Annotated in this window: 56 protein-coding genes and 2 pseudogenes (1 of these 58 running past the window's edge); 22 read left to right on the top strand and 36 right to left on the bottom strand. The window is 70.0% G+C overall.

Translation table 11 applies throughout. The annotated features are described in order from the left end of the window. The 12 genes from hpf to A5704_RS13660 form a co-directional block, all read right to left on the bottom strand. Nucleotides 1-216 carry the 5' portion of a ribosome hibernation-promoting factor, HPF/YfiA family gene (hpf, locus tag A5704_RS13715; RefSeq protein ID WP_067889435.1) on the bottom strand. The gene continues 453 nt to the left of window position 1, outside the view, so only the first 216 of its 669 coding nucleotides appear in the window; its start codon is at nt 214-216; the stop codon falls past the left edge of the window. A 325-nt stretch (nt 217-541) separates the two neighbouring features. Then, nucleotides 542-1174: a ComF family protein gene (locus A5704_RS13710; protein ID WP_067759037.1), complete on the bottom strand. Its 633-nt coding sequence runs from the start codon at nt 1172-1174 to the stop codon at nt 542-544. Between the two features lie 84 nt (nt 1175-1258). Then, nucleotides 1259-3019 (bottom strand): MtrAB system accessory lipoprotein LpqB, encoded by a 1761-nt coding sequence (gene lpqB, locus A5704_RS13705; protein WP_067889432.1) that lies wholly within the window; start codon nt 3017-3019, stop codon nt 1259-1261. Beyond that, nucleotides 3016-4689: an MtrAB system histidine kinase MtrB gene (mtrB, locus tag A5704_RS13700; protein WP_082950280.1), complete on the bottom strand. Its 1674-nt coding sequence runs from the start codon at nt 4687-4689 to the stop codon at nt 3016-3018. Before mtrB ends, lpqB begins: the two co-directional genes overlap by 4 nt. Before the next feature lie 13 nt (nt 4690-4702). After that, nucleotides 4703-5389 (bottom strand): two-component system response regulator MtrA, encoded by a 687-nt coding sequence (gene mtrA, locus A5704_RS13695; protein WP_007168097.1) that lies wholly within the window; start codon nt 5387-5389, stop codon nt 4703-4705. 80 nt (nt 5390-5469) lie between these two features. Continuing rightward, complete coding sequence (locus A5704_RS13690) at nt 5470-6102, bottom strand: dTMP kinase (protein ID WP_067889429.1); 633 nt, start codon at nt 6100-6102, stop codon at nt 5470-5472. 64 nt (nt 6103-6166) lie between these two features. Continuing rightward, nucleotides 6167-7639 (bottom strand): adenosylhomocysteinase, encoded by a 1473-nt coding sequence (gene ahcY / locus A5704_RS13685; protein ID WP_067759025.1) that lies wholly within the window; start codon nt 7637-7639, stop codon nt 6167-6169. 101 nt (nt 7640-7740) lie between these two features. After that, nucleotides 7741-8373, bottom strand: coding sequence for a TetR family transcriptional regulator (locus A5704_RS13680; RefSeq protein WP_067759081.1), 633 nt, complete (start codon nt 8371-8373; stop codon nt 7741-7743). A gap of 14 nt (nt 8374-8387) precedes the next feature. Further along, on the bottom strand, nt 8388-8570 hold the full coding sequence (locus A5704_RS13675) for a rubredoxin (protein WP_067759022.1): 183 nt from the start codon (nt 8568-8570) through the stop codon (nt 8388-8390). Next, the gene (locus tag A5704_RS13670) at nt 8567-8740 is read right to left on the bottom strand and encodes a rubredoxin (protein ID WP_067781571.1); all 174 of its coding nucleotides are present in this window, start codon (nt 8738-8740) and stop codon (nt 8567-8569) included. Before A5704_RS13670 ends, A5704_RS13675 begins: the two co-directional genes overlap by 4 nt. Beyond that, entirely contained in the window at nt 8737-9978 is a 1242-nt protein-coding gene (locus A5704_RS13665; RefSeq protein ID WP_067889426.1) for an alkane 1-monooxygenase, read from the bottom strand. Before A5704_RS13665 ends, A5704_RS13670 begins: the two co-directional genes overlap by 4 nt. Nucleotides 9979-10078: 100 nt before the next feature. After that, entirely contained in the window at nt 10079-11587 is a 1509-nt protein-coding gene (locus A5704_RS13660) for an APC family permease (RefSeq protein ID WP_067759012.1), read from the bottom strand. A 101-nt stretch (nt 11588-11688) separates the two neighbouring features. On the opposite strand from A5704_RS13660, the gene A5704_RS13655 reads away from it, so the two are divergent. Next, the gene (locus tag A5704_RS13655) at nt 11689-13071 is read left to right on the top strand and encodes an NAD(P)/FAD-dependent oxidoreductase (RefSeq protein WP_197505037.1); all 1383 of its coding nucleotides are present in this window, start codon (nt 11689-11691) and stop codon (nt 13069-13071) included. Here the strand turns inward: A5704_RS13655 and manA are convergent. The 4 genes from manA to A5704_RS13635 all read right to left on the bottom strand — a co-directional run bounded on the left by manA (nt 13049) and on the right by A5704_RS13635 (nt 17350). After that, nucleotides 13049-14275, bottom strand: coding sequence for a mannose-6-phosphate isomerase, class I (manA, locus tag A5704_RS13650; RefSeq protein WP_067759007.1), 1227 nt, complete (start codon nt 14273-14275; stop codon nt 13049-13051). The two genes, A5704_RS13655 and manA, sit on opposite strands and share 23 nt — an antisense overlap. Before the next feature lie 8 nt (nt 14276-14283). Continuing rightward, nucleotides 14284-15384: a TobH protein gene (locus tag A5704_RS13645; protein WP_067759004.1), complete on the bottom strand. Its 1101-nt coding sequence runs from the start codon at nt 15382-15384 to the stop codon at nt 14284-14286. Then, nucleotides 15381-16778 (bottom strand): phosphomannomutase/phosphoglucomutase, encoded by a 1398-nt coding sequence (locus tag A5704_RS13640; RefSeq protein ID WP_067889423.1) that lies wholly within the window; start codon nt 16776-16778, stop codon nt 15381-15383. The genes A5704_RS13645 and A5704_RS13640 overlap by 4 nt, the downstream gene beginning before the upstream one ends. A gap of 122 nt (nt 16779-16900) precedes the next feature. Beyond that, the gene (locus A5704_RS13635) at nt 16901-17350 is read right to left on the bottom strand and encodes a DUF3499 domain-containing protein (protein ID WP_197498888.1); all 450 of its coding nucleotides are present in this window, start codon (nt 17348-17350) and stop codon (nt 16901-16903) included. Nucleotides 17351-17523: 173 nt separating this feature from the next. Here A5704_RS13635 and A5704_RS13630 point away from each other — a divergent pair, with 173 nt between their 5' ends. Next, on the top strand, nt 17524-17946 hold the full coding sequence (locus A5704_RS13630) for a metallopeptidase family protein (RefSeq protein WP_067758997.1): 423 nt from the start codon (nt 17524-17526) through the stop codon (nt 17944-17946). A 15-nt stretch (nt 17947-17961) separates the two neighbouring features. Here A5704_RS13630 and A5704_RS13625 read toward each other — a convergent pair whose 3' ends face one another. Continuing rightward, on the bottom strand, nt 17962-18300 hold the full coding sequence (locus tag A5704_RS13625) for a WhiB family transcriptional regulator (RefSeq protein WP_007168083.1): 339 nt from the start codon (nt 18298-18300) through the stop codon (nt 17962-17964). 353 nt (nt 18301-18653) lie between these two features. Between A5704_RS13625 and cofD the strand changes: the two genes are divergently transcribed. The 4 genes from cofD to A5704_RS13605 are packed head-to-tail and all read left to right on the top strand — an operon-like array spanning nt 18654 to nt 23131. Continuing rightward, a complete protein-coding gene (gene cofD, locus A5704_RS13620) occupies nt 18654-19655 on the top strand; it encodes a 2-phospho-L-lactate transferase (RefSeq protein WP_067889421.1) in 1002 nt (333 codons plus the stop codon). Further along, nucleotides 19652-20992, top strand: coding sequence for a coenzyme F420-0:L-glutamate ligase (locus A5704_RS13615; protein WP_067889417.1), 1341 nt, complete (start codon nt 19652-19654; stop codon nt 20990-20992). The genes cofD and A5704_RS13615 overlap by 4 nt, the downstream gene beginning before the upstream one ends. Before the next feature lie 10 nt (nt 20993-21002). Then, a complete protein-coding gene (locus A5704_RS13610) occupies nt 21003-22577 on the top strand; it encodes a class I SAM-dependent methyltransferase (RefSeq protein WP_067758991.1) in 1575 nt (524 codons plus the stop codon). Continuing rightward, nucleotides 22574-23131, top strand: coding sequence for an NUDIX hydrolase (locus A5704_RS13605; protein WP_197498887.1), 558 nt, complete (start codon nt 22574-22576; stop codon nt 23129-23131). The genes A5704_RS13610 and A5704_RS13605 overlap by 4 nt, the downstream gene beginning before the upstream one ends. Before the next feature lie 60 nt (nt 23132-23191). Here A5704_RS13605 and A5704_RS13600 read toward each other — a convergent pair whose 3' ends face one another. Genes A5704_RS13600 through rfbD form a run of 3 tightly spaced genes read right to left on the bottom strand, consistent with a single transcriptional unit; the run spans nt 23192 to nt 26040 of the window. Beyond that, the gene (locus tag A5704_RS13600; protein ID WP_067758988.1) at nt 23192-24271 is read right to left on the bottom strand and encodes a sugar phosphate nucleotidyltransferase; all 1080 of its coding nucleotides are present in this window, start codon (nt 24269-24271) and stop codon (nt 23192-23194) included. Then, nucleotides 24264-25160, bottom strand: coding sequence for a glycosyltransferase family 2 protein (locus A5704_RS13595; RefSeq protein ID WP_067758985.1), 897 nt, complete (start codon nt 25158-25160; stop codon nt 24264-24266). The genes A5704_RS13600 and A5704_RS13595 overlap by 8 nt, the downstream gene beginning before the upstream one ends. Continuing rightward, on the bottom strand, nt 25153-26040 hold the full coding sequence (rfbD, locus tag A5704_RS13590; protein ID WP_067758982.1) for a dTDP-4-dehydrorhamnose reductase: 888 nt from the start codon (nt 26038-26040) through the stop codon (nt 25153-25155). The genes A5704_RS13595 and rfbD overlap by 8 nt, the downstream gene beginning before the upstream one ends. Before the next feature lie 98 nt (nt 26041-26138). Here rfbD and A5704_RS13585 point away from each other — a divergent pair, with 98 nt between their 5' ends. The 4 genes from A5704_RS13585 to ctpC all read left to right on the top strand — a co-directional run bounded on the left by A5704_RS13585 (nt 26139) and on the right by ctpC (nt 30870). After that, the gene (locus A5704_RS13585; protein ID WP_067758979.1) at nt 26139-27611 is read left to right on the top strand and encodes an LCP family protein; all 1473 of its coding nucleotides are present in this window, start codon (nt 26139-26141) and stop codon (nt 27609-27611) included. Further along, nucleotides 27599-28312: a TIGR03089 family protein gene (locus tag A5704_RS13580; RefSeq protein WP_197498886.1), complete on the top strand. Its 714-nt coding sequence runs from the start codon at nt 27599-27601 to the stop codon at nt 28310-28312. Before A5704_RS13585 ends, A5704_RS13580 begins: the two co-directional genes overlap by 13 nt. A gap of 90 nt (nt 28313-28402) precedes the next feature. Then, nucleotides 28403-28684 carry a DUF1490 family protein gene (locus tag A5704_RS13575; RefSeq protein WP_066949897.1) on the top strand — a complete coding sequence of 94 codons (282 nt, stop codon included), beginning with the start codon at nt 28403-28405 and terminating at the stop codon, nt 28682-28684. 11 nt (nt 28685-28695) lie between these two features. Then, nucleotides 28696-30870 (top strand): manganese-exporting P-type ATPase CtpC, encoded by a 2175-nt coding sequence (gene ctpC, locus A5704_RS13570; RefSeq protein ID WP_067758976.1) that lies wholly within the window; start codon nt 28696-28698, stop codon nt 30868-30870. 1 nt (nt 30871) lies between these two features. Here ctpC and A5704_RS13565 read toward each other — a convergent pair whose 3' ends face one another. Further along, entirely contained in the window at nt 30872-31531 is a 660-nt protein-coding gene (locus A5704_RS13565; RefSeq protein ID WP_067758972.1) for a cation transporter, read from the bottom strand. Nucleotides 31532-31596: 65 nt separating this feature from the next. Continuing rightward, nucleotides 31597-33201 (bottom strand): AMP-binding protein, encoded by a 1605-nt coding sequence (locus tag A5704_RS13560; RefSeq protein ID WP_067758969.1) that lies wholly within the window; start codon nt 33199-33201, stop codon nt 31597-31599. Between the two features lie 116 nt (nt 33202-33317). Between A5704_RS13560 and A5704_RS13555 the strand changes: the two genes are divergently transcribed. Together A5704_RS13555 and A5704_RS13550 are read left to right on the top strand one after the other, a co-directional pair. Then, the gene (locus A5704_RS13555; RefSeq protein ID WP_067758966.1) at nt 33318-34232 is read left to right on the top strand and encodes a class I SAM-dependent methyltransferase; all 915 of its coding nucleotides are present in this window, start codon (nt 33318-33320) and stop codon (nt 34230-34232) included. A 13-nt stretch (nt 34233-34245) separates the two neighbouring features. After that, entirely contained in the window at nt 34246-35439 is a 1194-nt protein-coding gene (locus tag A5704_RS13550; RefSeq protein ID WP_067758963.1) for a CoA transferase, read from the top strand. Nucleotides 35440-35443: 4 nt separating this feature from the next. Here A5704_RS13550 and A5704_RS13545 read toward each other — a convergent pair whose 3' ends face one another. From A5704_RS13545 to A5704_RS13520, 6 genes are all read right to left on the bottom strand, one after another. Next, nucleotides 35444-35884, bottom strand: a complete 441-nt coding sequence (locus A5704_RS13545) for a response regulator (RefSeq protein WP_067758960.1) — start codon at nt 35882-35884, stop codon at nt 35444-35446. Continuing rightward, nucleotides 35881-37419 carry a CHASE3 domain-containing protein gene (locus A5704_RS13540; RefSeq protein WP_082954865.1) on the bottom strand — a complete coding sequence of 513 codons (1539 nt, stop codon included), beginning with the start codon at nt 37417-37419 and terminating at the stop codon, nt 35881-35883. The genes A5704_RS13545 and A5704_RS13540 overlap by 4 nt, the downstream gene beginning before the upstream one ends. A 71-nt stretch (nt 37420-37490) precedes the next feature. Next, nucleotides 37491-38684 (bottom strand): PP2C family protein-serine/threonine phosphatase, encoded by a 1194-nt coding sequence (locus A5704_RS13535; protein WP_067758956.1) that lies wholly within the window; start codon nt 38682-38684, stop codon nt 37491-37493. A 137-nt stretch (nt 38685-38821) separates the two neighbouring features. Then, the gene (locus tag A5704_RS13530) at nt 38822-39991 is read right to left on the bottom strand and encodes an acyl-CoA dehydrogenase (protein ID WP_067889414.1); all 1170 of its coding nucleotides are present in this window, start codon (nt 39989-39991) and stop codon (nt 38822-38824) included. Nucleotides 39992-40009: 18 nt separating this feature from the next. Next, a complete protein-coding gene (gene purE, locus A5704_RS13525) occupies nt 40010-40522 on the bottom strand; it encodes a 5-(carboxyamino)imidazole ribonucleotide mutase (protein ID WP_067758950.1) in 513 nt (170 codons plus the stop codon). Beyond that, nucleotides 40515-41744, bottom strand: a complete 1230-nt coding sequence (locus A5704_RS13520) for a 5-(carboxyamino)imidazole ribonucleotide synthase (RefSeq protein WP_082954862.1) — start codon at nt 41742-41744, stop codon at nt 40515-40517. The genes purE and A5704_RS13520 overlap by 8 nt, the downstream gene beginning before the upstream one ends. Nucleotides 41745-41841: 97 nt before the next feature. On the opposite strand from A5704_RS13520, the gene A5704_RS13515 reads away from it, so the two are divergent. Next, on the top strand, nt 41842-42501 hold the full coding sequence (locus A5704_RS13515; RefSeq protein ID WP_067758944.1) for a GtrA family protein: 660 nt from the start codon (nt 41842-41844) through the stop codon (nt 42499-42501). Here A5704_RS13515 and A5704_RS13510 read toward each other — a convergent pair. The 3 genes from A5704_RS13510 to A5704_RS13500 are packed head-to-tail and all read right to left on the bottom strand — an operon-like array spanning nt 42456 to nt 45365. Then, on the bottom strand, nt 42456-42974 hold the full coding sequence (locus tag A5704_RS13510) for a PH domain-containing protein (protein WP_067889448.1): 519 nt from the start codon (nt 42972-42974) through the stop codon (nt 42456-42458). The genes A5704_RS13515 and A5704_RS13510 overlap by 46 nt on opposite strands. A gap of 10 nt (nt 42975-42984) precedes the next feature. Further along, nucleotides 42985-43791 (bottom strand): biotin--[acetyl-CoA-carboxylase] ligase, encoded by an 807-nt coding sequence (locus tag A5704_RS13505; protein ID WP_067889408.1) that lies wholly within the window; start codon nt 43789-43791, stop codon nt 42985-42987. Nucleotides 43792-43808: 17 nt separating this feature from the next. Further along, nucleotides 43809-45365: an FAD-binding protein gene (locus tag A5704_RS13500; protein ID WP_067749386.1), complete on the bottom strand. Its 1557-nt coding sequence runs from the start codon at nt 45363-45365 to the stop codon at nt 43809-43811. 35 nt (nt 45366-45400) lie between these two features. Between A5704_RS13500 and A5704_RS13495 the strand changes: the two genes are divergently transcribed. The 7 genes from A5704_RS13495 (at nt 45401) to A5704_RS13465 (ending at nt 51884) form a co-directional block, all read left to right on the top strand. After that, nucleotides 45401-47041 (top strand): acyl-CoA carboxylase subunit beta, encoded by a 1641-nt coding sequence (locus A5704_RS13495; RefSeq protein WP_067749378.1) that lies wholly within the window; start codon nt 45401-45403, stop codon nt 47039-47041. Continuing rightward, nucleotides 47038-47307, top strand: a complete 270-nt coding sequence (locus A5704_RS13490; protein WP_197499119.1) for an acyl-CoA carboxylase subunit epsilon — start codon at nt 47038-47040, stop codon at nt 47305-47307. The genes A5704_RS13495 and A5704_RS13490 overlap by 4 nt, the downstream gene beginning before the upstream one ends. Further along, nucleotides 47304-47954: a nucleoside triphosphate pyrophosphatase gene (locus tag A5704_RS13485; protein WP_067889405.1), complete on the top strand. Its 651-nt coding sequence runs from the start codon at nt 47304-47306 to the stop codon at nt 47952-47954. The genes A5704_RS13490 and A5704_RS13485 overlap by 4 nt, the downstream gene beginning before the upstream one ends. A gap of 99 nt (nt 47955-48053) precedes the next feature. Continuing rightward, on the top strand, nt 48054-48947 hold the full coding sequence (locus A5704_RS13480; RefSeq protein WP_067749364.1) for a sulfurtransferase: 894 nt from the start codon (nt 48054-48056) through the stop codon (nt 48945-48947). Then, nucleotides 48944-49381 carry a SufE family protein gene (locus A5704_RS13475; protein WP_067749361.1) on the top strand — a complete coding sequence of 146 codons (438 nt, stop codon included), beginning with the start codon at nt 48944-48946 and terminating at the stop codon, nt 49379-49381. Before A5704_RS13480 ends, A5704_RS13475 begins: the two co-directional genes overlap by 4 nt. Before the next feature lie 108 nt (nt 49382-49489). After that, complete coding sequence (locus tag A5704_RS13470; RefSeq protein ID WP_067749358.1) at nt 49490-51283, top strand: acetyl/propionyl/methylcrotonyl-CoA carboxylase subunit alpha; 1794 nt, start codon at nt 49490-49492, stop codon at nt 51281-51283. Between the two features lie 175 nt (nt 51284-51458). Further along, entirely contained in the window at nt 51459-51884 is a 426-nt protein-coding gene (locus A5704_RS13465; RefSeq protein WP_067749355.1) for an STAS domain-containing protein, read from the top strand. Here A5704_RS13465 and A5704_RS13460 read toward each other — a convergent pair. The 4 genes from A5704_RS13460 to A5704_RS13445 form a co-directional block, all read right to left on the bottom strand. Beyond that, on the bottom strand, nt 51855-52643 hold the full coding sequence (locus A5704_RS13460) for an RNA polymerase sigma factor SigF (RefSeq protein WP_067749352.1): 789 nt from the start codon (nt 52641-52643) through the stop codon (nt 51855-51857). The two genes, A5704_RS13465 and A5704_RS13460, sit on opposite strands and share 30 nt — an antisense overlap. Continuing rightward, nucleotides 52640-53077 (bottom strand): ATP-binding protein, encoded by a 438-nt coding sequence (locus A5704_RS13455; RefSeq protein ID WP_067749350.1) that lies wholly within the window; start codon nt 53075-53077, stop codon nt 52640-52642. The genes A5704_RS13460 and A5704_RS13455 overlap by 4 nt, the downstream gene beginning before the upstream one ends. 359 nt (nt 53078-53436) lie before the next feature. Then, complete coding sequence (gene usfY / locus A5704_RS13450; RefSeq protein WP_067749347.1) at nt 53437-53748, bottom strand: protein UsfY; 312 nt, start codon at nt 53746-53748, stop codon at nt 53437-53439. 96 nt (nt 53749-53844) lie between these two features. Then, on the bottom strand, nt 53845-54228 hold the full coding sequence (locus A5704_RS13445) for a hypothetical protein (protein ID WP_067749344.1): 384 nt from the start codon (nt 54226-54228) through the stop codon (nt 53845-53847). 299 nt (nt 54229-54527) lie between these two features. Here A5704_RS13445 and A5704_RS13440 point away from each other — a divergent pair, with 299 nt between their 5' ends. Next, nucleotides 54528-55199 (top strand): TetR/AcrR family transcriptional regulator, encoded by a 672-nt coding sequence (locus A5704_RS13440; RefSeq protein ID WP_067749339.1) that lies wholly within the window; start codon nt 54528-54530, stop codon nt 55197-55199. A 38-nt stretch (nt 55200-55237) separates the two neighbouring features. Continuing rightward, a pseudogene (locus A5704_RS13435) lies at nt 55238-56267 on the top strand (DEAD/DEAH box helicase); the annotation flags it as partial. 80 nt (nt 56268-56347) lie between these two features. Here A5704_RS13435 and A5704_RS29760 read toward each other — a convergent pair. Next, nucleotides 56348-56488 (bottom strand): annotated as a pseudogene (locus tag A5704_RS29760) (helicase-related protein); the annotation flags it as partial. Between the last annotated feature and the right edge of the window lie 28 nt (nt 56489-56516).

The raw sequence follows: 56516 nt of genomic DNA, 5'->3' as shown, positions 1-56516 counted from the left end.
CTGTCGCCGGTTGGGCGCGTGCTTGAGCTCGACATCGAAGAGATAGATGGAGCGATCGAACCGCTCGAGGCGGGCGAGTTTCTGGGAGACGTACACCCGATAGTGGTCGGGGATTTCTACGTTGCGGCCCTTGAAGACGACTTCGGCGTTGGTCATCGGTTGAACTTGGCCGTCGGTTTGCGTCGGCGGTTGGTCGAGAATTTGACCGGAATCCACGGATAGCCTTGACATACGTGACAACTCGTTTCTCTTTCACGTCGCACGCGCCCTGCGTGCCCGGCTTGCTGACGACGCGCCGACGAGGTGGGGAGAGCGGGTCTTTTCACCTGAATCACCGCTGCAGGCTGCTCGCCGATGCAAGGTGTCGAATACTCACCCCTTCCCGCGAGTGGGGTCTCAACCTGGGAATGTCGCGACCAGTGAGTCAGACCAGTGAGTCGATTAACGTTGTTCTCGACGTTAGCTCTTGTTCGCCTCGCCATGCCACTGATTTCGCGGAGCTGTTGCGAGTTCTTCACATACTCTTGGCGACCGCACAGCCTCACGCGGCCGCGACCGTCAGCACTGCGGTGACCCGGACCCCCGCCGCCCGCAGTACCCGCACCGACTCCCGTGCCGTGGCCCCGGTGGTGACGATGTCGTCGACGATCAAGACCTCGGTGGGCGGCGCCGCGCGCCGCAGCCGCACCCGGCCCGCGACGTTGCGCTCGCGGGCCGCGGTGCCCAGGCCCACCGAGTCGCGCACCAGCGCCCTCATCCGCAGCGCCGGGGCGACGGCGATCGCGGGATGGCCGGCCACCGCCGCGCGCGCGAGCCGGGTGACCGGGTCGCCGCCGCGTCGGCGCGCCGCCGAACGGCGCGTCGGGGCCGGCACGACGGTCAGCGGGAGCTCGACGATGCCCCAGGACAGCAGCCGGTGCACACCGGCGGCCAGCGCCCCCGCCAACGGCCCGACGAGATCCGTGCGGCCGTGCTCCTTGAGCGCCAAGATCGCCTGGCGGCGGGCGCCCGCGTAGCGGCCGAGCGCGAACACCGGCACCTGCGGATCGACGCGCGGGGTCACCACATGGGGTTGGTCGGCGGCCACCGATAGCTCCCGTGTGCAGGCGGCGCACCAACGGGTCGACGGCGCCCCGCAGCCGCCGCACTGCAGCGGCAGGATGAGATCCAGCACGGGGTCAGTGTCGCCGGCGGGACCGACAACCGGGGTGATGGTGGCGACCCGCCACGCCCGGCTCCGCCGCGCTCGCGATCGCCACTAGCCAGGCAGGACCGGCGCCGCCCCGAACACCATCAGGCCCGGCACCTCCGACCACCCCTGCTGGCTTTCGGCGGCGGCCGCCGAATACTGCAGCACCCCTTGGGGAGCCCCGACGTAGACCGTCGACGGGTTGGCGGCGACCGTCAGCACCGGCATCTGCAGACCCCGGGACGGCGCGTCGGAGTTCACCCCGTCGAGGTTGACGTACGACACCGGATGGCTGGCGTCCGTGCGGGTCACCACGATGTCGTCACCGGTGCGCCAGGACAGCGACACCACCGAGTTGCCCAGCCCGAAGCCGAGCCGCCGCGGGTAGGCCAGGGCGTACTGGCCGGCCTGGGTCTGCTCGACGCTGGCCAGGATCACCTGGCCACCGATCACCATCGCGGCGCGCGTGCTGTCGCGGGACAGCTGCAGGTCGGTGATCGGACCCGGGAAGCGGGTGGACACGGCGACGGAATCGACGGGAATGCGGGCGGGCTGCCCCGACGCCGGTTCTTGGATCGCGCGCAAAACGTTGTTGCCGTCCACCACCACCCACACGGCATCGTCCAGCGACCAGCTGGGCCGCGTCAGGCCGTGCCCGTCGGCGGACTGGACCGCCTCGCCGCCCAGGTCGCCGATCCACAGCGAGGCCGCCTCATCGGGCGCGCCGCGGTGCAGGGTGACGACGGACGCGACCTGTCGCCCGCTGCGCGACAGCGCGGCGCCGGTCTGGTCGCCCATCCGCCCGAAGGCCCCGGGCACGTTGGCGAAGTGCTGGCCGTCCAGGGAGACCAGCGACCCGTTCACCAGCGCATGTAGCCCGGCGCCCGCGCCGTCGGCGACGCCCGGGTCGGTGGCGGCGACGTCGGACGTCGTCCAGCCCTCCGCGAACCGGTCGTCGAGCGGGGCGCCGTCGGCGTTGATCACGTACGGGCCCCTGATGTCGGCCCGCGCCAGCGTCCAAATGATCTGCGCGGCAAGCAAAGCCCTGCTGTGCGGGTCGGTGGTGGACAGCTTCTCCAGGTCGATGCGCGCGCCCCCGTAACCGCGCCCGATCCCGTTCTTGCCGCCGTCGGCCCGGGTCACCGGCCCGCGCAGCCGCAGCGGCGGGGCGAGCAGGTTGCGCACCGTGTGCGCCATCTCGGGGCGCGGCCCGCCGATCAGCTTGGAGACCAGCTCGGTCGCCAATTGGTCGTGGTCGGCCACCGCCACGTAGCGCGGATCGGGCACCACCGTCTTGCCGGTCGGGTCGGCGAAGTAGAGCGTGTTGCGCTTGTACGTCGACTGGAACTGCTGCCAGTCCAGGAACACCCCGTTGGGCAGGCGGTCGATCCGCCACCCGCCCGAGGTCTTGACCAACTCGATCGGGCCGGGGTCGGGCAGCACCCCCTCGGCGGTCTCGAACACCCCCATGTCCGACAGCGACCCCAGGATGTCGGCCCGCATGTTCGCCGAAACCCGTTCGGCGGCACGGGTTTCCACGAACACCACGTGGTCGATCAGCAGGGCGCTACCGGCGTCGTCCCAGGCGTTGGACGCCGACTGGGTGAGGAACTGGCGGGCCGCCAGGTGTCGGTTCGCGGGATCGGCTGTGGCCTTGAGGAATTCGCGCAGCAGGACGTCGGGGTCCATGCCGGGGGTCGGCTTGGGCAGGTTCGACGGCGCGGGTCGCTCGACCGTGCCGATGGCCTGCGGCGCCGACGAGCTGGGCACGCCCGCGCAACCGGCCAGCAGCAAGGCCAGCATCAGCAGGCCCAGCAGCCGGCGCATCATCCGCTCCTCTCCGCGTGTTCGCGTTGCCGCGAACGGTCTTTGGGTTGCGGGCCGGTGTTGGCGGTCGGCGGGATGGGTTTCATGGGCAGCGGGCTGGTGGTGACCTTGTGCCCGCGGACCAGCGGCAGCGTGAGCCGGAAGCACGAGCCCTCGCCGGGCTCGCCCCACGCCTCCAGCCGGCCCTGGTGCAGGCGGGCGTCCTCGACGCTGATCGCCAGGCCCAGGCCGGTGCCGCCCGACCGGCGCACCCGCGAGGGGTCGGCCCGCCAGAACCGGCTGAACACCAGCTTCTCCTCGCCCGGCCGCAGCCCCACCCCGTAGTCGCGGACGGTGACCGCGACGGTGTCCTCGTCGGCGCCCATCCGGATCTGCACCGGCTTGTGTTCGGCGTGGTCGATGGCGTTGGCGATCAGGTTGCGCAGGATCCGCTCCACCCGCCGGGTGTCCACCTCGGCGATCACCTCCTCGTCGGGCAGGTCGACGAGCAGCTCGATGCCGGCGTCCTCGGCCAGGTGGCCGACATTGCCGAGCGCGCTTTGCACGGTGCTTCGCAAATCCACCGCCTCGACGGACAATTCGGCCACGCCCGCGTCGTGGCGGGAGATCTCCAGCAGGTCGTTGAGCAGCGACTCGAACCGGTCGAGTTCGTTGACCATCAGCTCGGTGGAGCGCGCCAGGGTGGGGTCGAGGTCGGCGCTGTGGTCATAGATGAGGTCGGCGGCCATCCGGACCGTGGTCAGCGGCGTGCGGAGTTCGTGGCTGACGTCTGAGGTGAACCGGCGCTGCAGGTTGCCGAACTCCTCGAGCTGGGTGATCTGGCGGGACAGGCTCTCCGCCATGTCGTTGAACGACACCGCGAGCCGGGCCATGTCGTCCTCGCCGCGCACCGGCATCCGTTCGGACAGGTGCCCCTCGGCGAACCGTTCGGCGATCCGCGACGCCGACCGCACCGGCACCACCACCTGGCGGGACACCAGCAGGGCGATCCCGGCGAGCAGCACCAGCAGCACGGCGCCGCCGGTGATCATCGTGCCGCGGACCAGCGTGATGGTGGCCTGCTCGTTCTTCAGCGGGAAGATCAGGTACAGCTCCAGGTTGGCCACCTGCGAAGAGGCGGGGGTGCCCATGATCAGCGCCGGCCCGGAGAAGCCGTCGGTGTGTACGGTCGCGTACTGGTAGGACGCCTGCCCGGCCTTGACGAAGCCGCGCAGCGAATTGGGCACCTGGTCTACGGGTCCGGCCGTGGACGCCGCGCGCGGCCCATCGCCCGGCACGATCAGCACCGCGTCGAACGCGCCGGCCAACCCGGCGCCCGACGCGGGGTCGGTCTTGGACGTCAGCGTGTTGCGGGCCAGTTGCAGGCTGCTGTCCAGGGAGCGGGTTTCCTCGCCGCTGACGATCCCGCCGACGGTGGTGCGCGCCCGCTCGATCTGTTCGATGCCCGCCTTGACCTTGACGTCGAGCACCCGATTGGTGACCTGAGAAGTCAGCACGAAGCCGAGCGCGAGAATCACCGCCAGTGACATTCCGAGCGTCAGCGCGACCACGCGCAGCTGCAACGACCGGCGCCACGCGACGGCAACGGCGCGACTCACCGCACCCATGCCGCGGGTCATGGGACCCGAACGCCCCCAGCGGCTCCTAGTCCGTCGCGGCGAGCGCCAAATCAAGGACGCTCCCGGATCACGGAGGTCCGGCCTTGTATCCCACTCCTCGAACGGTCAGCACCACGGTCGGGTTCTCCGGGTCCTTCTCAACCTTGGCCCGCAGACGCTGGACATGCACGTTCACCAGGCGGGTGTCCGCCGGGTGCCGGTAGCCCCACACCTGTTCGAGCAGCACATCACGAGTAAACACCTGCCGCGGTTTGCGCGCCAACGCGACCAGCAGGTCGAACTCGAGCGGCGTCAGGGAGATCTGCTCGCCGTTGCGCGTCACCTTGTGGGCCGGCACGTCGATCTCCACGTCGGCGATGGACAGCATCTCGGCCGGCTCGTCGTCGTTGCGCCGCAGCCGCGCCCGCACCCGGGCCACCAGCTCCTTGGGCTTGAACGGCTTCATGATGTAGTCGTCGGCGCCCGACTCGAGGCCGAGGACCACGTCCACGGTGTCGGTCTTGGCCGTGAGCATCACGATCGGGACGCCCGAATCGGCGCGCAGCACGCGACAGACGTCGATGCCATTCATGCCCGGCAGCATCAGGTCCAACAACACCAGATCGGGGCGCAGTTCGCGCACCGCAGTCAGGGCCTGGGTGCCGTCACCGATGACCGCGGTGTCGAAACCCTCCCCACGCAGCACGATGGTGAGCATCTCGGCGAGCGAAGCGTCGTCATCGACGACGAGAATCCTTTGCCTCATGGAGTCCATGGTGTCACCAGATCGGGACAAAACTCGGACACCACACGGGTGTTTCTTCCCCGATAAGGGCGAATCGAGACCAAATTGTGCTAACCGGCGTCCAAAGAGACGGCCAACCGGCCAGGATCGACGTCCGCGTCGACCACCAGCCACCGGCCGCCCCAGTCCGCTTCGGCGAGTCCGGCGTAGACGGCGCCGGTGCGCTGCTGGAGGCCGTCGTCGCGTTCGTAGCTGTCCCGGGCCCGCCCCGGCTCGTGCTCGGCCCGGTGCCGGGCGCGCCGCGCGGCGAGCTCGACCGGCACTCCGAGCAGCAACTGCCAGTCGGGCGACGGCAGGCCCAGCCGCTCATATTCCAGCCGCCGCACCCACTCGACCGCCGGCCCGCCCGCGTCCTGGTGCAGGCGCGCGGCGCTGTAGGCCGCGTTCGAGGCGACGTAGCGATCCAGGATCACGACGTCGTGGTCGCGGCGCAGCGCCTCGATCTCGTCGACGGCGCCCGCCCGGTCGAGCGCGAACAGCATCGCCATCCCGTAGACCGACGACGACAGGTCCCCGTGGTCGCCGTGCAGGGCCTCGGCCGCGACGTCGGCGGTCACCGATTTCCCGTAGCGGGGGAAGGCCATGATCGCCACCGACTTCCCGGTCGCCTCGAAAGCCCTGCGCAAGCCGTCGGACAGCGTCCGCTTGCCCGCGCCGTCAACCCCTTCGATCGCGATCAGCACGGCGCCAGCCTAAGCGCGACGCCGAACGCCGCGCTGGCGCGACGCTCGGCGGGCCAGCAATGACTCAGTAGCGGTAGTGGTCGGCCTTGTAGGGACCGTCGACGTCGACGCCGATGTACTCGGCCTGCTCCTTGGTCAGCTTGGTCAGCTTTCCGCCGAGCGCCTCCACGTGGATGCGGGCCACCTTCTCGTCGAGGTGCTTGGGCAGCCGGTACACCTCGTTGTCGTACTCGTCGTTCTTGGTCCACAGCTCGATCTGCGCGATCACCTGGTTGGAGAAGCTGTTGCTCATCACGAACGACGGGTGGCCGGTGGCGTTGCCCAGGTTCAGCAGCCGGCCCTCGGAGAGCAGGATGATCGACTTGCCGCTGTCGGGGAACGTCCACACATCGACCTGCGGCCGGATGTTGGTCTTGGTCGCGCCGGAGCGCTCCAGCTGGGCGACCTGGATCTCGTTGTCGAAGTGCCCGATGTTGCCGAGGACGGCGTAGTCCTTCATCGCCTTCATGTGCTCGAGGGTGATGATGTCCTTGTTGCCGGTGGCGGTGATGACGATGTCGGCGGTGCCGATCGCGTCCTCGACCGTCTCGACGTCGTAGCCCTCCATCAGGGCCTGCAGCGCGTTGATCGGGTCGATCTCCGTGACGACGACGCGCGCGCCCTGACCCTTGACCGAGTCGGCGCAGCCCTTGCCGACGTCGCCGTAGCCGCAGACCAGCACCTTCTTGCCGCCGATCAGCACGTCGGTGCCGCGGTTGATCCCGTCGATCAGCGAGTGCCGGCAGCCGTACTTGTTGTCGAACTTGGACTTGGTCACCGAGTCGTTGACGTTGATCGCCGGGAACGCCAGGTCACCGGCCGCGGCGAACTGGTACAGGCGCAGCACGCCGGTGGTGGTCTCCTCGGTGACACCCTTGACCGACTCGGAGATCTTGGTCCACTTGTCCTTGTCGGTCTCGAAGCGGTTGCGCAGCAGCTCCAGGAAGACCTTCCATTCGGTGGGGTCGTCCTCCTCGGCGGGCGGCACCACGCCGGCCTTCTCGTATTGCGCGCCGCGCAGCACCAGCATGGTGGCGTCACCGCCGTCGTCGAGGATCATATTGGCCGGCTCGTCGGGCCAGGTCAGCATCTGCTCGGCGGCCCACCAGTACTCCTCCAGCGTCTCGCCCTTCCAGGCGAACACCGGAACACCCTTGGGCTCCTCGGGCGTGCCGTACGGGCCGACGACCACCGCGGCGGCGGCGTGGTCCTGGGTGGAGAAGATGTTGCACGACGCCCAGCGGACCTGCGCGCCCAGCGAAACGAGGGTCTCGATGAGGACCGCGGTCTGCACCGTCATGTGCAGCGAGCCCGAGATCCGCGCCCCCTTGAGCGGCTGCACGTCGGCGTATTCGCGGCGCAGCGACATCAGACCTGGCATCTCCTGCTCGGAGAGCTCGATGTCCCGGCGACCGTAGTCCGCGAGCGACAGGTCGGCGACCTTGAAGTCGATGCCGTTGCGGACGTCGGCGGTCAGCGAACTTTCAGTCGTCGTCATTAAAGTTCCATTCCTTCTGCGGCTTGGTTCGAAAGAGGATTACTTAGCTTAGGTATACGCTCTTGCGCCACTGTAGTCGGCGGCCCAGGCGCCGGCCGTCGTCAGGGGACGTTGACGACGCCGTGACGCTCGGCGAACGGCGTCATCAGCCGCGCGAGGTCCGCCGCCACGTCGTGGTCGGCCTCGGGCGGCATCGAGACGTAGCTCATCGCCAGCCGCACGATGGCCCGCGCCAGCACGCCGGCATCCTCGTCGCTGGTGGCCACCCAGCTCTGGGTGAACGCCGTGCTCAGCCGTTCCGACGCCCGGGTGATGATGGGCCCGCTGTCGGTGGTGATGATCTGCAGCAGGTCCGGCTTGGCGACCCCGGTCAGCAGCGAGATCACCAGCGGGTCCGCCGCCGACTCCGCGAAGAAGGCCCGAAAGCCCTGCAGGAACGCCTCGTAGATCTTGCCGACGTTGGCGACGATGGCGGTATGGACGGCGTCGACCAGCCGGTCGGCCAGGCGCAGGGCGTAACCCTGCGCCAGACCCTGCCGCGACCCGAACTCGTTGTAGATGGTCTGCCGGCTGATGCCCGCGGCGCGGGCCACGTCCGAGAGCGTGATGGCGGACCAGTCGCGGGTCAGCAGCAGCTCGCGCATCGCGTCCAGCACCGAGTCGCGCAGCAGGGCGCGCGACGCCTCGGGGTAGGGCATCCGCTTCACAGGCGCGACAATAGCCGCTTCGGCCATGCCGTTGGTGCCGATCACGCCCGGGCTATCTCGACCATCTCGAAGTCGGATTTCGCCGCGCCGCAGTCCGGGCAGCTCCAGTCTTCGGGGATGTCGTCCCAGCGGGTCCCGGGCGCGATGCCGTCCTCCGGCCAGCCCTTGGCCTCGTCGTATTCGAATCCGCACTGCACGCAGATGAAGAGCTTGTAATCGGTCATCGGATGGCTCCTGTCTCCTGGAAATCGATCTTTTCGCGCACCGAACAGTCGGGGCAGCACCAGTCGTCGGGAATCTCGGCGAAGGGCGTGCCCGCGGGAAAGCCTTCCCGCGGAGCGCCTTTCGCCTCGTCGTAGATGTAGTCGCAGCCCGGGCAGCGGTAGGCGCTCATGCCCTCACCCCGTAGCGGGCCAGCACCCGCTTACGCACCCGCGGGTGGATGTTCACCTTGGTGATGTCGCCGTCGTAGTGTTCGAGCACCCGGTGGTCCATCACCTTGCGCCACAGCGGCGGGACGTAGGTCAGCGAGATCATCGACGCGTACCCGCTGGGCAGGTTGGGCGCGCCCGCCATGCTGCGCAGCGTCTGGTAACGCCGCGTCGGGTTGGCGTGGTGATCGCTGTGCCGCTGCAGGTGGTACAGGAACAAGTTGGTGACGACGTGGTCGGAGTTCCAGCTGTGCACCGGTGCGCACCGCTCGTAGCGACCGCTAGCGTTCTTCTGCCGCAGCAGCCCGTAATGCTCCAGGTAGTTGACCGCCTCGAGCAGGCTGAAGCCGAAGACGGCCTGGATGATGACGAACGGGATGAGCGCCGGGCCGAAGACCGCGATCAGCACGCCCCACAACACGATCGACAGCAGCCACGCGTTGAGCACGTCGTTGGACAGGTACGTCGCGGGGTTCCACGGGTTCTTGTCCAGGCGGCGCAGGCGCTGGGCCTCCAGCCGCAGCGACGAGCGCAGGCTGCCGAACACGCTGCGCGGCAGGAACTCCCAGAAGGTCTCCCCGAAACGGGCCGACGCGGGGTCCTCGGGCGTGGACACCCGCACGTGGTGGCCGCGGTTGTGCTCGATGTAGAAGTGGCCGTAGCAGGTCTGCGCCAGGGTGATCTTGGACAGCCACCGCTCCAGCGAGTCCTTCTTGTGGCCCATTTCGTGGGCGGTGTTGATGCCGACGCCGCCGAGGACGCCGACCGACAGCGCCACGCCCAGCTTGCCCGCCCAGCCCAGCGCGCCGTCATAGCCCAGCCAGCTCAGGTTGGAGGCGGTGAACAGGTACGCGCCGAAGACCACGCTGAGGTACTGGAACGGGATGAAGATGTAGGTGCAGTAGCGGTAGTACTTGTCGTTCTCCAGCTGCTCCATCACCTCGTCGGGCGGGTTCTGCCCGTCGGGCCCAAAGCGCAGGTCGAGGATCGGCAGCAGCACGTAGACGAGGATCGGCCCGATCCACAGCGGCGCCTGCGCGGCGGCGTGCCAGCCGAGCTGGTTGAGCCCCCAGACGATCGGCAGCATCACGAAGAGCGCCGTCGGGGCGATCAGTCCCATCAGCCAGAGGCGTCGCTTCTTGTCCCGCCAGACGGGCGGCTCCACCGCCTCGGCGTCTGCCTGCCGTTCGAGTGTGGTCATATGCCAAACCTCCTTGTGAGTCACACCACGTTGGAGATTGACAATATCGCCATCAGCGTCTCGTGTCTAGACACAAGAGGTGCTTTTGTAAACGGATTCGCTAGGGCACGGCGTCGGGCTCGGCCCGGGCGGGCGGTGCGACGCCCTCCGCCTCGCGGCGGCCCTGCACGGAGTGCCGATAGCCGTAGCCGACATAGATCGCGGTGCCGACCGCCAGCCAGACGCCGAACCGCACCCAGGTCAGCGCAGTCAGGTTGACCATCAGCCAGACGCACGCGGCGATCGACGCGATCGGCAGGACCGGCACCCACGGGGCGCGGAAGCCCCGCTCCAGGTCCGGGCGGGTGCGGCGCAACACCATCACGCCGGCCGAGACCAGGACGAACGCGAACAGCGTGCCGACGTTGACCATCTCCTCGAGCTTGGCGATCGGGAACACCGAGGCCGTCGCGGCCACCACCACCGCGACGAGCACGGTGATCCGGACCGGGGTGCCGTGGGAGCCGGTCTTCGCCAACTGGCGCGGCAGCAAGCCGTCGCGCGCCATCGCGAACAGCACGCGGCATTGGCCGAGCATCAGCACCATCACCACGGTGGTCAATCCGGCCAGCGCCCCGATCGCGATGATCTTGCTGGCCCAATGGATGCCGTTCGCGGTGAACGCCGTGGCGAGGTTGGCCGGCTTGTGGCCGGGCATGGTCTTGAGCTGGGTGTAGGAGACCATCCCGGACAGCACCACCGAGACCGCCACGTAGAGCACGGTCACGATCGCCAGCGACGCCAGGATGCCCCGCGGAACGTCGCGCTGGGGCCGCTTGGTCTCCTCGGCCATGGTCGCGACGATGTCGAACCCGATGAACGCGAAGAACACGATCGACGCTCCCGCCAGCACCCCGTACCAGCCGTAGTGGCTGCTGTGCGCCCCGGTCATCAGCGACAGCACCGACTGGTTGACGCCCGACGCCTCGTGCCCCGCCTCCGGCTTGGGGATGAACGGCGAATAGTTGGAGCCCTTGATGTAGAAGGCGCCGACGACGACGACCAGCAGCACCACCGACACTTTGATGCCGGTGATCACCGCGGAGAACCGCGACGACAGCTTGGTGCCCAGGGCGATCAGCACGGCAACCCCGGTGACGATCAGCAGCGCGCCCCAGTCCAGGCTGACCGAACCGAGCTGCGTTGTGCCGCCGGCAAACCCGAACACGTTGCCCAGGTAGCTCGACCAGCCCTTGGCCACGACCGCGGCGCCGATCGCCAACTCGAGCAGCAGGTTCCAGCCGATGATCCAGGCGAGGAACTCCCCGAAGGTGGCGTAGGAGAACGTGTAGGCGCTGCCGGCGACCGGCAGCGTGGAGGCGAACTCGGCGTAGCACAGCGCCGCCAGCGCGCACGTGACCGCCGCGATCACGAACGAGATCCAGATCGCCGGGCCGGTGATGTCACCGGTCGTCGACGCGGTGACGGTGAAGATACCGGCGCCGATCACCACGGCAACCCCGAAGACGACCAGGTCCAACCAGGTCAATTCCTTGCGTAACCGGGTGTCTGGCTCGTCGGTGTCGGCGATCGATTGTTCGACCGACTTCATGCGCCATCGGTTGGCCATCCGTCGCCCTTTCCCTCTACGAAGGGGACCCATTGGTCCGTCACAGTACTGGGTACTCTGCCGAGATGGCGGACACCAAAGCAAACACCAGGGACCATGCGGTGGTCATCGGCGGCAGCATCGCCGGGCTGTGCGCCGCGCAGGTGCTCTCGGATGCGTTCTCCCGGGTCACGGTCTACGAGCGCGACGAGTTGCCGAGCACACCGTCGAGCCGGGCGACCGTTCCGCAGGACCGGCACCTGCACATGCTGATGGCCCGCGGCGCAATGGAGTTCGAGAGCCTTTTCCCCGGGCTGCTGGAAGACATGGTGGCCGCGGGCGTGCCCATGCTGGAGAACCGGCCCGACTGCATTCATCTCGGCGCCGCGGGCCACGTGCTCGGCACCGGACACACACTGCGTGACGAATTCACCGCGTACGTGCCCAGCCGGCCGCACCTGGAGTGGCAGCTGCGCAAACGCGTCCGCAACACGGACAACGTCACGATGGTGCGGCGCTCGGTGGCCGAACCGCGGTTCGACCCGGCGCGCCAGCGGGTGACCGGGGTGCTGCTGGATCCCGTCGACGGCGAGGATCCGGAATTCGTCGCGGCCGACCTCGTCGTCGACGCGGCAGGCAGGGGCACCCGGCTGCCGACGTGGCTGACGCAGTGGGGCTACGAGCGCCCGCGGGAAGACCTCCTCGACATCGGCATCTACTACGCGACCCAGCAATTTCGCATCCCGGACGGCTTGATAGCGGAGAAGGTAGTGGTCGCCGGCGCGTCGCACGACAAGTCGCTGGGGCTCGGCATGCTCTGCTACGAGGACGGCACCTGGGTGCTGACGACGTTCGGGGTGGCGAACGTCAAGCCGCCGCAGACGTTTCCGGAGATGCTGGAACTGGCCGAGGAGCTGGTCCCGCCCCACGTCAACGCGGCGCTGAAGCAGGCCGATCCCATCGGCGAGCCGGCGTTCCACGCCTTTCCGGCCAGCAAGTGGCGCCGCTACGACAAGCTGGACCGCTTCCCCGCCGGCATCATCCCCCTCGGCGACGCCGTGGCCAGCTTCAACCCCACCTTCGGGCAGGGCATGACGATGACCTCGCTGCAGGCCGGCCATCTGCGTCGCGCGCTGAAACTGCCCGACGACCAGCTGGCCGCCGAACTCAGTCGGGCCACCGCCAAGTCGACCTTCCCGGTGTGGACGATGAACGCCATCGGCGACGTCACCTTCCACCACGCCGAGACCAAGGGGCCCATTCCCTGGTGGTGGCGGCCCTCGGGCGCGCTGTTCGACCAGTTCCTCGGGGCCGCCGAGACCGATCCCGTTCTGGCCGAATGGTTTTTGCGCCGGTTCTCGCTGCTCGACAGCCTCTACATGGTCCCGCCGCCGCGCATCGTCGGCCGCACGATCGCCCACAATCTGCGGCTGTGGCTGGGCGAACGCCGTCAGGCCGCCCGTGGCGATCGCCGGCGCACCCCTACAGCCCTACGGTCGCCCTGAACAGCTTGGTGGGCTCGCGCGCGACCAGCCGGATCGGGGCGTCGTCGGCCGCCACCCAGGCGGCCATCCCCCGCTGCAGCGTCAGCGACCCGGACTTGCCGTGCACCGTCGTGCACCCCTCGGTGCACAGCAGGATCTGCGGACCCTCGTGGCTGCACGAGGCGTCGACCTCGTGGCCCAGGTAGTCGCCGTCGAGCTCCAGCAGCGCGACCGCGAATTCCTCGGCCGGAGTCTCGTAGATCAGGCCGAAGCCCTCGCGGCGCACGTGGGGGCGCACCTGTTCCTCGGTGGTCGGGGTGAAGTCGAGCACCCGTAGCAGTTCGGGGACGTCGACGTGCTTGGGGGTCAGGCCGCCGCGTAACACGTTGTCGGAGTTGGCCATCACCTCCAGGGCGAAACCGCGCAGGTAGGTGTGCAGGCTGCCGGCCGACACGAAGATCGCCTCGCCCGGGGCCAGCGTGATGCGGTTCAGCAACAGCGCGGCCAGCACCCCGGCGTCGCCGGGGTAGCGTTCCCCGAGCTCCAGCACCGTCTTGACCTCGCCGGCGAATTCCGTTGCCCCGGAGCTGATGTACTGGATGGCGCCGTCCAGCACCGCGGGCACCAGCACGTCGATGTCAGGCTGCGGCGCGGTGATCCAGGTGGTGAACAGCGCGCGCAGGCCATCGGCGTCGGACTGGTCGTTGAGCAGGTCGATGAAGGGGTCGAGGTCGGAGACGGACAGCGCCCGCAGCAACTCGACCGTGCGGGAGGCCTGCCGGAATCCGGCGAGCGCCTCGAATGGCTGCAGCGCCACCAGCAATTCGGGCTTGTGCGAGGTGTCGCGATAGTTGCGGACCGGCGAGTTCAGCGGAATGCCCAGCCGCTCCTCCCGCAGGTAACCCTCGGCCGCCTGCGCCGCGCTCGGATGGGCCTGCAGCGACAGCGGCTCGTCGGCCGCGAGCACCTTGACCAGGAACGGCAGCACGTCGCCGAACCGGGCGCGGGCCCCGGGGCCCAGCTGGCCTTCCGGGTCGGCGACCAGCGCGTCGAGCAACGAGATCTCGCCGGCGTCCGTTTCCAGCCAGGCCGGGTCGCCCGGATGCGCCCCGAACCAGAGTTCGGCCTCCGGATGGGCAGCCGGGACCGTCCGCCCGGTGAATTCGGCGATGGCGGTACGCGATCCCCAGGCGTACGTGCGTAAGGCCCCGCGAAGCAGTTCCACTGTGTTATCTATCCCCGCGCCAGGCGCGCGTAAACCGCGGCCATCTCCAGTCGAACGGCCAATACTGCCAGTTGCTGCTCGGCGCTGATGGCGCCGCCCAACGCGGGCGCGACCGTCGACCCGGCAGAGCCGCCGGGACCGTCGGGCACGTCCTCGGCGGCGAGCAGGTACACGTCGTCGAGCCCGGCGGTCCGGGCCGCCACGATGGTCTGCTCGGCGGACAACGTGAGGGCCAGCACCAGCAGCCGCCGCGGCAGCGGCCCGTCGATCTGTTCGTCGTGGAAGAGCGCGTCGGCGGGATCGGCGAAGCCGCCGGAGACCCCGGCCCGCAGCGCGACGACGGCATCCGACAGCCCGGTCGCGGCAACCACCTGGTGCGCGATCCGCAGCAGGACGGAACTGCCGTGCCGGGCCAGCGCGAGCGTCGCGGCGCAGTCGCCGGCCAGCGCCACCTGCCGATCGGCGATGCGCGCGGCAATCGTCTTGGCCGGGTTGGTGAACAGCTCGCGGGCCGCACTGTTGCGCAGCGCCTCGGCGTCCAGCTCGTCGGCCAGCGCCCGCAGGTCGACGCTGGGTCGCTGGTCGACCGCCTGCACCACCGCCAGGGCGGCGGCCAGGTAGCGGCACAACCCGAACTCGTCGGGGATCGGAAGCCGCGGCGCCAGCACCGCCGCGCGGCCAGCGGTGGCGTCCCGCAGCGGACCCTCGTACGGCGCGACGACGACGACCCGCGCCCCGCGGCGCACCCCGGTGGCGGCCGCGGTGACCAGCGCCGGATCGCCGGGATCGTCGCCCGCGACGATCAGCACGTCGAGCGGGCCGATCCACGGCGGTACCTCGGCGGTCAGCGTGATCGGCTCGGAGGCCGCTCCGGCCACCGTCGCCGCGACCATCGCGCCGGCGTTGTCGGCGGTCCCGCGGCCGGCGACCCAGATCAGGCTGCGCGGCCGGTCGTCGGCCCGCAGCGGATCCAGGGCACCCTCGTCGACGGCCGCGGCGATCGCGCGCACCTGCGCGCCCGCCGACGACGCGGAGCGCAGCAGGCCGTCCCGGTCGGCGGCGAGCAGGCCCTCGGTGTCTTCGAGATCGATCGCCCGGACGGTGTTCACGGCGCGGCCTCGGCGGGCGCCGACTGCGCCTGGATCTGAGCGCTGATCTGCGCGACCACCGCGTCTACGTCGTCGGTGCTGCGCGCCTCGACGTTGAGCCGCAGCAACGGCTCGGTGTTGGAGCTGCGCAGGTTGAACCAGCTGCCGTCGCCGAGGTCGACCGTCACGCCGTCCACGTGGTCGATCGCGTGGATGCGGCTGCCGAAGGACTTCAGCACCGCCTCGGTGCACAGCGCGGCGTCCGCCACGGTGAAGTTGATCTCGCCTGACGACTCGTAGCGCTGGTAGTCGGCGGTCAGCTCCGACAGCGGCCGGTCCTGCTCGCCCAGGGCCGCCAGCACGTACAGCGCCGCCAGCATCCCGGAGTCCGCGCCCCAGAAGTCGCGGAAGTAATAGTGCGCCGAATGCTCGCCGCCGAAGATGGCGCCGGTGTCGGCCATCATCGCCTTGATATAGGAGTGCCCGACGCGCGAGCGCAGCGGTGTGCCGCCGCGCTCGGTGACCAACTCCGGCACCGCCCGGGACGTGATCACGTTGTGGATGATGGTGGCGCCGATCTCCCGGCTCAATTCGCGCGCGGCGACCAGGCTGGTCACGGTCGAGGGCGACACCGGCCGGCCGCGTTCGTCGACGACGAAGCAGCGGTCGGCGTCCCCGTCGAAGGCCAAACCGATATCGGCGCCCGTCTCGCGGACATAGGCCTGCAGGTCCACCAGGTTGGCCGGGTCGAGCGGGTTGGCCTCGTGATTGGGGAACGAGCCGTCGAGCTCGAAGTACAACGGCAGCAACGTGATCGAGTCGATCGCCCCGAGCACCGCGGGCGCGGTGAGGCCGGCCATGCCGTTGCCCGCGTCCACCGCCACCCGCAGGGGGCGCAGCCCCGAGGTGCTGACCAGCGAGCGCAGAAACTTCCCGTAGTCGTCCAGCACGTCGCGGTCGCTCACGGTTCCGGGCTGTCCGTCATAGCGCTCGACCCCGGCGATCACGGACTCGCTGACGGTGCGCAGGCCGCTGTCGGCGCCGACCGGCTTCGCGGCCGCCCGGCACAACTTGATGCCGTTGTAGGCCGCCGGGTTGTGGCTCGCGGTGAACATCGCGCCCGGGCAGTCCAGCAATCCGGAGGCGAAGTAGAGCTGATCCGTGGAGGCGAGACCGATGCGGACCACGTCCAGGCCCTGGCCCGTCACACCGGAAGCGAAGGCCGCGGCCAGCGTGGGCGAACTGTCCCGCATGTCGTAACCGATCACCACCTGCCGAGCGCCCTCGTCGCGCATCAGCTTGGCGAACGCCGCGCCCAACGCGGTGACCAGCGGCCCGTCGAGTTCTTCGCCGACCAACCCCCGCACGTCGTAAGCCTTGACGACGCGGTGCACGGTCGCGGCGAGCCGAGACATGCGGGGGCCTCCTGACGCCTTGAAAGGGTTCGCGTTCCTTCGCCTCTTGGCCGTCAGCCTATCGGCCCCAGGGAAACACGGGCCGCAGCGGTGCGCAGGGGCCGCGCGCCACACCCGAACGGCTAGTCCTTGGGGTCGGGCAACACCCGCAGGTGTCCGCGGCGCCGGCCCGACCGATGCTCGGGTGGCGCCAGCACACTGCTGCTTGGCGCGGTGGCCCCGCCGTGATGAATGTGCGGGTCCGCGAAGCCGTTCAGGGGCGTGCCGGTGCCGCCATAGGGCACGGCGCGCTCGACCTGGCCGCCTTCGCGCACCGCGTCGGCGAGGGCGACCAGGTCGTCCTCGTCGGGGTGCGTGGGCTCAGCATGCAGGGGACCGGCGTGGCGCACGAGATCCCATCCGCGGGGTGCGGTGATCCGGCCGGCATGGCCGACGCACAGGTCCCACGAATGCGGCTCCCGCGCGGTCGCGAGTGGCCCCACCACTGCCGTCGAGTCCGAGTAGACGAACGTCAAGGTCGCCACGGCGTAGTGCGGACACCCGGGCCGGCAACAGCGACGGGGAACGTTCACGAGCGAAAGGCTATCGTGCGCAAACGCCGGTGAAGCGCCGGACACGCGCAACCGGCGGGCCCCCGATGTTCAACCGTTACCATCGGCGCGTGGGCGATTCGCGCAGCTTCCCGCGGAGGGATCGGCCCCAGGGCCGATTCGCTTCCCACCGGTCCTCCCGCCGGGGCCGCGATGTGCGCGGCCCGCTGCTGCCGCCGACGGTGCCCGGGTGGCGCAGCCGGGCCGAGCGATTCGACATGGCGGTGCTGGAGGCCTACGAACCCATCGAGCGGAATTGGCAGGCGCGCCTCGCCGATCTCGACGTGGCGGTCGACGAGATTCCCCGCATCGCGGCCAAGGATCCCGACAGCGTGCAGTGGCCGCCGGAGGTCATCGCCGACGGGCCGATCCCGCTGGCGCGATTGATCCCGGCCGGTGTCGACGTCCGCGGCAACGCCACGCGGGCGCGAATCGTTTTGTTCCGCAAGCCGATTGAGCGACGGGCCAAGGACACCGTCGAGCTCGGTGATTTGTTGCACGAAATATTGGTGGCCCAGGTGGCCATCTACCTCGACGTGGAGCCGTCGATCATCGACCCGACGATCGACGACGAATGATGTTGCGGCGCGGCGTCAGATGATGCCGCGCTTGAGGCGGCGGCGCTCGCGCTCGGAGAGCCCGCCCCAAATGCCGAAGCGCTCGTCGTGCTCCAGGGCGTACTCCAGGCACTCGTGGCGTACCTCGCACCCCAGGCAGATCTTCTTGGCCTCGCGGGTGGAGCCGCCCTTCTCCGGGAAGAACGCCTCGGGATCGGTTTGGGCGCATAACGCCCGGTCCTGCCACTGGTCCGCGACGGGGGCCGGCATCGGCTCGGGTTCGAATGCGACTGGCGCATCAGGAACCACGGTCAAGTGCGGCCGGGCCGGTCGGACCGGCGCCGAGACGATGGGGGTGTGCGGCGTGCTCGCCATGACTCCTCGAAGATGTTCGTAAGACATACGGTCGTCCGCCTCCTCAGTTTGATTGAGAGAGTGAGTGGTTCCCACTATTTCTGATGTGTACAGACAATTCGAACAAGTGATCGAATCTCGGTCTGCGACACCGGAACCGGCCGGCCAACCGGGAAATGACACTGTTGTGATTAGACACGGGTTGACCAGCCGGGTCAAGCACTACGGCGCATTTCCATACCATCTCGTGACCGAATTACGGCGTTTCCGTTGTTTTGCGCATTCGGCGTGTCGATCACACCGACCACGACTACGCTTAAGGGCCGCGTAACGGCCCCGCCACCGCAAGGTCGCCGGGCAGTACTGTCGTCCACGTGAAGGTCACCGTTCTGGTCGGTGGGGTTGGCGGCGCCCGATTCCTGCTGGGGATTCAACAGCTGCTCGGGCTCGGTCAGTTCGGAACGCAACAGCACCCAGAAGCGGGAACCGGCAACCACGAACTTAACGCAATCGTCAACATCGGCGACGACGCTTGGATTCATGGACTGCGGGTCTGCCCGGATTTGGACACCTGCATGTACACCTTAGGTGGAGGGGTAGACCCGGAGCGCGGGTGGGGTCACCGCGACGAAACCTGGCACGCCAAAGAGGAATTGGCGCGCTACGGCGTGCAGCCGGACTGGTTCGGGCTCGGCGACCGGGATATCGCCACCCACCTGGTGCGCACCCAGATGCTCAACGCCGGCTACCCGCTGTCACAGATCACCACCGCGCTGTGCGACCGCTGGCAACCCGGCGCTCGATTGCTGCCGGCGAGCGACGACCGCTGCGAGACGCACGTGGTGATCACCGATCCCGACGACGGCACCCGCCGCGCGATCCACTTCCAGGAGTGGTGGGTGCGCTACCGGGCCGAGGTGCCCACGCACAGCTTCGCCTTCGTCGGCGCCGAAAAGGCCACCGCCACAAGTGAAGCGGTGGCGGCCATCGCCGACGCCGACGCCATCCTGCTGGCGCCGTCGAACCCGGTGGTCAGCGTCGGCGCCATCCTTGCGGTCCCCGGGATTCGCGCGGCGTTGCGCTCGGCGACCGCCCCGGTCGTCGGCTACTCCCCGATCATCGGTGGAAAACCCTTGCGCGGCATGGCCGATGCGTGCCTGTCGGTGATCGGGGTGGAATCCACCGCGGAGGCGGTCGGCCGGCACTACGGGGCGCGCGGCGGCACCGGGATACTGGACTGCTGGCTGGTGCACGAGGGCGATCACGCCGACATCGACGGCGTCGCGGTGACCGCCGTGCCGCTGTTGATGACCGACCCCAAGGCGACGGCCGAGATGGTGTGGGCCGGTCTCGAGCTCGCGGGCGTCACCCCATGACCGAACACGGCGCCGCCGCGGCGATCGAGATCCTGCCCGTGACCGGGCTTCCCGAGTTCCGGCCCGGCGACGACCTGAGCGCGGCGCTGGCCTCGGCCGCGCCCTGGCTGCGCGACCGCGACGTCGTCGTGGTGACCAGCAAGGTGGTGTCCAAGTGCGAGGGCCGGCTGGTGCCGGCCCCGCAGGACGCCGAGCAGCGCGACGAACTGCGCCGCAAGCTCGTCGACGACGAGGCCGTGCGGGTGCTGGCGCGCAAGGGCCGCACCCTGATCACCGAGAACCGCATCGGCCTGATCCAGGCCGCCGCGGGCGTGGACGGATCCAACGTGGGCCGCGACGAACTCGCGCTGCTGCCGGTCGACCCCGACGCCAGCGCCGCGGCGCTGCGGGCCGGGCTGCGCGAGCGACTGGGCGTCGACGTGGCGGTGGTCATCACCGACACGATGGGCCGCGCCTGGCGCAACGGCCAGATCGACGCCGCGGTGGGCTCGTCGGGTCTGGCTGTGCTGCACGGGTATTCGGGGGCCGTCGACCGGCACGGCAACGAGCTGGTGGTCACCGAGATCGCGGTCGCCGACGAGGTCGCGGCCGCGGCCGATCTGGTGAAGGGCAAGCTGACCGCCATGCCGGTCGCCGTGGTGCGCGGCCTCACGGTGGCCGACGACGGCTCGACGGCCCGGCAGCTGTTGCGGCCCGGCGAGGAGGACCTGTTCTGGCTCGGCACCGCCGAGGCCCTCGACATGGGGCGCCGGCAGGCCCAGCTGCTGCGCCGGTCCGTGCGCCGGTTCAGCGCCGAGCCCGTCGCGCCCGTGCTGATCGAAGACGCCGTCGCAGAAGCCCTCACCGCCCCGGCCCCGCACCACACCCGCCCGGTCCGGTTCGTCTGGTTGCGGACTCCCGACGTCCGGCTGCGGCTGCTGGACCGGATGAAGGACAAGTGGCGCTCCGACCTCGCCGGCGACGGCCGGCCCGCCGACTCGGTGGAACGCCGGGTGGCGCGGGGCCAGATCCTCTACGACGCACCCGAGGTCGTCATCCCGATGCTGGCTCTCGACGGCGCGCACACGTACCCCGACGCCGCCCGCACCGAGGCCGAGCACACCATGTTCACCGTCGCCGTCGGGGCGGCCGTGCAGGCCCTGCTCGTCGCCCTGGCCGTGCGGGGGGTGGGCAGCTGCTGGATCGGCTCGACCATCTTCGCCCCCGACCTGGTGCGCGCCGAACTCGAATTGCCCGCCGATTGGGAGCCGTTGGGCGCCATCGCGATCGGTTACCCCGAGGAACCCGCCGGCCCGCGCGACGCCGCGGACGCCGGGGATTTGTTGATCCGCAAGTGATACTGGCCCCATGAGATTCGCGGGCAAGGCGGCGGCGTCCGCCGACAAGGCCCGCGGCGGCTACTACACGCCCGCGCCCGTGGCCCGGTTCCTGGCCGGCTGGGTTCGCGAAGCCGGACCGCGCATCGTCGAACCCTCCTGCGGCGACGGTGCCATCCTGCGCGAGCTGGCCGCCCTCGGCGGACGGCCCCGCGGCGTCGAACTCGTCGGCGAGGAGGCGGCCAAGGCAAGGCAATTCGCGCCCGTAGACGCCGCGAACCTGTTCGGCTGGCTCGCCACCACCGAACCCGGCGCCTGGGACGGCGTCGCCGGGAACCCGCCCTACATCCGGTTCGGCAACTGGGCGGCCGAGCAGCGCGAGCCCGCGCTGGAACTGATGAGGCGCGCGGGCCTGCGGCCCAGCCGCCTGACCAACGCCTGGGTCCCCTTCGTGGTGGCGAGCTCGATCTTGGTGCGCGACGGCGGCCGGGTGGGACTGGTGCTGCCGGCCGAATTGCTTCAGGTCACCTACGCCGCGCAGCTGCGCGAGTTCCTGCTGAGCCGGTTCAGCGACATCACCCTGGTGACGTTCGAGCGCTTGGTGTTCGACGGCATCCTGCAGGAGGTCGTGCTGTTCTGCGGGGTCGCCGGCGCCGGGCCGGCCCGCATCCGCACCCTGCACCTCACCGACGCCGACGCGCTCGCGCGCGCGGCCCTGGACGTCGACTGGGCTCCCGCGCTGCTGCACGAGAACGAGAAGTGGACCAAATATTTTCTGCGCCCTGACGCGATCCGGGCGCTGCGAACGCTCAAGGGATCGGCGGCCATGACCCGCCTCGGCTCGGTCGCCGACGTGGACGTCGGCATCGTCACGGGCCGCAACAGCTTCTTCACGTTCACCGACGCGCAGGCCCGCGAACTCGCGCTGCTGCCCCACTGCGTGCCGCTCGTCTCGCGCAGCGCGCAGCTATCCGGGCTGTTCTACGACACCGACTGCCGGGCAGGCGATGTCGCGGCCGGGCGTCGGACCTGGCTGCTCGACGCGCCGCGCGAGCCGGACGACCCCGCGCTGATCGCACACATCCGGGCCGGTGAGTCCGCCGGCGTGCACCGGGGCTACAAATGCTCGATCCGCAAGCCGTGGTGGAGCACTCCGTCGCCGTGGGTCCCGGATCTGTTCCTGCTGCGACAGATTCACCTGGCGCCGCGGCTGACCGTCAACGCCGCCGACGCGACGAGCACCGACACCGTGCACCGGGTCCGGCTCTCCCCCGGCGTCGAGGCGGCCGCGCTGGCCACCGCCTTCCACAACAGCGTGACGTTCGCCTTCGCCGAGATCATCGGCCGCAGTTACGGCGGGGGGATCTTGGAGCTGGAACCCCGCGAGGCCGAGCAGCTGCCCATTCCCCCACCGGCGCTGGCCGGCCCGGGGCTGGCCGGCGACGTCGACCTGCTGTTGAAGGCCAACGAGATCGACAAGGCGCTGGACCTCGTCGACCGCCACGTCCTGATCGACCGCCTGGGTCTGCAACCCGAGGTGGTGGCGCGGTGCCGCGCGGCATGGGCCTCGCTGCGGGATCGCCGGAAGCGGCGGGGCGCCCGGTGAGCGTCCGGGAGTCGGCTATCGCGCTGCTGTCCGACTGGCAGGCGCCCGACGCCGGGCAGGATTCGTTGCGCCACGCGGTGCTTGCCTTCGTGCTCGCCCGTCCCGACGCGTGCCGCCGCGAGTGCGTGCCCGGCCACGTCACGGCGTCGGCGCTGGTGGTCGACCACACCGGCGACCGCGTGCTGCTGACGTTGCATCCGCGGCTGGGCCGCTGGGTGCAGCTGGGCGGCCACTGCGACGATGACGACCGCGACATCGCCGCCGCCGCCCTGCGCGAGGCCACCGAGGAGTCCGGCGTCGACGGCCTGCGCATCGAACCCCGGCTGGCCGCGGTGCACGTCCACCCGGTCACCTGCTCGCTGGGCGTGCCCACCCGCCACCTGGATCTGCAGTTCGTGGCGCACGCGCCGGCCGGCGCGCGAATCGCGATCAGCGACGAGTCGGATGACCTGCGGTGGTGGCCGGCCGACGCCCTGCCGGACGGGACCGACCACGCGCTGGCGTATTTGGTCGCGCGCGCTCGGGGCACCACCCGGTCGCGCGGGTCACGCTAGCGTGACCGACGGCGCCGGGCGCCACGCTGGCGTGACGCTCGGCGGAAGAGGGCGTGCGCCTTAGACGTCGCTCGAGTAGCGGATCCCGCCGTCGGGAATCGCAACGCCGGGCCAGACCCGGGCGCCGCGCAGCAGCTCGCAGCGCGCGCCGATGTCGGCGCCGTCGCCGATCACGCCGTCGCGGATCAGCGCCCGCGGGCCGATGCGCGCGCCGAAGCCGATGATCGAGCGCTCGATCACGCTGCCGGCCTCGACCTTGACGCCGTCGAAGATCACCGCGCCGTCCAGCCGCACGCCGGGCCCGATCTCGGCGCCCCGCCCGACGACGGTGCCGCCGACCAGCACCGCGCCCGGCGACACCGCCGCGCCGTCGTGCACCAGCTGCTCGCCGCGGTGGCCGTGCAGCGCGGGTGACGGCGCGATGCCGCGCACCAGGTCCGCCGAGCCGCGCACGAAGTCCTCCGGTGTGCCCATGTCCCGCCAGTAGGTGGCGTCGACGTAGCCGCAGACCTTGACGTCCGGGTCCTTGAGCAGGGCCGGGAACACCTCGCGTTCGACCGACACCTCGCGGCCCCGCGGGATCCGGTCGATGATGCCGCGGGCGAACACGTAAGTGCCCGCGTTGATCTGGTCGGTCGGCGGGTCCTGCGTCTTCTCCACGAAGGCGGTGACCCGGCCGTTCTCGTCGGTGGTGACGCAGCCGAAGGCCCGGGGGTCGCCCACCCGCACCAGGTGCAGCGTGACGTCGGACTGCTGGGCCCGGTGGAAGTCGATGATCTGGTTGAGGTCCGAGCCCGAGAGCACGTCGCCGTTGAACACCAGCACGGTGTCGTGGCGCAGGTGGCCGGCGACGTTGGCGATGCCGCCGCCGGTCCCCAGGGGGCTGTCCTCGGTGACGTATTCGATCTGCAGGCCCAGCTTGGATCCGTCGCCGAACTCCGCCTCGAACACCGCGGCCTGATACGAGGTGCTCAGGATGACGTGCTCGATGCCCGCTGCGGCGATCCTCGACAGGAGGTGGGTCAGGAACGGCAGACCGGCGGTGGGCAGCATCGGCTTGGGCGCCGAGAGCGTCAGCGGCCGCAGCCGGGTGCCCTTGCCGCCGACCAGAATCACCGCATCGACTTGCGGGTTAGCCATTTGCGCGCCGCCCTTCCGCCAGTTTCCGTCTCCGATCCCGCAGCGCGCCGCGCACCATCAGGCGGGACCGCAACGCCAACGAGCCCCGCAGCACCCAGCGCAGCGGCGCCCGCCACCACCCCGCGTGCCGGTCGGCCAGGAACAGGTAGGTGCTCTCGTGATGCGCGGCCAGGTGGCTCGCCGGGTCGTCCCCGGTGGAGTGGCCCTTGTGGTGCAACACCTCGGCCGACGGCACGTAGACGCTCAGCCAGCCGGCCCGGCCGAGCCGGTCCCCGAGGTCGACGTCTTCCATATACATGAAGTAGCGCTCGTCGAACCCGCCGACCTGGGCGAAGGCGGACCGACGGACCAGCAGACAAGACCCGGACAACCAGCCCACCGGGCGTTCGGTGGGCTCCAGCCGCTCCTGCCGGTAGGCCGCCGACCACGGGTTGCGCTTCCAGACCGGGCCGACGACCGCGTGCATGCCGCCGCGGACCAGGCTGGGCAGGTGCCGCGCCGACGGGTACACCGAGCCGTCCGGGTCGCGAATCAGCGGGCCGAGTGCGCCGGCGCGCGGCCAGCGGGTCGCGGCGTCCAGCAGGGCGTCGATGCTGCCCGGACCCCATTGCACGTCCGGGTTTGCCACGATCACCCAGTCGTCGCCCGGGTCGAGTTGTTCGACCGCCCGGTTCACCGCGGTGCCGTACCCGAGGTTGGCCCCGGTGTGGAACAGCCGAACGTTCGGGTAGCGCTCGACGGCGGCCTCCGGCGTCCCGTCGGTGGAGCCGTTGTCGGCCATCAGCACGCACACGGGCCGCTCGGTGGCCAGCGACAGCGAGGCCAGGAAGCGCTCGAGGTGTGGGCCCGGTGAGTAGGTCACCGTCACGACCGGCAGGACGTCAGTCACGCGTCGAGGGTAACGGTCGGTCGGCGGCCGCGAGCGCCGCGACAAGCGCGGGGCGCCAGGGCCGTAACGGCCGCAGGCCCGCCGCGGCGGACTCGCGGCCCGACAGCGCGGAGTAGGCCGGGCGCGGCGCGGGCCTGGGAAACTCGGCGGTGCTGACCGGCCGGACGCGCTCGGGGTCGGCGCCGCATGCCTCGAAAATCGCGCGGGTCTGCTCGAAGCGGGACACCGCGCCCTCGTTGGCGGCGTGCAGGATCGGCCCGGGCACGCCGTCGTCGGCGATCTGCAGTAGCGCCTCCGCCAGGTCGCCCACGTAGGTGGGCGACCCGACCTGGTCGTCGACCACGTTGACCGGGCCGTCCCCGGCGGCCAGCCGGCGCATGACGGCGACGAAGTCCTTGCCGTCGGCGCCGGTGTAGACCCAGGCGGTGCGGACGATGACGGCCTCGGGAAGCGCCGCCAGCACGGCCTGCTCCCCGGCGAGCTTGCTGCGCCCGTAGACCCCCGACGGCGCGGTCCGGTCGCTGGGCTCATACGGGCGCGGGTCGGCGCCGTCGAAGTCCCCGTTGAAGACGTAGTCGGTGGAGACGTGGATGAACCGGGCGCCGACGCGCGCGCAGGCGCGGGCGATGTTCTCCGGTCCGGTGGAGTTGACGGCGTAGGCGCCGGCCTCGTCGCTCTCGGCGCCGTCGACGTCGGTGTACGCCGCGCAGTTGATCACCACGTCGCCACCGCGGACGATCCGCTCGGCGGCGGCGGGGTCGGTGATGTCCCACTCCGACGACGTGAGGGCCAGCACGTCACGGCCCTGACCGGCCGCGAGCGAGCGCAAGTAGCGGCCCAGTTGGCCCCCGGCACCGGCGATCACGATCCTGCTCGACATGGTTTGAGTTTGGCATGCGCGCAAAAGCGCGGGCGACGGCCGGGGCGCGCGGGGGTTCGCTACCCGCGAAGCGTCTGTGTCGCAAGTAACCTAGTGGGATGCCTGTGCAACGTGTGGTTCGTGTGATTGCCACTGCGCTCACGCTCGTTGTCGTCCTCGGCACCGGGCTGGCGTGGAGCAACGTCCGCTCCTTCGAGGACGGCATCTTCCACATGTCCGCACCCTCGCTCGGCAAGGGCGGCGACGACGGCGCGATCGACATCCTGCTGGTCGGCCTCGACAGCCGCACCGACGCCCACGGCAACCCGCTGTCGCAGGAGGAACTGGCCACCCTGCGCGCCGGCGACGAGGAAGCGACCAACACCGACACGATCATCCTGATCCGGATCCCCAACAACGGGAAGTCGGCGACCGCCATCTCGATCCCCCGCGACTCCTACGTCGCGGCCCCCGGCCTGGGCAAGACGAAGATCAACGGCGTCTACGGCCAGACCCGCGAGGCCAAGCGCACCAGCCTGGTCAAGGCCGGCGACTCGGCCGAGGACGCCGCCGCGCAGGGCACCGAGGCCGGGCGCGAAGCGCTGATCAAGACCGTCGCCGACCTCACCGGCGTCACCGTGGACCACTACGCCGAGATCGGCCTGCTCGGGTTCTCGTTGATCACCGACGCGCTCGGCGGCGTGGACGTCTGCCTCAAAGAGCCGGTGTTCGAACCGCTTTCGGGTGCCGACTTCCCGGCCGGCCCGCAGCGGCTGGACGGGCCGGAGGCGCTGAGCTTCGTCCGCCAGCGGCACGAGCTGCCGCGCGGCGACCTGGACCGGGTGGTGCGCCAGCAGGTGGTGATGGCCTCGCTGGCCCACCGGGTCATCTCCGGCAAGACGCTGTCCAGCCCCACCACGGTCAAGAGGCTCGAGGCGGCCGTGCAGCGCTCGGTGGTGATCTCGTCGGGTTGGGACGTCATGGACTTCGTGCAGCAGATGCAGAAACTGGCCGGTGGCAATGTCGCGTTCGCCACCATCCCGGTGCTCGACGGCGCCGGCTGGAGCGACGACGGCATGCAGAGCGTGGTGCGGGTGGATCCGCACCAGGTCGCCGACTGGGTCAGCGGGCTGCTGCACGACCAGGAGCAGGGCAAGACCGAGGAGATCGCCTACACCCCGGCGAAGACCACCGCCAGCGTGGTCAACGACACCGACATCAACGGGCTGGCGTCGGCGGTGTCGCAGGTGTTGACGTCCAAGGGATTTGGTGCGGGCACGGTTGGCAACAACGATGGCGGCCACGTCAAGGGCAGCCAGGTGCGGGCCGCCAAGACCGACGACGTGGGCGCCCAGGAGGTGTCCAAGGAGCTGGGCGGGTTGCCGGTGGTCGCTGATCCGTCCCTGGCACCGGGCTCGGTTCGGGTGGTGCTGGGCAACGACTACAGCGGCCCCGGTTCGGGCCTGTCCGGCACCGGGACGGTGATGCCCGCCCGGGTGTCCAACGTCGGTTCGGTGGCGGCGGACCCCAACGTCCCGGCGCCCTCGCCGATCCTGACCGCCGGTTCCGACAAGCCCGAGTGCATCAACTGAGCACGCTTTCCGGCGCCATCCTGGACCCGATGCTGCGGGCCGATCCGGTCGGCCCGCGCATCACCTATTACGACGACGCCACCGGCGAGCGCATCGAGTTGTCCGCGGTCACGCTGGCCAACTGGGCGGCCAAGACCGGCAACCTGTTGCGCGACGAGCTGGGCGCCGGGCCGGGCAGCCGGGTCGCGATCCTGCTGCCGGCGCACTGGCAGACCGCGGCCGTGTTGTTCGGCGTGTGGTGGATCGGCGCCGAGGCGGTGCTCGAACCGGGCGCGGCGGACCTCGCACTGTGCACCGCCGGGCGGCTGGACGAGGCGGACTCGATGGCCGGTGAGGTGGCGGTGCTGTCGCTGGACCCGTTCGGTCGTCCGGCCGCGGACCTCCCGATCGGCGTCACCGACTACGCCACCGCCGTGCGCGTGCACGGCGACCAAATCGTCGCCGAACGCCATCCCGGCCCGGCGCTGGCCGGCCGGTCCGTCGACGAGGTGCTGGCCGACTGCCAAAGCTCTGCCGCCGCAAGGGAATTGACCGCCAAGGACCGGGTGCTTTCCACCGCCGCGTGGCCAGGCCCCCGGGAACTGGTGGACGGCCTGTTGGCGATCCTGGCCGTCGGCGCGTCGCTGGTGCAGGTCGCCCATCCCGACCCGTCGGCGCTGGCGCGCCGGATCGAGACCGAGAAGGTCACCCGGGTGCTCTAGGGACGCGCGATTCATATTGATATCGCTATATTTCAATGTTAACGTCGAGCGAGCGTCGGTTGACGCGGCGACGACAAGGAGGTCCGGGCAATGGCGGGGTACGCGCTCTTGGCAAAGGCGGCATCGACTGTGGTCACCGGCCTCGTCGGCGTGACGGCTTACGAGGTGGTGCGCAAGGCCGTGGCCAAGGCGCCGCTGCACGAGACCGCGGTGTCGGCGGCGGAGCTCGGGCTGCGCGGAACCCGCAAGGCCGAGGAGGCCGCCGAGTCGGCCCGGCTCAAGATCGCCGACGTCATGGCAGAAGCCCGCGAGCGCATCGGCGAGGAAGCGCCCACCCCGGCCGTCGCCGACGTCCACCAGCACGACCACTGACCCCCGTTTACATGGCGCTCGCCACCGCCCTCGAGCCGGTCCGCTCGAAAGACCCTGCGCTGCAGGTTATTTCGGATGCGGCCGGGCGCATGCGGGTTTCCGTCGACTGGCTGCGGTGCGACTCCCGGCGCGCGGTGGCGGTCGAGGAGGCCGTCGCCAAGGAGGACGGCGTGCGTGTGGTGCACGCCTACCCGCGCACCGGATCGGTCGTCGTCTGGTACTCGCCCCGGCGGTGTGACCGCGCCGCGGTGCTGGCGGCGATTGCCTCCGCCGCGCACGTCGCCGCCGAGCTGATCCCGGCCCGCGCTCCGCATTCGTCGGAGATCCGCAATACCGACGTGCTGCGGATGGTCATCGGCGGCGCGGCGCTGGCCCTGCTCGGCGTGCGCCGCTACGTGTTCGCCCGGCCACCGCTGTTGGGCCCGAACGGCCGGATCCTGGCCACCGGCGTCACCATCTTCACCGGCTACCCGTTCCTGCGCGGGGCGCTGCGCTCGTTGCGCTCGGGCCGGGCCGGCACCGACGCCCTGGTGTCGGCCGCGACGGTGGCGAGCCTGGTGCTGCGCGAGAACGTGGTGGCGCTCACCGTGCTGTGGCTGCTCAACATCGGTGAGTACCTGCAGGACCTGACTTTGCGCCGCACCCGGCGGGCGATCTCGGAGCTGCTGCGCGGCAGCCAGGACACGGCCTGGATCCGGCTCGCCGACGGGGCCGAGGTCCAGGTCCCCATCGATACAGTGGAGATCGGCGACGAGGTGATCATTCACGACCACGTCGCGATCCCGGTCGACGGCGAGGTCGTCGACGGCGAGGCGATCGTCAACCAGTCCGCGATCACCGGTGAGAACCTGCCCGTTTCGGTCGCAGTGGGCGCGCACGTGCACGCCGGGTCGGTCGTGGTGCGCGGGCGCCTCGTGGTGCGGGCCGAGGCCGTCGGCAACCAGACGGCGATCGGACGCATCATCACCCGCGTCGAGGAGGCGCAGCACGACCGGGCGCCCATCCAGACCGTCGGCGAAAACTTCTCCCGCCGTTTCGTTCCCACCTCGTTCATCGTCTCGGCGCTCACCCTGGCGGTCACCGGGGACGTGCGCCGCGCGATGACCATGCTGCTGATCGCCTGCCCCTGCGCGGTGGGCCTGTCCACCCCGACGGCCATCAGCGCCGCGATCGGCAACGGCGCGCGCCGCGGCATCCTGATCAAGGGCGGATCGCACCTCGAGCAGGCCGGCCGGGTGGACGCGATCGTGTTCGACAAGACCGGCACGCTGACCGTCGGCCGTCCGGTGGTCACCAACATCATTGCGTTGCACAAGGATTGGGAGCCCGAGCAGGTGCTGGCCTACGCGGCCAGCTCGGAGATCCACTCCCGCCATCCACTGGCCGAGGCGGTGATCCGCTCGACCGAGGAGCGCCACATCACCATCCCGCCGCACGAGGAGTGCGAGGTCCTGGTCGGCCTGGGCATGCGCACCTGGGCCGACGGCCGCACCCTGCTGCTCGGCAGCCCCGGCCTGCTGCGCGCCGAGAAGGTGCGGGTGTCGAAGAAGGCCTCGGAGTGGGTGGACAGGCTGCGGCGCCAGGCCGAGACCCCGCTGTTGCTCGCGGTCGACGGCAAGCTGGTGGGCTTGATCAGCCTGCGCGACGAGGTGCGCACCGAAGCGGTCGAGGTGCTTAAACAGTTGCGGGACAATGGGATTCGCCGCATCGTCATGCTCACCGGCGACCATCCCGACATCGCCCAGGTGGTCGCCGAGGAACTGGGGATCGACGAGTGGCGCGCCGAGGTGATGCCGGAGGACAAGCTCGAGGTGGTGCGCGGCCTGCAGAACGACGGCTACGTGGTCGGCATGGTCGGTGACGGCATCAACGACGCCCCGGCACTGGCGGCGGCCGACATCGGGATCGCGATGGGCCTGGCCGGAACGGACGTCGCGGTGGAGACCGCCGATGTGGCGCTGGCCAACGACGACCTGCATCGCCTGCTCGACGTCCGGGATCTGGGCGCCCGGGCCGTCGACGTCATCCGGGAGAACTACGGCATGTCGATCGCGGTCAACGCCGCCGGGCTGATCATCGGCGCGGGCGGCGCGCTGTCCCCCGTGCTGGCCGCGATCCTGCACAACGCGTCGTCGGTCGCGGTGGTGGCCAACAGCTCCCGGCTGATCCGGTACCGGCTCGACTAGCTCAGCAGCAGCCGCAGTCGTGGCCGCGCCAGGCCCTCACACCCTGCCAGGCCGCGACGCCGGCGATCCCGAGCCCGACCGCCGGGTCGATCCACCAGCCGCCGGACCAAAGCGCCATCGTCGCCAGCCCGACGAGCACCCCGGCCGCCTGGGCGGCGCACAGGTAGTTCTGCATCCCCTCGGCCTCGGTGGCGCCCGAGTCCAGCCGCGCGCCCAGTCGGCGGTTGGCCCGGCCGAGGATCGGCATCAGCAGCAACCCGGCGGCGGTCAGCGCGAGCCCGATCGCCGACGCCTCGGCGCGGTGCTCACCGATCAGCTCCCGCACGGATTCCGCGGCGATGTACGGGGCGGTCAGCCAGAACGACACCGCGACACCGCGTTGCGCGCGCCGCTCGGCGTCTGCCGAGAAGGTCCTGGCTCCGCTGAACCGCCACACCACCATCGCGCTGCCCAGCGCCTCGGACACCCCGCCGAGCGCCCAGCCGGTCAGCGCCACCGACCCGACCGCCAGGCCCTGCCACAGCCCGACGGCGCCCTCGACCAGCACCGCGACCAGGCTGATCCACGCGAGGCGCCGCGCCCACTCGGCGCTGCGCCGCCAACCGGCGTCCCGCGCCGCGGCGAGGGCGTGGCCGTCGGCGGTGAGCGAGAAGGTGGTCATGGCGCGAGGCTAGCGGCGATCACGCCCGGCGGCAGTCCCGGACACCAGCTAGTAACACAACCGTGTCAAACCTGACCGGTCAGCACCCGCTTGAGCACCTTTCCGCCCGCGTTGCGGGGCAGCGCGTCGACGAACAGCACGTCGCGGGGGACCTTGAAGCGGGCCAGCCGGTCCCGCACGTACTGCCTGACGTCATCCTCCGTCAGCGTCGCGCCCGGCCGCACCACGACGTAGGCACGCAACCGCTGCCCGAACTCCTCGTCGCCGACCCCGACCACCGCGACGTCGAGGACGTCGGGGTGGTGTGAGAGCGCCTCCTCGACCTCGCCGGGGTAGACGTTCTCCCCGCCGGAGACGATCATCTCGTCGTCGCGCCCATCGATGAAGAGCCGGCCGTCGGCGTCGAAGTGACCGACGTCGCCCGTGGACATCAGGCCCCGGATCGACTCCTTGGTGCCGCCACCGGTGTAGCCCTCGAAGGCCAGCACGTTGCCGACGAAGATGCGCCCCGGCGTCCCCGGCGGCGCCTCACGCCCGTCGGCGGTGAAGACCTTGACCACCGAGCCGGGCACCACCGCACCCACGCAGCCCGGCGCGACGGCCAGATCCGCGGGCGTGGCGATGGTGGCGTAGGCGACCTCGGTCGACCCGTACATGTTGTAGACCACGGGCCCGAGCGCCTCGAGCGCGCGAGTGGCCAGCGCGGCGCCCAGCTGCGAGCCGCCGATGAACACGATGCGCAGCGCCGACAGGTCGTGCTCGGCCAGGGCGGCGGGGCCCAGGTCGAGCAGGCGCCGCAACATGATCGGCACCACGATCATGGCGCTGGCCCGGTGTGCGGCCAGGCTGGCCAGCGTCTCCCGGGCATCGAAGTGGCGGCGCAGCACCAGGGTCGAGCCCAGCACCATGCCGTACATCGCATGGCTGAAACCCATCGAATGGAACAGCGGCACACAGCATTCGGTGACTTCCCGGCCGCGGAACGGGACCTTCCCGAGCAGGCCGCCGACCGGTATCAGCGAGTAGGGCTCCGAACGCGCGGCGCCCTTCGGCGTTCCGGTCGTCCCGCTGGTCGAGATGACGATCTTGGGCCGCCCGCCGGAGGCCGGCGGCGGGGCGGGATCACCCCGCTCGATCAGCGCGTCGAGCGAGTCGGAATCGGGCGTCTCCGTCCAGGCCAGGACGCGGCCGAGCGGCGGCCGGGCGTCGGCGACGACGGCGCCGTACTCCTCGTCGTAGACCAGGAGATCGGCGCGTTCGGAGGCCAGCATCCCGGCCAGCTGCGGGGCGCCGAAGCCGGTGTTGAGCAGCAGGACACCGGCGCCGCACTTGCCTGCGGCGTAGACGGCTTCCAGAAAGCCGCGGTGATTGCCGACCAGGATGGCCACGCCGTGACCCGGGCCCAGGCCGCGCCGGCGCCACTCGTTGGCCAGCGCGTTGGTCCGGCGGTCAAGTTCACCGAACGTCAGCGGGCCGCGCTCGTCGATCAGCGCCACCCCGTCGGGGTCCCGTCCGGCGGCGATCGCCGTCGCCGCACCCAGGATGCCGTAGCGCCGAACGGCGCCCAGCACCGGCGCGACGCGGCCGGGCGGTATCCACCGCAATCCCCCGGACCGGGCGTAGAGGAGCAGTGACCGGGCTTCCGCACCCGCGCGCCGAAGAATTTGCACACGTCGATGCTGCCGCCCGACACCGCGCCGGATAAGGGCGCAACGCCACTACGGACGGGGTCTTTCGTCACCATCGTTATTCTGGCTAACGACTAGACGGAAGGGGACGATTGCCGATGACGCGCACCGACAACGACAGCTGGGACCTGGCCACGAGTGTGGGGGCGACCGCCACCATGGTGGCCGCCGGACGGGCCCGGGCCACCCGCGACGGGCTGATCGACGACCCGTTCGCCGAGCCGCTGGTGCGGGCGGTCGGGGTGGACTTCATGACGCGCTGGGCGGCCGGCGAACTGGACTCCGCCGACGTCGACGAGCCCGGGGCGCCGTGGGGCATGCAACGCATGACCGACATGCTGGCCGCCCGCACGCGCTACATCGACGCCTTCTTCGCCGAGGCCGGCGCCGCGGGGATAAGCCAGGTGGTGATCCTGGCCTCCGGCCTGGACGCGCGGGCCTACCGGCTGCCCTGGCCGGCGGGCACCACGGTGTACGAGATCGACCAGCCGGAGGTCATCGAGTTCAAGACCGCCACCATCGCCGAGCTCGGTGCCCGGCCCACCGCCGAGGTGCGCGCCGTGCCGATCGACCTGCGCCACGATTGGCCGTCGGCGCTGCGAGACGCCGGATTCGACACCGCTCGACCCACCGCCTGGGCCGCCGAGGGATTGCTCGGCTTCCTGCCGCCCGAGGCGCAGGACCGGCTGCTCGACGACATCACCGCGCTGAGCGCCGCCGGCAGCCGGCTGGTGGCCGAGGTCTTCATCAACTCCGGCGCCAACGGGGACGCCCTGAACGCCGCCAGCCAGAAGTGGCGGGACAACGGCCTCGACATCGCGCTCGGCGACCTGGGCTTTCCGGGCGAGCGCAACGACGCGGCGACCCACCTGGAGCGGCACGGCTGGCGCCCGACTCGCACACCCCTGAATCAGCTGTTGGCCGACAACGGGTTACCTTTGCAGCGCACCGATCCCGGTGCGCCGTTCGCCCAGAACTACTACTGCATCGCAGAGTTGCACGCGGCCCGTTGACGGAAGGCCACCGATGGCAGACAGCACGCCCGCCAAGCCACTTGACGGATTCCGGGTACTCGATTTCACCCAGAACATTGCCGGGCCGCTGGCCGGTCAGGTGCTGGCCGACCTGGGCGCCGAGGTGATCAAAGTGGAGGCGCCCCACGGTGAGGCGGCGCGGCAGATCACCGCGGTGCTGCCCGGGCGCCCGCCGCTGCCCACGTTGTTTCTGCCCCACAACCGGGGCAAGAAGTCGGTGGCGGTGGACCTCACCGACGACGAGGCCAAGCAGCAGATCCTGCGGCTGGTCGACACGGCCGACGTCGTGCTGGAGGGATTCCGCCCCGGCGTGATGGAGCGCATGGGCCTGGGCCCCGATGACCTGCGCGCACGCAACCCCAGGCTGATCTACGCGCGGCTGTCGGCCTACGGCGGCAACGGCCCGCACGGCAGCAGGCCGGGCGTCGACCTGATGGTCGCCGCCGAGTCGGGCATGACCACCGGGATGCCCACGCCGACCGGCAAGCCCCAGATCATCCCGTTCCAGCTCGTCGACGCCGCCAGCGGTCACGTACTGGCGCAGGCGGTGCTGGCCGCGCTGCTCAACCGGGAGCGCCACGGGGTGGCCGACGTGGTGCGGGTGGCAATGTACGACGTCGCGGTCAACCTGCAGGCCGGCCAGCTCACGATCCACCTGAACAAGCCGAGCGAGGCGCCCAAACCCGATGCGGCACCGAAAGCCAAGAAGCGCAAGGGAGTCGGCTTCGCCACCCAGCCGTCGGACGCGTTCAAGGCCGCCGACGGGTACCTGGTGATCAGCGCGTACGTGCCCAAGCACTGGGCGAAGCTGTGCCAGATCATCGGCCGCCCCGACCTGCTGACCGACCAGCGGTTCATCGACCAGCGTTCGCGCGCAATGAATTACCACGAACTGACCGAGGAGCTCGAGTCTGCGCTGGCCGCCAAGACCGCGGCCGAATGGGTCGAGCTGCTTCAAGAAGGCGGCCTGATGGCCTGCCTGGCCTACACCTGGAAGCAGGTGGTGGACACCCCGCTGTTCGCCGAGAACGAGCTCGCCCTGCGCGTCGGCGACGGCGACGACACCGTCACGGTGGTCCGTATGCCCGCGCGCTACTCGAGCTTCGACGCGGCGGCCACCGAACCGCCGCCCGCGCCGGGACAGCACAACGACGAGTTCCTCACCGCGCCGCAGACCACGTCGTAAGCCGTCACTGGCTGGGCAGCCGCACCACCTGGACGAAGAACTCGTCGATCTGCTGGACGGCCTTCATGAACTGGTCCAGGTCAACGGGTTTGGTGACATACGCGTTGGCGTGCAGCTTGTAGCTGCGCAGAATGTCCTCCTCCGCCGATGAGGTGGTGAGCACGACGACCGGGATGCGGGCCAGATCGGGGTCGGACTTGACCTTCTCCAGCAGCTGACGGCCGTCGTATTTCGGCAGGTTCAGGTCCAGCAGGATGAGGTCGGGCCGCGGCGCGTCGGAGAACTGACCGCGCCGGTAGAGGTAGTCGAGGCCTTCCTCGCCGTCGTGCGCGACATGAAGCCGGTTGTTGAGTTTGTTGTGCTCGAACGCTTCTCGCGTGATCAGCTCGTCCCCCGGGTCGTCTTCGACGAGCAGGATGTCGATCGCTCTACCTTCTGACGTCATTGATGCGCTCCTTCCAAAGCGTCTGCGTCTGCTTCGCCAACGGGCTCGGGCTCGGGCATGGACATGGGCAGGGTGAACTCGAACCGGGTGCCCTCGGTGCGGGTCGTGTCGATCCGGATGGTGCCGCCGTGGTGCTCGACGATCTTCTTGACCAGCGCGAGGCCGACGCCGGTCCCGGCGTACACGTCGCGGCCGTGCAGGCGTTGGAAGATGACGAAGACCTTGTCGGCGAACTCCGCCGGGATGCCGATGCCGTTGTCCGACACGGTGATCACCCATTCGCGGTCATGAGCGGCGGTGCCCGGTGCGCACTCGATGACGACGCGTGGCCTGCGGTCCTTGTGCCGGAACTTCACCGCGTTGCCGATGAGGTTCTGCCACAGCATCGTCAGCAGCATCGGGTCGCCCTTGATCCGCGGCAGGGAGTCGGGTCGCACGACCTCGGCGTCGGATTCCTCGATCGCGGTGGCCAGGTTGGCCAGACCGGAGTCCAGCGTGGTGTCGAGGTCGACGTCGGTTTCCGTGGTGCCGAGCCGGCCGACGCGCGAAAAGGTGAGCAGGTCGTTGATCAGCGCCTGCATCCGCTTGGCCCCGTCGACCGCGAAGCCGATGTATTCGATGCCGCGCTCGTCGAGCTGATCGCCGTAGCGCCGCTCCAGCAGCTGGCAGAACGAGGCGACCTTGCGCAGCGGCTCCTGCAGGTCGTGCGACGCCACGTAAGCGAACTGCTCGAGTTCGGTATTGGACCGGCGCAATTCGGCCGCCTGCTCGTCCAGTTGCGCCTGCGCCGAGTGTGAGATCTCGAGCTCCTCGACCATCCGCCTGCGCATGTTCTCCACGTCGATCGCCATGTCGCGAACGTCCTTGGGCCGCTTCGGCGCCGCGATGCTTTCCTCGAAGCTGCCCTGGGTGATCCGGCGGCACGCCGCCGCCAGCGCCGCGAGCGGCCGGGCGACCGTCTCCCGGATCAGGAACCCCAGCATCCCGGCCGTGACGAAGAACAACAACACCATGGCACCGAAAGCCCTGTCGCGCCAGGCATCAACGCGTTTGAGTTCGCCCGCCGCGGCCGCCCGGGCCGCGGACAGGTTCGCATTCTGGGTATCGAAAAGCATTCGCAGATGGTCGAATTCGGCCTTACCGCGCTCGGCCGACGGCTTGCTGTTGACGTTCTTGCCGTTCGGCAGCACGGTCGCGATCACCGGTTCGGCATAGCTTTCCCGCCACCTGGCCGCCGCGTCCTCGATCGCGTCCAGGTCACCCAACAGGTCCGGACGCCCGCCCAGCCGGCGCCGGATCTCTTCCACCGCAGCCTGTTCGCTGTGCTGACCGTCGTAGTACGGCGTGAGGAATTGCCGGTCTCCGGCGATCAGGTAGCCGCGGATGCCGGTCTCCTGGTCGCGCAGCGCGGCCTGCAGCTGGAAGGCGGCCACGCGCGCCGGCTGGATGTTGTCGACGAGGTCGCGCGTCATCTGGTCCGTGCGATTCAGCAGCAACGCACCGACCACCGCGCCGGCGAGCACCATCGCGCCCATGCTGACCAACACGAGCGCCTGCCATCCGCGCACGGTGAGCTGCGACAGTCGCGGGCGGCGCAACCTCGGGGTCACGTGGTGGTCCTTTCCACCCGCAGCACCGCGATGTCGTCGGTGAGCCCGCCGTGCGACTGGGCGAGCTGCTGCGCGCCGTCGATGAGCGCATCGACGAACTCCGGGCCCGGCTTGGCCGCGTGCGATCGCGCCAGCGCGAGCAGGCCGTCCTCGCCGAGGCGCCGGATGCCTTGTCCCGAATATCCCTCGAACAGCCCGTCGGTCAGCAGCAGCAGCCCCTGACCCGGGGGCAGGTCCATCTCGAACCGCGGCCAGTCATCGTCGGCGCGCAGGCCCAGCGCCGGACCGCCCGGCGGCTCCACCCATTCCACGGCGCCGTCGCGCTGCAACAGCATCCCCGGATGGCCGGCGCGGATGGCGGTGATGCGCGTGCTGTCGGGCGGGATCTCCAAGCTGAGCACGGTCGCGAAAACGCCTGTGTCCGTTCGCTCCGAGTGCAGCACCCGCTCGAGCTGCCGCATCACTTCCACCCCGTGCACGCCGGCGAAGGTGAGCGCGCGAAACGCGATCCGCAGCGCCGCACCCAGGGCGGCCTCGTGCGGCCCGTGGCCGGCGACGTCACCGATCAGGACGTGCACGATCCGATCGGGTGTCTGGACCACGTCGTAGAAGTCCCCGCACAGCAACGCGTCCTCGCGACTCGGGCGGTACCGCGCGACGATGTCGACGCCCGGCTTGTCCAGCAGCAGCGGGGAGGGCAGCAGCCCGCGCTCCAGCAGCGCGTTCTCCCGCGCCCGCAGCCGGGTCGCGTGCAGGTCGGCCGCGATCAGCTCGGCCCGCTTGCGTTCGATCGCATACAGCAGCGCGCGCCGCAGCATCTCCGGCTCGACCCGGCCCTTGACCAGATAGTCCTGGGCGCCCGCAGCGACCGCGGACGCCCCGAAGTACTCGTCGTTCAGTCCGGTCAGCACCACGATCGGCACGGTGGCGTCGTGCTTGGCGATGCGGTCCAGCGCGTCGATGCCGTTGGCGTCGGGCAGGTGCAGGTCCAGCAGCACGCAGTCGGGCCGGGCGGAGGCCAGCTCGCGTTCGGCGTGGGCCATCGACTGCGCCCACACCACCCGGATATCGGCGACGGCGTCGGCGATCAGGTCTTCCACGAGCACCGCGTCCGCCCGGTCGTCCTCGACCAACAGCAACGACAATGACTGCCAACTCGCCGCCGGGGTCACTGGTGCGCGCACGGGCATCAATTCCCGGTCGTCCGGGGATGCGCCAAGGTAGCCACGCTGTTCACTTCAGACCCCCTGGCCGCGGTAAGACACATTTGTTCGACTTTACGTGTGGCCCTACCACCCCGATGGTTAACCGACGGAGATCCTATAGGTCAGCGCAGCAGCGCCCGCGACATGACCACGCGTTGGATCTGATTCGTGCCCTCGTAGATCTGAGTGATCTTGGCGTCGCGCATCATTCGCTCCACCGGGAAGTCGACGGTGTAGCCCGCGCCGCCGAACAGCTGCACGGCGTCGGTGGTCACCTCCATCGCCACGTCGGACGCCCAGCACTTGGACGCCGCGGAGATGAAGCCCAGGTTGGATTCGCCGCGCTCGGCGCGGGCGGCGGCGTGGTAGACCATCAGCCGCGCGGACTCGAGCTTCATGGCCATGTCGGCGAGCATGAACTGCACGCCCTGGTTGTCGCTGACCGGGCGGCCGAACTGCTTGCGGTCCTTGGTGTAGGCGATCGCGGCGTCCAGCGCCCCCTGCGCGATGCCGACCGCCTGCGCGCCGATCGTGGGCCGGGTGTGGTCCAGCGTCGCCAGCGCCGTCTTGAAGCCGGTGCCCGGCTCGCCGATGATCCGGTCGCCCGGGATGCGGCAGTTCTCGAAGTACAGCTCGGTGGTCGGCGAGCCCTTGATGCCGAGCTTGCGTTCCTTGGGACCGACCGTGAACCCCTCGTCGTCGGCGTGCACCATGAACGACGAGATGCCGTTGGCGCCCTTGTCCGGGTCGGTGACCGCCATGACGGTGTACCAGCTCGACTTGCCGCCGTTGGTGATCCAGCACTTGGCGCCGTTGAGAATCCAGTCGTCGCCGTCGGCCTTGGCCCGGGTCCGCATCGAGGCCGCGTCGCTGCCGGCCTCCCGCTCCGAGAGGGCGTAGGACGCCATCGCGGTGCCGTCGGCGACCGACGGCAGCACCTGCTTCTTGAGCTCGTCGGAGCCGCGCAGGATCAGGCCCATAGTGCCCAGCTTGTTCACCGCGGGAATCAGCGACGCCGAGGCGTCGACGCGGGCCACTTCCTCGATCACGATGCACGCCGCCACCGAATCCGCGCCCTGCCCGCCGTACTCCTCGGGCACGTGCACGGCGTTGAACCCCGACGCATTCAGCGCCTCGAGCGCCTCCTGCGGGAACCGCGCATTCTCATCCACGTCGGCCGCGTGCGGGGCGATCTCCTTCTCCGCCAGCGCGCGGATCGCCGCCCGCAACTCCTGGTGTTCCTCGGGCAACTGGAACAGATCGAACGTGGGGTCTCCGGCCCAACCAGCCATCGTGGCCTCCTCTAGCTACTAGCCAGTAACTTTACCCTGGCGCTTTTGCAGCGCCTCATCCTTGGCCCGCACGCTCTCGGCCAGCCGGCCCTGAAACTCGACGATGCGCGCCCGCAGCGCCGGGTCGGACGACCCGAGCATGCGCACGGCGAGCAGGCCCGCGTTGCGGGCGCCGCCGATCGAGACCGTGGCCACCGGCACGCCCGCCGGCATCTGCACGATCGACAGCAGCGAGTCGAGGCCGTCCAGCCGCGCCAGCGGGACGGGCACCCCGATCACCGGCAGCGGCGTCGCCGACGCGACCATCCCCGGCAGGTGTGCGGCGCCGCCGGCGCCCGCGATGATCACCTCGATGCCGCGGTCGGCCGCGCCGCGCGCATAGTCGAACATCACCTGTGGGGTCCGGTGCGCGGAGACCACCCGAACCTCGGCCGGAATGTCGAACTCGGCGAGCGCCTCGGCGGCGTCCTTCATCACCGACCAGTCGCTGTCGCTGCCCATGATCACGCCGACCCTGGGGTTGCTAGTCATGCGGATCCCATCCGTCCGTCCATTGCCCGTGTGACAACCAGTGTGCCGCGAGCTCGGCGCGCTCCCGCAGCGCGGCCAGCTCCGCCATGTCGGAGCCCAGGAAATTGACGTGGCCGACCTTGCGGCCGGGCCGTTCCTCCTTGCCGTAGAGGTGAACCCGCGCGTCGGGCATCCGCGCGAACAGGTGGTGCAGCCGCTCGTCGACCGTCATCGCCGGCCGCTGCGCGGCGCCCAGGACGTTCGCCATCACCGTCACCGGGGCGATGGCATCGGTGTCGCCGAGCGGGTAGTCCAGCACCGCCCGCACGTGCTGTTCGAACTGGCTGGTGCGCGCCCCGTCCATGGTCCAGTGCCCGGAGTTGTGCGGCCGCATCGCGAGCTCGTTGACCAGCAGCTCACCCTGGACGGTCTCGAACAGCTCCACCGCGAGCACCCCGACCACGCCGAGTTCGGCGGCCAGCCGCAACGCCAGCTGCTGCGCGGCCGCGGCCACGTGCTCGGGCAGGTTCGGGGCGGGCGCGATCACCTGGACGCAGATGCCGTCGCGCTGGACCGTCTCCACCACCGGCCAGGCCGCGCCCTGGCCGAACGGCGACCGCGCCACCAGCGCCGACAGTTCGCGGCGCAGGTTCACCTGCTCCTCGGCCATCACCGGCACGCCATCGGCCAGGAAGCTGGTCGCGATATCGCGGGCGTGCGAGGGGTCGCGCGCCATCCGCACCCCGCGCCCGTCGTAGCCGCCGCGGACGGCCTTCACCACCACGGGGCCGCCGACGAGCTGCGCGAAGGCGTCCAGCTCCTCGAGATTCGCGATGCCGGCGTAGCGCGGGACCGGGGCGCCCATCGCGTCCAGCCGCCGGCGCATCACCAGCTTGTCCTGGGCGTGCACCAGCGCCTCCGGCGGCGGCGCGACGTTCACCCCCTCGGCAACCAGCTTCTCCAGCAGCTCGTTCGGCACGTGCTCGTGGTCGAACGTCAGCACATGGGCCCCGGCCGCGACCCGGCGCAGGTCGTCCAGCTCGGTGTGCGAACCGATCACGACGTCGGGCGTGACCTGCGCGGCCGGCTCGTCGGCGGCGGTGGCCAGCACGCGCAGCGTCTGCCCGAGGGCGATCGAGGCCTGGTGGGTCATCCGGGCCAGCTGTCCCCCGCCGACCATGGCGACCACCGGCGCTTTCGTGGGTGCGGCCCCGGGAGGGCGTGTGTTCGGCACGGCCATCATGGTGTCACGGCGCGGGCGGCGTGTTGACCGGCGGTGACGCCGAATCGTTATGTACGATTTTGCGTCTATTTTGTGTCCGTCCGTACACTGACCACTTGTGCCCTTCGCCGACGCCGCAATCGAGCGCATGCCCGGCTTTATTCAGCCCTATTTGCTGCGCCACCACGAACTGATCAAATTCGCCATCGTCGGCGGTACGACGTTCGTGATCGACTCGGCGATTTTCTACACGCTGAAACTGACAATTCTGGACTCCAAGCCGGTCACCGCGAAGGTCATCGCCGGCATCGTCGCGGTCATCGCGTCCTACGTGCTGAACCGGGAGTGGAGCTTCCGCGATCGCGGCGGCCGGGAGCGTCACCACGAGGCGCTGCTGTTCTTCGCGTTCAGCGGGGTGGGCGTGCTGCTGTCCATGGCGCCGCTGTGGTTCTCCAGCTACGTCCTACAGCTGCGGGAGCCGATGGTGTCGCTGACCGTGGAGAACATCGCCGACTTCATCTCGGCCTACATCATCGGCAACCTGCTGCAGATGGCGTTCCGCTTCTATGCGTTCCGGCGCTGGGTGTTCCCCGACGAGTTCGCGCGCAACCCGGACAAGGCGCTGGAATCCGCCCTCACCGCCGGCGGTATCGCCGAAATGCTCGAGGACGAGATCGAGGGCGGCAACGTCACGCTGCTGCGGTCCTGGCGCAACCGGGCCGGCCGGCTGACTCAGCCGGGCGACTCCTCGGAACCCAGGGTGTCGAAGACTTCGTGATACAGCAGCGCGTGCACCTCGCGCAGCCGCGGTATGTCGTAGAACTCCAACGGGTCTTGTGACGCCGATTCGATAATCAACGTCCCGGTGCGAAACATCCGCTCGGTGATGCGGTCGCGGAATTCCACGCTGTTGATCCGCGCCAGCGGGATATCGATTCCGGTGCGGGTCAGCACCCCGTGCCGAAACATCACCCGCCGGTTCGTCACGACGAAATGGGTGGTCAGCCAGCTCAAGAACGGCCACAGCGTCAGCCAGCCGACGATCACCAGCCAGATGCCCCAGATGACGCCGTAGATGATGTTCTTGGCCAGCTGGCCCCAGTGCGTGGAGTTGAGGTATCCGGACCCGAACGCCGCGATCGCGGTCACCAGCAAAAGGACGACGACCGGCCAGATCAGCCGCTTCCAGTGCGGGTGGCGGTGGATGATCACCTGCTCGCCGGCGGCCAGGACGTTATCCGGATAGCTCACCTGCCAGAAGCTACCGCAGATGCACCACGTCACCGGCCGAAACGACGACCGTCTGTCCCCCACTTTCGATGCACAACCTGCCCTGGTCGTCGACGGCGCTCGCGTCCCCGACCACCTCTTTGCCACCCGGCAGGTGCGCCCGCACCCGCGCGCCGACCGTCAGGCTGCGTGCCCGGTAGTCGGCCGCCAGCGCCCAGTCGGCCCCGCGCGCGGCGCGCCAGGCCACGATCCGCCGCCCGAGTTCCTTCAACAGCCCGCACACCAGCCGGGTCCGGTCGGGCGCCGGCACGCCCAAGTCGACCAGCGAGGTGGCCCCCTCGACACCGGCCGGTGCCTCAAACACGTTGAGCCCCAAGCCGATTACCACCACCGGCCGCGCCACCTCGGCCAGGATGCCCGCCAGTTTGCCCGGGGGGTCCCCCGCCAGCACGTCGTTGGGCCACTTGAGCCCCACCCGAACGCCGTCGAGCAGCGGGGCCAACGTGTCCACCACCGCCACCCCGGTGGCCAGCGGCAGCCAGCCCCACCCGGAGGTCGGCACGTCGACGATGCTGACGGCGACCGACATCGTGAGCTGCGCCCGCGGGGTGGCAGACCAGCCGCGGCCGTGGCGCCCGCGCCCGGCGGTCTGGTGCTCGGCGATGAGCACGGCCCCGGCGACGTCGGTCCCGGACGCGGCGCGGGCCAGCAGGTCGGCGTTGGTGGAACCGGTTTCGTCGACGACGTCGAGCCGGCGCCAGCCCAGCCCGGTGCCGATCAGCTCGGCGCGTAATGCGGCCTGGTCCAAAGGTGGCCGGAGCTGGTCTCGGTCTGTCACTGGACCCAGCCTAGGACTCAGCGGCGCCGGCGGCTCACGACGTCGAGCATGTCCAGGACGGCCAGGTGGCTGAACAGCATGCTGGTCCCGATCGGGTTGCCACCGCCGGGATACGCCGTGCCGCTGGGCGCGGCCATCGTGTTGCCTGCGGCGTAGAGGCCCGGTATGGGATTACCGGACGTGTCGAGCACCCGGGCGGCGGCGTCGGTGCGCAGGCCGCCCTTGGTGCCCAGATCGGAGATCCCGAACGCCGCGGCGTGGTACGGCGGGCGTTCGATGGGCACCAGCGGCGAGGCGCCCCCCGAGAACGCGCGGTCGAAAGCCTCGTCGCCCCTGCCGAAGTCCTCGTCGACGCCCGAGGCGGCAAAACCGTTGAACCGGGCCACCGTTGCCGCCAGCCGCCCGCCCGGCACGCCGATCTTGTCCGCCAGTTCCTCCAAGGTGTCCGCGGTGTGCCACAGGCCGGCGGCGACGTACTTCCCGGTCTCGACGATGGACACGTTGGCCGCCTTCACCGGGGGCACCTCGCCGTCGGAGTCGTCGTAGATCATCCAGTACGGCAACGTGATTGAACCGTCCTGCAGTTGCGCGATGATCTCGCGGCCGGCCCGGTCGTACGCCTGGGACTCGTTGACGAACCGGTCGCCGTCCTGGTTGACGAAGATGCCGCCGGTGAACCACAGCGCGAACGCGGACCGCCCGTCGGGATGGGTCATGCCCGGTGACCACCACGCCTGGTCCAGCAGGTCGGTGTCGGCGCCCGCGGCGATGCCGGCCCGCAGCGCCAGGCCGCGACTTCCCGGGCCGCCCATGGTGTCTCGCGCGGTGCCGGGCACCCCGAATTCGCGGCGCATCTCCTCGTTGTTCTCGAAGCCGCCGGCGGCCAGCAGCACGCCCAGCCGGGTGCGGATGGCCCGCCGCTCGCCGCCGCTCTCCACGATCGCCCCGGTCACCGCCCCGTCGGAAAGGACGAGCTCGACCAGGGCGGTGTCGCGCTGTAGCGCCGCGTTCGGGTACTGAGCGATCGCCGTGAGGAACCGAGCGATCAGGGCGCGGCCGCCGAGGTAGTAGTCCGAGGGTGGTTCGGCCCCGAGCCGGTCGGTGTCCAACGGCCCGCGGATCACCTCCCGCAGTTCGGGGGCGGCGGCCACCTTCCAGGGCTTCGCGGCGATGTGGCGCTGACCGTCCAGCCGCGCCTTCGGCGCCTTGCCGTAGTAGTCGGGCCAGGGCAGGGGCACGAACTTCAGGTGGGGGTCGGCCTCCAGGTATTCGATCAGCGGGGCCCCGCCGCGGACATACGCCTCCTGCAGCTCGCGCGGGGTGCGGTCACCGACCACGGCCCGGTAGTAGGTGAGCGCGTCCTCGATGGTGTCGTCGACGCCGGCCCGCAGCAGCACCGGATTGCACGGGAACCAGACGCCGCCGCCACCGGAGTAGGCGGTGGTACCGCCGAATTTCGACGTCGCCTCCACCAGCATCACGTCCAGGCCCTCGCGTGCCGCGGTGTAGGCGCCGGTGACGCCTCCGCCGCCCGACCCGGCGACCAGCACGTCGCATTCGGTCGCCCAGTCCATCAGCGGAGACTAGCGCGCCGCTAAGCTCGGATCCCATGACAAGCGTTACCGACCACACCGCAGAGCCGGCCGCTGAGCACACGATCGACATCCACACCACCGCAGGCAAGCTGGCCGAACTCCACAAGCGCCGCGAGGAATCGCTGCACCCGGTGGGCGAAGAGGCCGTCGAGAAGGTGCACGCCAAGGGCAAGCTGACCGCCCGCGAGCGCATCCTCGCCCTGCTCGACGAGGACTCGTTCGTCGAGCTCGACGCGCTGGCCCGGCACCGCAGCAAGAACTTCGGCCTGGAGAACAACCGCCCCCTCGGCGACGGGGTGATCACCGGTTACGGCACCATCGACGGCCGCGACGTGTGCATCTTCAGCCAGGACGCCACGGTGTTCGGCGGCAGCCTGGGCGAGGTGTACGGCGAGAAGATCGTCAAGGTGCAGGAGCTGGCGATCAAGACCGGCCGCCCGCTGATCGGCATCAACGACGGGGCCGGCGCCCGCATCCAGGAGGGCGTCGTCTCGCTCGGCCTGTACAGCAAGATCTTCCGGAACAACATCCTGGCCTCCGGCGTGATCCCGCAGATCTCGCTGATCATGGGCGCGGCCGCCGGCGGGCACGTCTACTCCCCCGCCCTGACCGACTTCGTGGTGATGGTCGACCAGACCAGCCAGATGTTCATCACCGGGCCGGACGTCATCAAGACCGTCACCGGCGAGGACGTCACGATGGAGGAACTCGGCGGGGCGCATACCCACATGGCCAAGTCGGGCACCCTGCACTACGTCGCCTCCGGCGAGCAGGACGCCTTCGACTGGGTGCGGGACCTGCTGAGCTACCTGCCGCCGAACAACGCCACCGACGCACCGCGCTACGCCGAGCCCATCCCGGAGGGCGCGATCGAGGACAACCTCACCGAGGAGGACCTCGAGCTGGACACGCTGATCCCGGACTCGGCCAACCAGCCCTACGACATGCACGAGGTGATCACCCGCATCCTCGACGACGACGAGTTCCTGGAGATCCAGAACGGCTACGCCACCAACATCGTCGTCGGGTTCGGCCGCATCGAGGGCCGGCCGGTCGGCATCGTGGCCAACCAGCCCACCCAGTTCGCCGGCTGCCTGGACATCAACGCCTCGGAGAAGGCGGCGCGGTTCGTGCGCACCTGCGACTGCTTCAACATCCCGATCATCATGCTGGTGGACGTCCCGGGTTTCCTGCCGGGAACCGGCCAGGAATACAACGGCATCATCCGGCGCGGCGCCAAGCTGCTGTTCGCCTACGGCGAGGCCACCGTTCCGAAGATAACCGTCATCACCCGCAAGGCCTACGGCGGCGCGTACTGCGTCATGGGCTCCAAGGACATGGGCTGCGACGTCAACATCGCCTGGCCGACCGCGCAGATCGCGGTGATGGGCGCCTCCGGGGCCGTCGGCTTCGTCTACCGCAAGCAGCTGGCCGAGGCGGCCAAGGAGGGCAAGGACGTCGACGCCCTGCGGCTGGAGCTGCAGCAGGAGTACGAGGACACCCTGGTCAATCCGTACGTCGCCGCCGAGCGGGGATACGTCGACGCGGTCATCCCGCCGTCGCACACGCGCGGCTACATCGGCACCGCGCTGCGGCTGCTGGAACGCAAGATCGCGCACCTGCCGCCCAAGAAGCACGGGAACATCCCGCTGTGAGCGACGAGATGAGCGACGAAAACGGTTCCGAGACAACCGAAACCACGCACGGGCCGCACGAGCCGCATATCCAGGTCCTCAAGGGTCAACCGACCGACGCGGAGCTGGCCGCGCTGGTCACCGCGCTCGGCGTCGTGGGCGGCCCCGCCCCCGAGCCCGGCGAGCCCGAGCGCACGCGCTGGGGCCTGCCGGTGGACCGACTGCGGTTCGCGATGTCCAACTACCAGCGGCTCACCTTCCAGCAGATGACACACATGAAGCATTGACCCGCCTGGTCCTCGGTTCGGCCTCGTCGGGCCGCCGCAAGGTGCTGCGCCAGGCCGGCATCGATCCGCTGGTCGTGGTCTCCGGGGTGGACGAGGACGCCCTCCTCGCCGCCCTGGGACCCGACGCCGGCCCGGCCGAGGTGGTGTGCGCGCTGGCGGCGGCCAAGGCCGAACAGGTGGCGGGCGCGCTGGACGGCGACGTCGCCGCCGATTGCGTTGTCCTCGGCTGTGATTCGATGCTGGACCTCGACGGAGAGCTGTGCGGCAAGCCCGGCTCGGCCGACGCCGCGACGGCCCAGTGGCGCCGCATGGCCGGCCGCTCCGGCCTGCTGCATACCGGGCACTGCCTGCTGCGCCTGAGCGGCGGCGCGATCACCCATCGTGAAGTGGAATCCGCTTGCACCACAGTGCATTTCGCCGCCCCCACGGATACGGACCTGCGGGCCTACGTCGCCGCAGGCGAGCCCCTGCAGGTGGCCGGCGGGTTCACCCTCGACGGGCTGGGCGGCTGGTTCGTCGACGGCATCGAGGGCGACCCTTCGAACGTGATCGGCGTGAGCCTGCCGCTGCTGCGGTCGTTGCTGGCCCGCGTCGGGCTCTCGGTGGCGCAGCTGTGGACGGTGAGCAACGGAAACCGCGAGACATAAACCACGGCGGCCTTCGCCGGCGTGTCGTCGCAGACGTCTATGTGTCGCGACAGTCAATGGCGCTCGGGGCCCTTGCGGCGCTGACGGTAGGCTCGGGTTGTGGCATTACCCCCGGATCCAAGCCCGACCCTGACGGACTACGCCCACCCCGAACGGCTGGTCACCGCCGACTGGCTGTCGGCCAACATGGGCACCCCCGGCCTGGTGATCGTCGAATCCGACGAGGACGTCTTGCTCTACGACGTCGGCCATATCCCCGGCGCGGTCAAGATCGACTGGCACACCGACCTCAACGACCCGACCGTCCGCGACTACATCAACGGCGAGCAGTTCGCCGAATTGATGGACCGCAAAGGGATCTCGCGCGACGACACCGTGGTGATCTACGGCGACAAGAGCAACTGGTGGGCCGCGTACGCGCTGTGGGTCTTCACGCTGTTCGGCCATTCCGACGTGCGCCTGCTCAACGGCGGGCGCGACCTGTGGCTGGCCGAGCGCCGGGAGACCACCCTGGACGTGCCGACCAAGACCTCCTCCGGCTATCCCGTCGTCACGCGCAACGACGCGCCCATCCGGGCGTACAAGGACGACGTGCTGGCCATTCTGGGCGGCCAGCCCCTGATCGACGTGCGCTCGCCGGACGAGTACACCGGCAAGCGCACCCACATGCCCGAATACCCCGAGGAGGGCGTGCTGCGCGGCGGCCACATCCCCACCGCCCGGTCCATCCCCTGGGCTAAGGCCGTCGATGAGAGCGGCCGATTCCGCAGCCGCGAGGAGCTCGAGGAGATCTACGGCTTCATCGAGCCCGACGACAAGACGGTCGTCTACTGCCGCATCGGCGAGCGGTCCAGCCACACCTGGTTCGTGCTCACGTACCTGCTGGGCAAGCCCGGCGTGCGCAACTACGACGGATCGTGGACGGAGTGGGGCAACACCGTGCGCACGCCGATCGTCGCCGGCGAAGAGCCGGGGGCCGTTCCGGTCCGATGAGCCTGCCCGCGCCCCTGGCCGAGGTGGTGTCCGACTTCGCCGAAGTCGAGGGCCAGGACAAGCTGGCGCTGCTGCTCGAATTCGCCAACGACCTGCCAGCCCTGCCGCCCGAACTCGAGGAGCGGGCCATGGAGCCCGTCCCCGAGTGTCAGACCCCGCTGTTCCTGCACGTCGATGCGAGCGACCGGGACCGGGTGCGGTTGCACTTCAGCGCCCCCGCCGAGGCGCCCACCACGCGCGGGTTCGCGTCGATCCTCGCGGCCGGACTCGACGAGCAACCCGCCGCCGACATCCTGGCGGTGCCCGAGGATTTCTACACCGACCTGGGCCTGGCCGCGCTGATCAGCCCGCTGCGGTTGCGGGGCATGTCGGCGATGCTCGCCCGCATCAAGCGGCGGCTGCGCGAGTCAGGCCAGAATTCCGGCACCGCCTGATCGGCCTGACGGCGCGGCGCTTAGACTTCCCTGGAGTTGTAAGAAACTCTCTTAAAGAAGCCCAAGGCGGAAACACGTCCGCTTCAGATCTGCCAAACAGGAGGCGCAGTGGCTAGTCACGCCAGCTCGAGGATCTCCAAAGTGCTTGTCGCCAACCGCGGCGAGATCGCTGTCCGGGTGATCCGCGCGGCCCGCGATGCGGGCCTGGCCAGCGTGGCGGTGTACGCCGAGCCCGATGCCGACGCGCCGCACGTGCGGCTCGCCGACGAGGCGTTCGCCCTGGGCGGCCAGACCTCCGCCGAGTCCTACCTGGACATCGGCAAGCTCCTCGACGCGGCGGCCAAGTCGGGCGCCAACGCCGTCCACCCCGGCTACGGGTTCCTTTCGGAGAACGCCGATTTCGCCCAGGCGGTCATCGACGCCGGCCTGATCTGGATCGGCCCGAGCCCCCAGTCGATCCGCGACCTCGGTGACAAGGTCACCGCCCGCCACATCGCCGCCCGCGCCCAGGCCCCGCTGGTGCCGGGCACCCCGGACCCGGTCAAGGACGCCGACGAGGTGGTGGCCTTCGCCGAGGAGTACGGCGTGCCGATCGCCATCAAGGCGGCCTTCGGTGGCGGCGGCCGCGGCATGAAGGTGGCGCGCACCATCGAGGAGATCCCGCACCTGTACGAGTCGGCGGTGCGCGAGGCCGTCGCCGCCTTCGGTCGCGGCGAGTGCTTCGTCGAGCGCTACCTGGACAAGCCCCGCCACGTCGAGGCGCAGGTGATCGCCGACCAGCACGGCAACGTCATCGTGGCCGGCACCCGAGACTGCTCCCTGCAGCGCCGCTTCCAAAAGCTGGTCGAGGAGGCGCCCGCGCCGTTCCTCACCGACGCGCAGCGCAAGGAGATCCACGAGTCGGCCAAGCGCATCTGCAAGGAGGCGCACTACTACGGCGCCGGCACGGTCGAGTACCTGGTCGGCCAGGACGGCCTGATCTCGTTCCTGGAGGTCAACACCCGCCTGCAGGTCGAGCACCCGGTCACCGAGGAGACGTCCGGCATCGACCTGGTGTTGCAGCAGTTCAAGATCGCCAACGGCGAAAAGCTGGACCTCACCGAGGATCCCACGCCGCGCGGCCACGCCATCGAGTTCCGGATCAACGGCGAGGACGCCGGCCGCGGCTTCCTGCCGGCGCCCGGCCCGGTCACCCGGTACGACACGCCCAGTGGGCCGGGGGTCCGGCTGGATTCCGGTGTCGAAGCCGGATCGGTGATCGGCGGCCAGTTCGACTCGATGCTGGCCAAGCTGATCGTGTACGGCGCCACCCGCGAAGAAGCCCTGGCCCGCTCGCGGCGGGCCCTCGACGAATTCCACGTCGAGGGGCTGGCCACCGTGATCCCGTTCCACCGCGCGGTGGTGTCCGACCCGGCGTTCATCGGCGACGGCGACGGCTTCTCGGTGCACACGCGCTGGATCGAGACCGAATGGAACAACACCATCGAGCCGTTCACCGGCGGCGAGCCCCTGGACGAGGAGGACGCCCGGCCCCGCCAGACGGTGGTCGTCGAGGTGGGCGGTCGCCGGCTCGAGGTATCGCTGCCCGGCGACCTGGCGCTGTCCAACGGTTCCGCCGACCCGGCCGGGGTCATCCGCAAGAAGCCCAAGCCGCGCAAGCGCGGGGCGCACTCGGGTGCCGCCGCCTCCGGCGACGCGGTGACCGCGCCGATGCAGGGCACCGTGGTCAAGGTCGCGGTCGAGGAGGGGCAGGAGGTCGCCGCCGGCGACCTGGTCGTCGTCCTCGAGGCGATGAAGATGGAGAACCCGGTCACCGCGCACAAGGACGGCGTCATCACCGGACTCGCGGTCGAGGCGGGCGCCGCCATCACCCAGGGCACGGTGCTCGCCGAGATCAAATAGCGATCGGACAATAATCCTGGGAAACAGTTGTCGGCCCGGTCCGGCGCGGGTACCGTTCGGGGCAGGTTGAGTTCACAGCCGTCCGGATCACGTAAGGGCGCGGGAAGGTGAACTCACTTGTTCTCAGCCTCGATCGACGCCTGACGTCTTCCGCAGCACACATCCTGCTCTACGGATGGAGTCAGTAATGTCTGTGGCCCAATCTTGGCAACACAGCCGCGCGGCGCAATTCACCGCGCGCTGGTACCCGTCGGGGACACTGATCACGGTGGACGGCGAGCTCGACGCCGCCAACGCGGATCAGCTCGCGGCGTACGTGCGAAACGCCATCGCCAGTTCCCAGCGCGTGATACTGGACCTGCGTGGCCTGAAATTCATTGGCACGGCCGGCTTTTCGGCACTGCACCGGATCAACGTCGTGTGCTCGGGCGCCCAAGCCGATTGGGCGATGGCGCCGAGCGCGGCGGTGGCGCGGTTGCTGCGCATCTGCGACCCCGACGGCACCCTCCCGGTGACGACGCCCGCGGCCGAGCCGTTGCTGGGATCCGCGGACGACGGGGAGCCGGAGTCCCTACTGCAACTGGTCGCGCAGCCGCGTTAGCGACTTGGCCAGCAGCCGGGACACGTGCATCTGCGAGATGCCCACCCGTTCGGCGATCTGGGTCTGCGTCATCGACTCGAAGAACCTGAGCACCAACACCGTTCGCTCCCGCTCCGGCAGCGCCTCGAGCAGGGGCCGCAACGACTCCTGATCCTCGATCCGGTCCAGACCGGTGTCGACGTCGCCCAGGGTGTCGGCGATCGCGCGGGCCTCGTCCTCCTCGCTGCCCCCACCGCTGTCGATGGACAGGGTGTTGTACGAGCTGCCCGCCACCAGGCCCTCGACGACCTCCTCGCGGTCCATGCCGAGTTCGGCGGCGAGCTCCGTGGCGGTGGGCGCCCGGCCCAGCCGCTGCGACAGCTCGGCGGTGGCGGTGCCGAGGCGCAGGTGCAGTTCCTTCAGGCGCCGGGGCACCTTCACCGACCAGCTGTTGTCGCGGAAGTGTCGGCGGACCTCGCCCATGATCGTGGGCACCGCGAACGACACGAAGTCGGACCCGGCCTCCACGTCGAACCGGACCACCGCGTTCACCAACCCGACCCGCGCCACCTGCACGAGGTCGTCGCGCGGTTCGCCGCGGCCCTCGAACCGGCGGGCGATGTGATCGGCCAGAGGCAGGCAGCGCTCGACGATCTTGTCCCGTTGGCGCTGAAATTCCATCGAGCCCGGGTCGACATCGGCCAGCTCGCGGAACATCGCCGGGACATCGGCGTATTCGTTCGGTCGAGAGACGGAACCCCCGGCAGCTGGTGGGGTCACCTGCTGGAGGCCGCCCGTCGCGCCGTCAGCGTGATACCGAACACGCTGCCGGTTTGGTTGGGTTCGCGACCATCGTGGAAAGTCTGGACGTCGTCGGCCAGGGACGTCAGCACGTGCCAGCTGAAGCTGCCGGGCGCCACCACGTCGTGCGTGTCGCACGCCGCGGACGCCTCGACGACCAACTGCTCGTCCTGCGGGTCGACCACCACGACCAGGGTCGCGTCGGGGGTGGCGCAGCGGATCAACCGGGTGCACACCTCGTCGACCGCGAGCCGCAGGTCTGCGACCGCGTCGAAGTCCAGGTCCTCGAAGGTGCCGATCGCACCGACCAGCGTCCGCAGCATCGCCAGGTTCTCCAGGCGCGCCGCAACGTGCAATTCGACGGCACGGTTACCGCGCTGGCGCTTGTGAGCGCGCACTCCCGCATCGTTCATCTGGTCTCCCGGCAACGGTTGACTACCACTACTACCACCCCTTAGTCCGCCGTGGACCGTACGCTCGAGCCGATCAGTCATGGCCGCCGCCGGAGACCGCCGGAACCGATCGGGCACGGCGGTTCGAGCGCGCGGCGGCGCTCGCCGGAATCGCGCTGGCTGTATTGGTTCTTCTGGCTGTAAGCATCTATGTCGGCGTGTCCGTGATCCTGGTCCCCATGATTGGGTGACCACGCTAACGCAACCGTTCCGGCACTCATCATGGTGCAGACCTGATACCCACTCGACGAGGCCGGTAACCCCGCAATTTGCCTCCTGGCAAAAAGGCGCGTTGCCCAGAACGGCCGGCGGGCAGACCGTCAGCTTGCGGGCCGCTGCCGGTATGCCTCGGGGTGCTCGGCATACCAGCGGTCCGCGATCCGGCGGATCCGGCGGTGCTCGACGGCCACCCACACCAGCCCCAGGACCGCGGCGATGATCGCAAGCACGCCCGCGGTCATCCCCTCGTGGTGGTGTCCGGTGCCGAAGGCCGCCAGGCTTCCGCACGCCCCGATCACGCCGGCCACCACCAGCAGATAACCGGGCCAGTGCAACACGTCGATCAACGACTCGCCGGCGAGCGGCCGCGTGGTCCTCAGATGGTCGACGGGGTCATGAAAGGTGTCTCCCATGGCTGCTCCTAGTGGAGAACTTATGACTCATGCGCAGCTCAATTAGGGTTGCACCCTCAACGGTAGATCCCCGGGAAGGCTTTTGGCGAGACCCGATCAGAGCGGCAGCGCGGGGCCCGCGATCGGCGCGACGCCCATGGCCACCATCAGCACCATCAGCGTGAAGAGAAACCACCCGGCGCCGTGCCATCCCCACCAGGTGCCCTCCGCCTTCCATACGCGGTAGGTGCGCAGGAAGGCCCACAGCCCGGCCGCCAGCAAGATGGCCGGTCCGCCCAGCGCCAGCAACGTCCGCTGCGGGGCACCGCAGGCCGCCGTGTCGACACCGGTGCCCGGGCAGGTGCTCACCCACAGCGCGGCCAGCACCAGGAAGCCGACCGCCGCGATCGCGGCGAGCACCGCGAACCGGATGGCGGCGCGCACTTCGCCGTCTTCCTGTCCCAAGCGATCGCCACCCGATCGCTCATCGGCTTTGTGCATCCGTATCCCTCATATCCCCCTGTGTGGCCAACGCCTTATTCATCGTTTGCTGCGTCGCAATAGTTACTCCGCAATGACAAATGTCCGACGACGGGGCGCTGCAATCGCGCTGGCACTTTGCGGATAGCGCATGGGAACAGATACCCCGCGGCAAACCCGGTGAAACCGGCGCGGGCTCAAGCGGCGGGCAGCGTCGACGATACCGTCAATTTTTCCGGCAATACCGCTGGCCAAGGGCGCGGAGCCCCGATGGTCACAATATGGTTGGTGTCTCAGAACCGATGAGTACTATCTCTCACATGCCGACAGCCCGAAGGCGCTTATCCCCCGAGGATCGACGCGCTGAGCTGCTCGCTTTGGGGGCAGAAGTCTTCGGAAAGCGACCCTACGACGAGGTGCGCATCGACGAGATCGCCGAGCGCGCCGGGGTGTCGCGTGCGCTGATGTATCACTACTTCCCCGACAAGCGGGCCTTCTTCGCCGCGGTGGTCAAGGACGAGGCCGACCGGCTGTACGAGACCACCAACATGGACGACGCCACCGGCCTCACGATGTACGAAGAGGTGCGCGTCGGCGTCATGGCCTACATGGCCTACCACGAGCAGAACCCGGAGGCCGCGTGGGCGGCCTACGTCGGGCTGGGCCGGTCGGACCCGGTTCTGCTGGGCGTCGACGACGAGGCCAAGAACCGCCAGCTCGAACACATCATGAGCCGCATCCACGACCTGGTGGCCAACATCTCCGGGGCGAAGCTGGAAGCCGACGTCGAGCGGGACCTCCGGGTGATCTGCCACGGCTGGCTGGCGTTCACCTTCGAGCTGTGCCGCCAGCGCATCATCGACCCGACGATCAACGCCGAACGCCTCGCCGACGCGTGTGCGCACTCGCTGTTCGACGCCATCGCCCGGGTGCCGGAGATCCCCGAGGAGCTGTCCCACGCGATGGCGACGGCACGGATCCAGCCGCGCTAGCCCGCGTACTTGTCGGTGCGCCTTGGCACCATGGTTAGGTGACCACCCGTGATCCGTTAGGCCGGTTCAGCGCGACCACGCGCGAATGGTTCACCAGCACGTTCGCCGGCCCCACCGCCGCGCAGGCCGAGGCCTGGGATGCCATCGCCGACGGCGACAACACGCTGGTGATCGCGCCGACCGGATCCGGCAAGACGCTCGCGGCATTCCTGTGGGCCCTGGATTCGCTCGCCGGCGCGGCCGAGCGCCCGGCCGGTACCCGCGTGCTGTACGTGTCTCCGCTCAAGGCGCTGGCGGTCGACGTCGAACGCAACCTGCGCACTCCGCTCGCGGGGCTCACCCGCATCGCCGAGCGGCACGGCCTGCCGCCACCGGCCATCAGCGTCGGCGTCCGGTCCGGCGACACCCCGCCCGCCGAACGCCGTCAGCTCATCGCGCGGCCACCCGACGTGCTGATCACCACGCCCGAGTCGCTGTTCCTGATGCTCACCTCGGCCGCCCGCGAGACCCTGGCCGGCGTGCAGACGGTGATCGTCGACGAGATCCACGCCATCGCCGCGGGCAAGCGGGGCGCGCACCTGGCGCTGTCGCTGGAGCGGCTCGACGAACTGCGGGAGGGGCCGCCAGCGCAGCGCATCGGGCTGTCGGCGACGGTGCGCCCGCCCGAGGAGCTCGCCCGGTTCCTTTCCGGGCAGCAGCCGACCACCATCGTGGCCCCCCGCGCGGCCAAGACCGTCGAGTTGACGGTGCAGGTGCCGGTGCCCGACATGGCCAACCTGGCCAACAACAGCATCTGGCCCGACGTCGAGGCGCGGCTGGTCGACCTGATCGAGGCGCACAACTCGACGATCGTGTTCGCCAACTCGCGGCGACTGGCCGAGCGGCTCACCGCGCGGCTGAACGAGATTCACGCCGAACGCTGCGGTCTGGGCCTGTCCGGCGAGACCAACACCAAGGTGGCGGGCGGGGCGCCCGCCCACATCATGGGCAGCGGCCAGACCTACGGCGCCGAGCCGCTGTTGGCGCGCGCCCACCACGGCTCGGTCAGCAAGGAACAGCGCGCCCTGGGACACCTCGCCGACCTGGTGGCCGGCCCGCCCGATGCGTTGCAGGCCGCTGGCCACCGACGGCGGCGCCTCGACCTGGATCACCAGGTCGACCGCGCCCATGTCGATGCCGAGCTCCAGGCTCGACGTCGCGACCACGGCCTTGAGCAGGCCGCGCTTGAGGTCCTCTTCGACCAGGGCGCGCTGTTCCTTGCTGACCGAGCCGTGGTGGGCGCGCGCCAACAGCGGCTCGGCGCCGTAGGTCTGGCCG

It is taken from the genome of Mycobacterium sp. E735, from assembly GCF_001666955.1.
Lineage (GTDB): Bacteria > Actinomycetota > Actinomycetes > Mycobacteriales > Mycobacteriaceae > Mycobacterium.
Note: the sequence above shows the minus strand (reverse complement) of the source record. Positions and strands in the feature narration are given on the sequence as shown.

What these genes read in the sequence shown, in the direction of transcription:
- lpqB (WP_067889432.1), bottom strand. Translation starts at nt 3,019, where the DNA reads ATGATGCGCCGGCTGCTGGGCCTGCTGATGCTGGCCTTGCTGCTGGCC.
- mtrA (WP_007168097.1), bottom strand. Translation starts at nt 5,389, where the DNA reads ATGGACTCCATGAGGCAAAGGATTCTCGTCGTCGATGACGACGCTTCG.
- ahcY (WP_067759025.1), bottom strand. Translation starts at nt 7,639, where the DNA reads ATGACGACGACTGAAAGTTCGCTGACCGCCGACGTCCGCAACGGCATC.
- A5704_RS13680 (WP_067759081.1), bottom strand. Translation starts at nt 8,373, where the DNA reads ATGGCCGAAGCGGCTATTGTCGCGCCTGTGAAGCGGATGCCCTACCCC.
- A5704_RS13675 (WP_067759022.1), bottom strand. Translation starts at nt 8,570, where the DNA reads ATGACCGATTACAAGCTCTTCATCTGCGTGCAGTGCGGATTCGAATAC.
- A5704_RS13670 (WP_067781571.1), bottom strand. Translation starts at nt 8,740, where the DNA reads ATGAGCGCCTACCGCTGCCCGGGCTGCGACTACATCTACGACGAGGCG.
- A5704_RS13665 (WP_067889426.1), bottom strand. Translation starts at nt 9,978, where the DNA reads ATGACCACACTCGAACGGCAGGCAGACGCCGAGGCGGTGGAGCCGCCC.
- A5704_RS13660 (WP_067759012.1), bottom strand. Translation starts at nt 11,587, where the DNA reads ATGGCCAACCGATGGCGCATGAAGTCGGTCGAACAATCGATCGCCGAC.
- A5704_RS13640 (WP_067889423.1), bottom strand. Translation starts at nt 16,778, where the DNA reads ATGTCTCGGCTCGCCGCGACCGTGCACCGCGTCGTCAAGGCTTACGAC.
- A5704_RS13625 (WP_007168083.1), bottom strand. Translation starts at nt 18,300, where the DNA reads ATGGCGAGCACGCCGCACACCCCCATCGTCTCGGCGCCGGTCCGACCG.
- A5704_RS13615 (WP_067889417.1), top strand. Translation starts at nt 19,652, where the DNA reads ATGACCGAACACGGCGCCGCCGCGGCGATCGAGATCCTGCCCGTGACC.
- A5704_RS13610 (WP_067758991.1), top strand. Translation starts at nt 21,003, where the DNA reads ATGAGATTCGCGGGCAAGGCGGCGGCGTCCGCCGACAAGGCCCGCGGC.
- A5704_RS13600 (WP_067758988.1), bottom strand. Translation starts at nt 24,271, where the DNA reads ATGGCTAACCCGCAAGTCGATGCGGTGATTCTGGTCGGCGGCAAGGGC.
- rfbD (WP_067758982.1), bottom strand. Translation starts at nt 26,040, where the DNA reads ATGTCGAGCAGGATCGTGATCGCCGGTGCCGGGGGCCAACTGGGCCGC.
- A5704_RS13585 (WP_067758979.1), top strand. Translation starts at nt 26,139, where the DNA reads ATGCCTGTGCAACGTGTGGTTCGTGTGATTGCCACTGCGCTCACGCTC.
- A5704_RS13575 (WP_066949897.1), top strand. Translation starts at nt 28,403, where the DNA reads ATGGCGGGGTACGCGCTCTTGGCAAAGGCGGCATCGACTGTGGTCACC.
- ctpC (WP_067758976.1), top strand. Translation starts at nt 28,696, where the DNA reads ATGGCGCTCGCCACCGCCCTCGAGCCGGTCCGCTCGAAAGACCCTGCG.
- A5704_RS13565 (WP_067758972.1), bottom strand. Translation starts at nt 31,531, where the DNA reads ATGACCACCTTCTCGCTCACCGCCGACGGCCACGCCCTCGCCGCGGCG.
- A5704_RS13555 (WP_067758966.1), top strand. Translation starts at nt 33,318, where the DNA reads ATGACGCGCACCGACAACGACAGCTGGGACCTGGCCACGAGTGTGGGG.
- A5704_RS13550 (WP_067758963.1), top strand. Translation starts at nt 34,246, where the DNA reads ATGGCAGACAGCACGCCCGCCAAGCCACTTGACGGATTCCGGGTACTC.
- A5704_RS13545 (WP_067758960.1), bottom strand. Translation starts at nt 35,884, where the DNA reads ATGACGTCAGAAGGTAGAGCGATCGACATCCTGCTCGTCGAAGACGAC.
- A5704_RS13540 (WP_082954865.1), bottom strand. Translation starts at nt 37,419, where the DNA reads ATGGGCGCGATGGTGCTCGCCGGCGCGGTGGTCGGTGCGTTGCTGCTG.
- A5704_RS13535 (WP_067758956.1), bottom strand. Translation starts at nt 38,684, where the DNA reads ATGCCCGTGCGCGCACCAGTGACCCCGGCGGCGAGTTGGCAGTCATTG.
- A5704_RS13530 (WP_067889414.1), bottom strand. Translation starts at nt 39,991, where the DNA reads ATGGCTGGTTGGGCCGGAGACCCCACGTTCGATCTGTTCCAGTTGCCC.
- purE (WP_067758950.1), bottom strand. Translation starts at nt 40,522, where the DNA reads ATGACTAGCAACCCCAGGGTCGGCGTGATCATGGGCAGCGACAGCGAC.
- A5704_RS13520 (WP_082954862.1), bottom strand. Translation starts at nt 41,744, where the DNA reads ATGATGGCCGTGCCGAACACACGCCCTCCCGGGGCCGCACCCACGAAA.
- A5704_RS13500 (WP_067749386.1), bottom strand. Translation starts at nt 45,365, where the DNA reads ATGGACTGGGCGACCGAATGCGACGTGCTGGTCGCCGGGTCGGGCGGC.
- A5704_RS13495 (WP_067749378.1), top strand. Translation starts at nt 45,401, where the DNA reads ATGACAAGCGTTACCGACCACACCGCAGAGCCGGCCGCTGAGCACACG.
- A5704_RS13475 (WP_067749361.1), top strand. Translation starts at nt 48,944, where the DNA reads ATGAGCCTGCCCGCGCCCCTGGCCGAGGTGGTGTCCGACTTCGCCGAA.
- A5704_RS13465 (WP_067749355.1), top strand. Translation starts at nt 51,459, where the DNA reads ATGGAGTCAGTAATGTCTGTGGCCCAATCTTGGCAACACAGCCGCGCG.
- A5704_RS13455 (WP_067749350.1), bottom strand. Translation starts at nt 53,077, where the DNA reads ATGAACGATGCGGGAGTGCGCGCTCACAAGCGCCAGCGCGGTAACCGT.
- usfY (WP_067749347.1), bottom strand. Translation starts at nt 53,748, where the DNA reads ATGGGAGACACCTTTCATGACCCCGTCGACCATCTGAGGACCACGCGG.
- A5704_RS13445 (WP_067749344.1), bottom strand. Translation starts at nt 54,228, where the DNA reads ATGCACAAAGCCGATGAGCGATCGGGTGGCGATCGCTTGGGACAGGAA.
- A5704_RS13440 (WP_067749339.1), top strand. Translation starts at nt 54,528, where the DNA reads ATGCCGACAGCCCGAAGGCGCTTATCCCCCGAGGATCGACGCGCTGAG.